Below are 57,668 nucleotides of genomic sequence, written 5' to 3' on the forward strand. Positions count from 1 at the left end.
TCGACGGCATTGGCGTGCAGGTCCTTGGGCTCGCTCACGATGAGAATCATGACCCGCTCCGCGGAAGGGGTTGGTGAAGCAGGCGCGCCCGGCTCGCCCTCTGGCGGACCAGACGCGCCTGATTCCTACTTCTTACTGGTCGGTGTCACCGGTGTCGGAGGTGGTGCCACCCTGGGTGGGACCCGCGCCGCCCGTGACGAACTTCAGCTCCGCCTCGTTGATCTCGCGCTCACCCAGCCGCTTCGAGGTCTCGGCGATGTCCTTCACCTGGAGGCGGGACTTCTGCTGCGTCTTGCTCATGTCGTTCTCCGTGTCTGGTTCGCTAGCCGCTCCATCGAGCCCGGGCTCTGATGGAAGCGCCGAGGACAAAGCCTGGCGGGACGATTTATTTCCGCATGCATGCACGATTTCGACGTGTGACCCGGACGGGGAGCTCTCGTCACACCCACCGCGAGCAGGAGGAAGCGGCTTGATGCACACACGCCCCGGCCGCATCATCGCCGCGAACCGAAGTGAACTCAGCAAACGGGGCAACGGCATGGCGGAACGTATGGTGAAGGCCAATGGCATCGAGCTGTGGACCGAGAGCTTTGGCGACTCGACGCATCCGGCGATCCTGCTGGTGATGGGCGCGTCGGCCCAGGGCCTCGGCTGGCCCGATGAGCTCATCGAGCAGCTGGTCTCCGGGGGGCACTACGTCATCCGTTACGACCACCGGGACACGGGCCAGTCGACCTGCTTCGACTTCCAGAAGAATCCCTACACGATGACGGACATGGCCGCGGACGCGGTGGGCGTGCTCGATGCGTATGGCATCTCCACGGTCCACCTGGTGGGCGCCTCGATGGGCGGGATGATCAGCCAGATCGTGAGCATCCTCCACCCCGAGCGCGTGCGCACCCTGACCTTGATGATGTCCACGCCGCTGCGGCCCACGACCATGGAGGCCATCCAGGAGTCCTTCCAGGGCCGGACAACGGCGGAGGCGCCGCTGCCACCGCCCGCCCAACGTGTGATCGAGGTGCACCTGGCGGCGGTCAGCAAACCGCCCATCACCCGCGAGGACCTCATCGAGTTCCAGATGAAGATGCTCCGGGCCCTGTCCGGCAGCGCGGCCCCCTTCGAGGAACAGCCGCTCCGGCGCCGGGTGGAACGGATGGTCGACCGCGCGCACAACTTCGCCGCCTCGGCGAACCACGGGCTCGTGCCCTCCGCCACGCGCGAGCAGGCCGAGGCGCTCAAGCGCCTGCGCGTGCCCACGCTCGTCATCCACGGGAAGGACGACCCGATTCTGCCTTCCCCGCATGGGGTGGCCCTGGCCGAGACCATCCCCGGGGCCAGGCTGCTCATGTTAGAAGGACTGGGCCATGATTTTCCCCGCCCGCTGTTGGGGGAAATGGCTCGGGCGATCCTCACGCACACGGGCTCGAGAGCCTGATGCCGGGAGCGCCGCGAGGGGCCACGCGGCGCGCTCATGGGGGAGGCGTGTGCCGCCTCTGTCCTCATTCCCCCGCAGGGGACGTGAATGAGAAAGACAGAGGTGGTTCGGCTGCTCCTCGCCGGGATGGTCGCCGTGCTCGGCGGCTGCTCGGAGATACAGGGGGTGGATGATGCCCCCGTGCTGGCACCGGGAACCGTGGCCCAGGCATTGCCGCTGGGCGCCGTCCAGGTGCGAGACATCAACACCCGCCCCGTCCGGTTTCCCCAGCACGACCCCGGGTCCGTGGCCCTGGGGGGTGGCGTGTCGCTCTTCGTGGCGAACGACGAGTTGCATGGCAGGGAGCTGTGGCGCAGTGACGGAACCGAGGCGGGCACCTCGCTGGTGAGGGACCTCGTGCCAGGATTGCCGGGCTCGAATCCCCGGCTCCTGACCCTCGCTCAGGGGACGGTCTTCTTCTCGGCCCGGAGCGGCGGCGCGGACGACTTCGGTGCTGAAGAGCTGTGGAAGACGGACGGCACCCCGGCGGGCACCGTCCTGGTGAAGCGCCTGCTCAGTACCAGCAACTCGGATCAGATCGGCGCCATGGTCCAGGTGGGTGGAACGGTGTTCTTCATCTACCACCAGTACGATGGGAACTATCTGCAGCAGCTCTGGAAGAGCGATGGCACCGCGGCGGGCACCGTGCTCCTCCAGCAACTGGCTCCCACGGACAGCTGCGGCTGTGATTTCGAGCTGATCTCCACGGGCACCGCCGTGTTCTTCACCGGCCGGGACGCCGCGAACAACCTGCAGGTGTGGAAGCGGGATGGGGCCGGAGCCGTGCTCCTCGCGACGATCCCCGTGCCTTCCGGCTCCTTCATTTCCAGCCACCTGCTCACCCAGGTGGGCAGCTCGCTCTTCTTCACCGTGGACAAGGTCCTGTGGAAGAGCGACGGGACGCCCGCGGGAACCGTCCCCGTGGCCACGCAGTCCTCGAGGATCTCCGACCTGGAGGCCGTCAACGGCACCCTCTTCCTCTCGAGCTCCACGTCCCTCTGGAAGAGCAATGGCACGGCGCCGGTCCTGATCCGCACATTCGATGACGCGCCGGGCTCGCTCACCGCGCTCGGCAACACCCTGTATTTCATTGGCACCGACGCCCTGGGCGGACGTGAGCTGTGGACGAGCGATGGCACGACGGCGGGCACGCGCCAGGTGAAGGATGTGCTCCCGGGCGCCGACGGCTCGGCCCCCCAGGAGCTCCTCGCCTGGAACGGTGGCCTCTACTTCACCGCCTCGACTACCGTGGGCACGCGCGGGCTGTGGCGCAGTGACGGCACCGCCACCGGGACCCTCGCGCTCAAGACGTGGGCCGAAGTGGAGAACCCCTGGTACTCAGTGTCCCCCACTCCCACCCCGGTGGGGAGCGCGCTGTTCTTCTCCGTGCCGGAAGGCCCGGTGGACCCGGACTCCTGGCTGGACCGCAGGCCGCGGAGCACGTGGAGGACGACCGGGACCGTGAAGGGGACCCGGGAGCTGGCGGGTGTCTGGGCGGGCACCCGGAGCTCCCAGCTCCGGCAGCGCCCCCTCGGTGTCGTTGGAGGGACGGTCTTCTTCGTCGCCTCGGATGGCAACCCCGGCGAGGCGCTCTGGAAGAGCGATGGGACGGCGGCCGGTACGGTCCAGCTCAGGGCGCTGGCGCGGGTGGCTCCGGAGGAGGACACGTGGCTGCGCAGGCCCGGAGCGGCGCACGTGGGCGGGACGCTCTTCTTCACGGCGGACGATGGGGTGCATGGCCTCGAGCTGTGGAAGAGCGATGGCACCGCCGTCGGGACGGTGCTGGTCAAGGACCTCCGCCCGGGCCCCGACCCCTCCCAACCCGAGGAGCTCACCGCGTTCAACGGCGCCCTGTTCTTCACGGCGTATGACGACGTCAACGGGATGTCCCTCTGGCGCAGCGATGGAACCGAGGCAGGCACCGTTCCCGTCAAGTCCATGGGCCAGGAGGACTCCTCGGGGAGCGTCGACGAGCTCACGGCGATGGGAGGACTCCTCTACTTCGAGGCGGATGACAGCCTTCACGATCCAGGGTTGTGGAAGACGGACGGCACTCCGGGCGGGACGAGCCTGGTCAAGGTTCCCTTCGCCAACGCGTACGCCTCGCTCGGCATGTTCATGGCGGTGAACGGCACCCTGTTCTTCAGCGCTCGCGACGGATACGGCGTGACGCAGCTCTGGAAGAGCGATGGCACGCAGAGCGGCACGGTCCTCGTCAAGGGCGGGTTCGAGGCCCTGGAGATGTCCCACCCGGTGACCTCGCAGGGCGTGTTGTACTTCACCGCGGACGAGGGTGTTCACGGCTACGAGCTGTGGCGGAGCGATGGCACGGAGGCCGGGACGCGCCTGCTCAAGGACATCCATCCCGGGCTCGGAAGCTCCGGGCCCCATGCGCTCACGCCCACGGGCTCGGGGCTGGTGTTCGTGGCCTACGAGGAGACCCATGGCTGGGAGCTCTGGAGGACCGACGGAACGGAGGCCGGGACGCGCCTGCTCGTAGACCTGCTTCCGGGTCCCCAGGGAGGCGTCCGCGCCAGGGATCAGGACTACCTCGTCGACATCCTCGGACTGGAGGATCGGGGCCTGGCGCTCTTCAGTGGAGTGGACGAAGCCGGCGGCGCGGAGCTGTGGCGGACGGATGGGACGGTGGCGGGCACGTTCCGGATGCTGGACGTCGTGCCCGGCTCCGGCTCCTCCGAACCCGATTCGTTCGCCCATGTGGGGGATCGGCTCTTCTTCATGGCCGGTGACAAGGCATATGGCCGCGAGCCTCGATTCCTCGCCATCCCCAGGGACCTCGGCTCGGCCACCGGCAACGCCGTCGTCCAGGGCTCCACGTGCACCGCGGCGAGCCAGGTGACTCCCAGTTGCACCTACAACGCCCTGGCCCCTGACTCCACGTTCGCCTGGACGGCGCCCTCGGCGGGTCTCTTCACCTTCAGCACGGAGGGCTCCAGCTACGACACGAGCCTCGAGGTGTCGGACTCCGCTTCCGGCACGTCGCTGGGGTGCAACGACGACGCGAACGAGACGCTCCAGTCGTCCGTGGCGGTGAGCCTGTCGGCCGGGCAGACCGTCCTCATCACCGTGGACGGTTACGACACGGAGTGCGGACCCTTCGTGCTCAACATCCATCCCTCACCGTAAAGCCCAGCGAGCGGAACAGGACCGCGCCCTCATACACACGGAAGTAGCGGCCGAGTAGCAGGGGACGATACTCGGCCGCCCATGGGACATCCCAGCCCGCCACCGCTCTGCCACTTCGTTCTCCTGCTGCTCGTGCTCTTCCCGTTCACGACACGAGCCAACGCCATGGAGGGCCAGCGTCTTCGTGTGAAGGTACCGGTGGATACGCGCGGACACTGGGACCCCAGCGCTGGCTACTCTGTGTCTCTCACGTTTCCGCTACGGCCATTGACCCCCAAGGACGCGGCGCCACTCTCTCGTGAGGACGTGCGGGCCATCCTCAAAGCCTTCGAAGGCGTGTACGGAGAGGTGGCGCCGCTCCCAGCGGGAACACGAGAAAAACCCACCGCCCTCAAGCTCGCCTTACCGATAGCTCTTGGAAGCCAGGAGCCATGCCCTCCCGATTCCAAGTCCGAGGGGAAATCCAAGCCCAGGCGAATCCTGTCACCAGGAGTAGAGAAACGAATCCGCCAGGACTACACGGGATTCTACAACTCCAAGGACGTCGGCCGACTCGACGAAGCTGGACCGTTGGAAGACAGCCTCTTCTTCCTGGCACTCGAACGCTCACCCAGGCACATGGGGCCTGGTGCCCAACAAGCGGCCGAGGAGATGTTCACCTCGCCCGTCTTCATTGCCTCCATGGCAATCTCCATGACTCTTTATTTGGTCGCATTAGCTACACCCGAACCGTTCATCTCGAAGGGAGCCGTGGCGGCGCTCACCTTCTGGCTCATGGCGACCTACGGTGTTTCGGAAGTCTTGGCGGTGACCTCGGCGGTCAAACGCTTGTATGACGAGTCGTCAGCGGCGATGACGGAGAGCGCACTGGAAGATGCTTCCAGACACTTCGGAGAGGCCATTGGGGGCGTGGGGCTGAGAATCCTCGTGACGGTCGCGGTGGGCAGATTGGCCGGCAAGCACTCCGAAGTGCCCATGACGCCTGGGAGTGGAGGGCTCTGGGACAAGCTCGGCAAGGTTGGCGTCTCCGTGCAGAAGACCGTTGCCTCCTCGGAAGGAGCTTTCCTGTCGGTGGCCACGGCGGACGGGGCGGTGGAGATTTCCCAGGCAGCAAGCACGGTGACCTCGACAGCAGACGGGACCATCTTGCTCATGGGTGCGACGCTGGGCGCGAGTGCCTCAGCCGTCAAGGACGCGCTCAAGGCCGCGCGGGTATCGGGAGACTGCGCCCCGAAGAAGGAGGACGACAACGAGGGCCACCACATCGCCACGGACAAGAACGAGGATTCCGACAGGAATGGAGGCCCCTGGACGCCACGCTTCGAGCTACTTTTCAAGCGCGCGGGACTCCGCCTGAACGATCTGGTCAATATCGTTTTTCTCAGGGGCCACAAGGGTCCTCACCCCGAGGAGTATCACAACGAAGTCTTCCGCCGGCTCCGTGATGCCCTCAGAACATGCAGGACAGCGGAGGATTGCCGGAGCAGTTTGGAAGACGAGCTCGACAGCATCGCCGCTGATGTTTGCAAGCCAGGCTCCAAGCTCAACAAACTCGTCACAAGGAAGAAATGAACACCCACGCCAGATATTTCGACCTGTCGGACGACATGCGCATTCCCGGACGGTGGGTCTTGAGCCAACTCGATGTCGATGATCGAGGCCAGCCCATGGACCCCTGGCTATTCGATCAGGGAAAGGTCATCAACCTGGAAGGCACTCCTTTGATTGGAGTGGGCCATCCTGGAAGCGCGCTCGACTTCAGCTTGACGGAGTTGGCCACCCCCGTTGTCAGCGGACGTGTGGTTTCCGTTTTCGAGAGCCTCGAGCTCCAGGATGAAGTGCAGTTCATCCCCGCGCGCGTGCAGGGACAATCCCAGCCCTACTTCATCCTCAACACGCTGCGGACTCTCCGGTGCATCGACGATGCTCGATGTGAAGAGGTGCTCTATTGGCGGCCCGAAGATGGTCGCCCGGATAAATTGGGAAGATACCGGAACGTCGTGGGGCTGAGAGTGGACCCGGCCAGGGCAGGTGACGCCAACATCTTTCGCCCCTGGGGTTGGACCGTGGCCCTCATCGTTTCCGAGCGACTCAAACTGGCCATGGAGGCGGCGGGCATCACGGGTACCCGGTTCATCGAAGCTTGAGCGTCCCTCGAGCCAGGAGGCCCGGGCCCGAAGGCCCGGACCTCACCGGAGTGCCGTGCTCAGGGCACCTGCGCCGTGCCGTCGAAGTAGGCGCGCGTCCGGGGCCAGAGGTAATCCGCCACCTGCCGCCCCAGCTCCAGTCCCGCGATGTTGTCGGCCTGGATGTGGTAGCCGCCCATCACGCGCGAGATGCCGGCCATCTCCGCCGTCTCGCTGAACGTCGGCAGCTCCAGGGTCACCTCGCAGTCCTCGGGCGTGTCCTTGGAGGGCTTGCCCTTGCGCTGCTGGATGATGTTGCAGGCGAAGCCCGGCTCCGTGAGCGCCCCCGCGGTGAGATGCTCCACCTTCCCGAAGTAGTCGCTGCCGGTGAACAGCTCCATCACCCGGCCGCAGGCTGCACTCACCGTGCTGTGCCCCGAGACATAGCCCGGGAACGGCGGCGTGATGAAGGTGGCGGGCGAGTACGGGTGCCACTGCTCGGCGGGAATCTTGTCCACGCCCTGGCCCGGACCGACCCAGCCCAGCAGCTCGTCACCCGCGCGGTAGTAACGCACCAGCGTCCACGGGCGGGAGGAGTCGTAGAACCGCTTGGACTCCCAGGCGGCGATGAAGGCATCCAGGGCCGCGTTGCTCACGCTGAAGAAGAGCTTCACGTCCTGGTCCAGGCCGAACCCGTCGCGGCGGGACACGTCCTGCGCGAACCGCAGCCAGTGGCCGGACTGCGCCGTGGAGCGGGGGCCATCGCGCATGAACTCGACGAGGGCCTTCTGCTCCGGGGTGAGATGGGCGTTGTAGTAGATGATTTCCCAGACCTCCCGGGCGAGCTGGTGCGAGCCCACCTTCGGGGGAGGCGGCGGCCGGAACTGGCTGCTGGACTGGAGCGCGAACGGCTTCACCCGGTACCAGTGTGGCGTCAGGAAGCCCGGCGTGAGGGTGCCGCCCTTCCCGTCATCGAACGTGATGGGCTGCCACCGGTCGGGGTCGATGATGCGGTCCGGAGGATTGACGGGCGCGTAGCCGGTGTAGTCGGAGTACGGGACGCCGCTGGAGCCGGGCTCGTCACCGAACTGATTGGAGCCATCGTGCCGCCGCCAGGCGAGGACCGCGGCCGCCGCGACGTTGCCCACGCCCTGGGGGGTGGAGACGTCGGTCGAGGTGTCATCCGGATCGAACCCCAGCTGCCGCATCTGGTCCGCGCTCCACGCGCGGTCCTCCGGGTAGAGGTCCACCAGGGCGCGGTAGGTGGCGTAGGCGATGGCCTTCTTCTTGTTGGCCAGGGTCCGCTCGGCGGGAGGCCGGCGCAGGGTGCCCCCCAGGCGGGTGCCCACCGCCCGTGCGTCGTACGCCGCCCAGGCGTCGTACATGGCGGTCATGGCGATGGCGTGCGCGCGGGAGATGACCGTGGGCCGCGCGCCACGCCGGTCCACCTCCCGGGCCGTGGCTTCGAGTGTGATGTCCAGCCACTGGTACGCGGCGGAGGGCGTTGCCGCAGTGGGAGGCGCCGCATGGGCGGACGCGCCCAGCAACAGCAATGGGACGAGAGAGAGAATGAGACGTCGGGATGGGGTCATGCGCGGGATGTTACACATGGGCTCCCACACAAGCCGGCCACGGCCCGGCGATGCGGGACATACCGTGTGTCCGTCATCGAACCCACGCGGCCGCCATCATCGCGTCCCAGAACATCTTCTCGTAAGCCTGGAAGAAGCGCGCCGAGCGGTGGAGCAACCGGGGCTCCACCCCCTGGTCCAACCCTTCCTGGATGATGGGGAGCGTGGCGCCTTCGAGCGGTGGCAGGTTCGCGAAGGCATCCAGGAACACGGTCTCGCGCTCCGTGAAGCCGTAGCGTTCCCGGAGTGCCCGGCTCATCCGGCCGCAGGTGAAGCCCCACGCCGGGAAGTTGACCAGGATGCCCACCACGAACTCCGCCGCGGACACGTTGGCCGCCATCCAGGCCATGTTGGTGGCGTAGGCGAAGCCCTCGGGCGTGACTTCGTACCGCTCCAACTCCTCCTGCGTCATTCCCAGTTTGCGCGCCAGCACGCGCAGGCCATCCAGCGCGGCGACCTCGCCCTGCAGGATGCCGTAGAGAAAATCACGCGCCGGGGTGTGACCGAAGCGCTGCACCATCATCGCCATCGAGCGGAGGTCACTCGTGGCGACGTGGTACTGGGTACCGGGAAAGGCTCGCAGCGCCTCCACCGTCACCTCGCCCCGCTCCAACGCCGCGGGGTAGGGATGGTTGCGCAGTTGCTCGTCCACTTCCCGGAGCGCCTCGCTGATCTCCTTCACCACCTGGGCTGCCTGCTTCATGACGGGTCCTCCTCGTTCGAGTGGGAGTGCAACACGACTCCGTCCACGCACGTCTCCCGGTGACAGCTCACCGCGCGCGCGGCTTCCACCACTGTTCGCGAGGCAACGGTGGACCGACCTCCGTGCCAATCCTGAAGCCGGGACCACTCAGCTCGACCATCCCATCCATGTACTTGCCGAGTTCCTCGCGATAGCCATCGAGCAGTTCCTGCGGATCCGGGGCGCCCGGCTTCCCCAAGCGCTTCTCCAGGTCATCGCCAATCCGGACGAGCACCTTCATCAGTCCCGCCTCGTCTCGAATCCGCGCGGACTCCCGGATGACGCCAAGCTGGATGTCCCCCACCGACACCAGCGTGCGGATCGGCGCCTCCTGGTCGCCCCGAGGTTCGAACGGATCCGCGAGCACCTCCTCCTCGGGCGGAGGAGCCGGCGGCGCTGGCGTCTCCGCCACGTCCCCTGACGCGGCCGGCGGTGGCTCCTGCTTCGGCGGCCTGGGAGGCTCGCGCCGGACCACCGGCGGGGGCTCCACGGGTAGAGGCTCGGAGGGCGGCACCGTCTTGACGGGCGGCCGCTCCACGGACCCTGCTTCCGGGGCCGGGGAGGCTCCGAAACGAACCGCGAGCCACCCGCCCAGGGCGAGCACGAGCAGACACGCGGCCCCCAGCCACAACCCGTGCCGTGACCCCATGAATCTCCGTCCCAAGCGCATCCTCTCCCTCTCCACACCCGATTATCCAACGGATGGCACGAAGAAGTGCCGCCCGGCGGCTCCCAGAGCATAGGCTGCGCGCGCCCATGCGCTTCGACGACATTTCCATCGAGTCCACCCGCATCACCTTCTGGGGTCCGCGCACCGCGTTGGAGGTCCGCAGCCCCCTTCCCGGAGTCCTCCGGCTGCGCCACATCCCCTCCCTCGGCCACTCCTCGCGCGGACCCCGCGAGCTTGCGCCCAAGCAGTCCTGGGCCGTCGTGGAGCAGGGGGAGCGGCCCCTCTCCGTCCACCGCGAGAAGGACGGCCAGAGCGCCGTGGTGACCACGGAGGAGCTGTCCCTGGAGGTGCAACTCGCCCAGGGCACCTGGCTGCTGCGCGACGCCTCCGGCCGGGAGCTCGCCCGGTGCGAGGGCTTCTCCGGTGAGGCCATGCCGGACTACCCCGTCACCCGCTTCCGCTCGCGCCTCTCCCTGCACGCGCCTCCCGACGAGGCCTGGCTCGGCTTCGGCGAGAAGGTGGGCGCGCTGGACAAGCGCGGCATGCACTTCGTCTTCTGGAACACGGACGTGGTGCCGCACCACCCGGACACGGATCCCCTCTACCAGTCCATCCCCTTCAGCCTCGGCCTGCGCGACGGTGTCGCCTGGGGCTTCTTCCTCGACGAGTCCTGGAGGCTGGAGGCGGACGTGGCGGCCGAGGACTCCACGGTCGTGCGCTGGGACTCCACCGGGCCCGAGCTGGACACCTACCTCTTCGCCGGCCCCATGCCCGCGGACGTGGTGCGGCGCTACACCGCGCTCACCGGACGCCCTCCCCTGCCCCCGCTGTGGAGCCTGGGCGCGCAGCAGTCCCGCTGGGGCTACGAGAACGCGAACGAAATCCGCTCCGTCATCCACGGCTACCGCGCGCACAAGCTCCCGCTGGACTGCGTGTACCTCGATATCGACTACATGGAGGGCTACAAGGTCTGGACATGGGACCGGACGCGCTACCCGGACCCGGCGGGGCTCGCGAAGGAGGCGGCCTCGCACGGCGTGCGGCTGGTCACCATCATCGACCCCGGCGTGAAGGCCGAGCCGGGCTACCCCGTCTATGAAGAGGCGCTCGCGGGCGACTACCTGGTGCGCAACGACCGGGGCAACGTGCTGCTCGGCGAGGTGTGGCCCAAGCCCGCCACCTTCCCGGACTTCACCCGCGAGGAGGTGCGCGCGTGGTGGGGCCGGCTGCACCGGGGCTTCGTGGAGGCGGGCATCGCCGGCTTCTGGAACGACATGAACGAGCCGGCCTGCTTCCGGCTCATCAACGGCCATGAAACCTTCTCCATCATCTCCGCGCCCGCGACGGACATGGGCAAGGTGGCGGGGCCCACGCTGCCGCATGACGCGCGGCACGGCGACAAGCGCCACCTGGAGGTGCACAACGTCTACGCGCTGGGCATGGCCCGCGCGGCGTACGAGGGCCTGCGCCAGCTGGCACCGGAGCGGCGGCCCTTCCTCCTGACGCGCGCGGGCTCGGCCGGCATCCAGCGCTACACCGCGGTGTGGACGGGCGACAACTCCAGCTACTGGTCGCACATGGAGCTGTCCATCTCCATGCTGTTGGGCCTGGGCCTGTCCGGCGTGTCCTTCACCGGCTCGGACGTGTCCGGCTTCATGGGCAACGCGACCGGGGAGATGCTCGTGCGCTGGCAGCAGCTGGGCACCTTCTACCCGCTGCTGCGCAACCACTCCGCCAAGGGCACCCGCTTCCAGGAGCCCTGGCGCTTCGGCGAGCCCTACCTGTCCATCGCCCGCGAGTGGCTCGAGCGGCGCTACCAGCTGCTGCCCACGCTCTACTCGCTCATGCACGAGTCCGCGCAGGAGGGCCTGCCCGCGCTGCGCCCGCTCGTCATGTACGCGCCGGGGGACACGGAGGCGCTGCGCATGGACGACGCGTTCCTCTTCGGCCGGGAGCTGCTCGTGGCGCCCGTGGTGCGCCAGGGCCGCACGCGCCGGCACGTGTACCTGCCCGAGGGCCGGTGGCTGCCCTTCTTCGACCTCGGGCTGTCGGGAGAGGCCCTCGACGGCCGCCAGCACGTCCTCGCCGAGGCGCCGCTGGGCTCGGTACCCATGTGGCTGCGGGCCGGAGGCGCGCTGGCCCTCACCGAGCCCGCGCAGCACACCACCTCGGCCAACTGGGCGCACCTCACCTGGCACATCCACGCCGCCGAGCGCGTGGAGGCCCGCCTCTACGAGGACGCGGGAGACGGCTACGGCGCGTCGCGGCTGACGCGGCTGGCCGGTGAGTGGAAGGGAGACCGCTTCGTGCTGGAGCGGAGCGTGGAGGGCTCCCTGCCCCTGGCGCGCGAGACGGAGACGCTGTGCGTCTACGCCCTGTCCACGCCGCGCGAGGTGCTCGGCGCGCGGGAGCACCGCTTCGTGGACGGCCTGCTCCTGCTGGAGGTGGAGGCGGGGTGGAGCCGCGTGGAGGTCCGGCTCTAAGCAGGTAGCCAGAAGTTCTCGAACAAATGGCGCAGCCAGAAGCCCTTGGCGAGGCAGCCCGCCTTGCGAAGGGCCTCCTCAGGAGAGAGGCCCAGCGATGCGCGCCGGCCAGGTCAGGGAGCGACGACCTCACGGAACAGGAGCTCGCGCTCCACCTTGAACGACACCGGCTTCTCGTCGAGCAGCGTGCCCTGGGGCGAGTCTCCCAGCTTCAACCGGGCGCCCCGGACGTTGGGCATGTCATTCACGTCCACGAGGGAGCCGAGCGCGAGCTGCTCCGCGGTGAAGCGCCGGTCCTTGAACTTCACCTTGAGGACGTGATGGAAGTCCGGGCTGCCGGACAGCTCGTGCACGAGGAAGGTGTTTCCGGGCGAGCCGAAGACCCGGTACAGCAACCGCGGGACCGAGGCGCTGCGGGGGTGGAGCTGGCTGTGCCAGGGAACGGCCTTCACCTGGACTTCCACGCCCTTCCACTCCGGGCTGGCGGCGCCGGCCTTGGAGATGGACACCTTCAGGCTCTTGAGCTTCCCGTCGCGCACGGCGGACAGGTCGAACGGCTCGTCCGCCTGGAGGGTGTAGCTCCCCGAGGAGAAGTCGGGCTTGCGTGTCTTCCAGGCGGGATGGACCAGCTTCGCCGAGATGAACAGTTGCAGGTTGTCGGGCGGGGTGAACGTGGCGAGCGGCCACAGGAAGGCGGCCTCGGGCGTCCCCATCACCAGCATGGGATGGGTCCCCACCATGGACTCGGAGCGCACCTCGGTGGCCGGCTGGGGGGGAACCTCGAGGCGCGAGGACACAGGCGGCGTGGGTGCCTGCGCCAACACGAAATGAAAGGCGGGAGGAACGTCGGCGTGCATGGATGGCTCCATCACGGCGGGAAAGGACCGGGGCTGGAGCGGACTCCAGCCCCGGTCAACCCCACCGCGTGACTAGAGGACCTTCTTGCGGACCGGCCAGTAGGTGCGGCCGTCGGCGGTCCACTTCAGCGAGCCATCCGAGTTCTTCACGAACGGGATGTTGACGTCCTGGGCGACCGTCCCGCACTGCAATTCCTGGAAGATGCGAGCCGAGCCATCCGCGTTCCAGCCGTGGAAGATCATCGTGTGGCCCTTGTTGGTGCTGGCGTTGTGGGTGGTGATGGCATCACCCATCTGCATGTCCCAGTAGCCCACGCGCTGGGTCACGTTGGTGTCGCCGTAGATGGTGCCCGTCGTCCAGCCCGGACCGGGAACACCCCACGCCCAGGACACCAGACCCGAGCAGTCGGAGCGGTACCCGTTCCACTCCGCGGTGTTCGCGTCGCCGTTGCGCACGCAGGTGCCACCGCAGATGGCGTCCGGGCCGCCGTTCACGCCACCGCAGTACGGCATGCGCACGTCGACCCACCGCCAGGCCCGGTAGTCCACGTCACCACGGGTCAGCCCCTGCATCACCGTGGCCGTGGGCTCTGTCACCACCCCGCTCTCCGCGGCGTCGCCATCGGGCAGACCCATCTCAGACCCACCGCAGCCAAACAGAGACGCCGACACGAGCGCCATCACGGTCGCCCGACCGAAATACTTCACGAACATGGACTTCCCCTCTTTTTTTTGCTCATCAGTTGTTGATGAGTGAATGTGAGTTACACGGAGAACTTCAGTCGCCAATGGTTCTGCTTCATTCTTGAACTGCAATACCCTTGACTGCGTCTGTCATTGATGGTTCAACGTCTCGTTGCTGGAAGGGAATGGAACTCGAGTCCCGCTCGCGCGCGCAACCGCGCGTCAACGGGAAGGAAGAGGGGCGGCGACTACCACCCGGTCGGCGGCACCGGAGCGCAGGTGTAGCCCGCCGGGCAGCTTCCGTTGCCGTCGCGCACCAGCTCGGTGCCTCCGAGCCGGGTCGTGCCCGACTCCAGGTAGAGCGACTGCACGATGCTGGTGTCCGTGTTCCAGGGGGTGATGGTGATCGTGTTGAAGTCCTGACCCGCGGAGGCCATGTAGTTCCACACGCTGTGGTTCTGATCGACGCCCGGGGTGATGACGTTGAACGTCGCGCCGTAGTTGTAGAACTCGCCGTTGGTGTAGAAGCGAGCCTGATAGGTGGTCGGGAACACGGACACCCGGTACTCCGTCCGCCAGACCGCCTTCACCGCGAAGCGCCGCTGCCCCGAGGTCGGAGACGAGCCGTACCACCACCCCTCGAACAGGCGGATGGAGAATTGATCCGCCGACGGCGGGGTGGGAGGCACCGGCGTGGCGAACTCGTTCCACACGAAGATCATGCTCTTGCAGCCCGTGGAGGGCTTGTTGTTGGAGTCGTACACGTCATTGTAGAAGGAGACGTCGTAGACGTTGGCCAGGGAGGTCGGCTTCGCCGCCACCACGTAACGGCCCGCGGGCAGATTGCACTGCTGCGAATCCTGCAGCGGCGGGTTCAGCATCTGCTCGCTCTGACCGAGCGCCTGGCTCTCGACCTCCTGAGGCTGGGCGGACTCGGGGCCACACGCGGCGGTGCCAGCCGTGCAAAGGAGGAGGAGCAGGTTCTTGGAAATGGAGTTCATCGAGCTGTCGTCCTTGAGTGCTCTCGTTCGTCATGAACGATTGCCCTTCAAGACACAGGCAGGATTTTGGATGTCACATGCTCCACGAATCGTCGTTGCAGGTTCGGTCTTCTCGAACTTTTCTACCCCAACTACCCGGGTTGCTTCGTTCCACGCCGTGTCCCCCAGGCGGGAGGCTCACACCGAGCGGTCGTCCAACACGTCGGAGAGACCAAGCGCCCCACCTTCCGGGCCCATACCAGCAGGTGCAAGTGGTTGGAGGCGAAGATGAAGGCGTGCAGCCGCACATTGCCGGCGCTCTGCTGGACGGCTCGCGCCAGCACGCCTCCCCTCGTTGATGGTGATTCAGCGGTCGATGGCGGCCAGCATGGCCGCGGGGTGCGTGAGCTGCACGGTGGCGCTGCCAAGGTTCTCCTCGAGGCGGTGCTGTTTCGTGGTGCCCGGGATGGGGGCAATCCACGGCTTGCGGGCGAGCAGCCACGCGAGCGCCACCTGCGCGGGCGTGGCCCGCTTCTGCGCGGCGATGCGGCTCACCAGCTCGACCATCGTCTGGTTGGCCTTCCGGTTCTCCGGCGAGAAGCGTGGAATCTTGTTGCGGAAATCCGTGGGGTCGAGCGTCGTGGTCTCGTCGATCTTCCCCGTGAGGAAGCCCTTGCCCAGCGGGGGGAGCACCGACTGCTCGGGCTCACGCCACCAGAGCGAGTATTCGCTCTGCAGCGCGGCGACGGGCTGCACGGCGTGGGCGCGGCGGAGGGTCTGGGCACCCGCCTCCGAGAGGCCGAAGTGCTTCACCTTCCCCTCGGCGATGAGGTCCTTCACCGTGCCCGCCACGTCCTCGATGGGCACGGCGAGGTCCACGCGGTGCTGGTAGTAGAGGTCGATGGCCTCGACGCGCAGCCGCCTCAGCGAGCCCTCCGCTGGATGCGCTTGCAAGCTGCGCTTCCGAATGGACGACGCACTCGAGGGCATGGCCGTGTTCGTGGCCGTGGCGCAGTCGAAGAGCCTGCGCGAGGCCGGCGAGCGCCTGGGCGTGAGCGGCTCCGCGGTGAGCCAGGCGCTGGGCAAACTCGAGGAGCGGCTCGGCGTGGCGCTCGTGCAGCGCACGACGCGCAGCCTGCACCTGACGGGCGTTGGTGAGCGGCTCTACGCGCGCGTGGGGCCTGCGCTCGGCGAGCTGCGCGCCGCGGTGGCCGAGGCGGGGGATCTGGGGAGTGAGCCGCGCGGCACGCTGCGGCTGCTCGTCGCACGCGCGGCCGAGGGCTTCCTGGGCGGTGAACTGATGACCGGCTTCCTCGCCAGGTACGGGCACGTCCGGGTCGACCTGTACTTCTCCGACGAGCCGCTCGACATCGTCGCCGAGGGTTACGACGCCGGAGTCCGGCTCGGCGAGGTCATCGACAAGGACATGGTCGCGGTGCCGGTGTCCGGGGAGCTGCGACTCAACGTGGTGGGCGCGCCATCGTACTTCGCGCGACGCCCGAAGCCCGTGCACCCGCGCGACCTCGTGGAGCATGAGTGCATCAACTGGCACCCGGCAGCGGAGGCGCCGCCGTACCGGTGGGAGTTCACCGAGAACGGGCGGGACTTTTCCGTCGACGTGGCGGCGCGCGTCCTCACCAATGACCCGGCGTTCAATCTGCGCCTGGCGCGAGCAGGGACGGGGCTCACCCTGGCCGACGACGACCGCATCCGCGAACTGGTGGTGCGCGGCGAGCTGGTAACGGTGCTGGAGGGGTTCTCGACGCCCTTCCCCGGGTTCTACCTGTACTACCCGCATCGCCGACACGCCTCGCCCGCGCTGCGCGCTCTCGTCGACTACCTGCGCGAAGTGCGACGCCCCAAGGCCTCCCAGGCGCGGTTGCAGCGCCGCAACCCGACGCGAAGGGATGCTACTTAGCCACCCCGGGAAGACCGCACCCGCTGCCGGGCGAAGCGAGGAGCCCGACAGCGGCGTGCTACGGCAGGGGAAGGACTACCACTTCCCTTCCTTGTTCATACGGCCGAGCTTCTTGGACAGGTCCTTGAGCTTCGCGTCGGGCTTGCCCGAGCCGGACAGCACCGAGTGCACGGCGTTGCGGAAGTCGGCGCTCACGCGGCTGTACTTGGAGCCCGTCACCTTCGCCGGACGCGCCACCGCGTTGGTGAAGGTGTCCAGCAGGGTGCCGAAGAACGGGTTGGCCGCGAGGACCTCCTTGTCCTTGTAGAGGCTCACGATGGTGGGGTTGAAGGCGCCGAGGATGGCGCGGCGCTTCTGCTCCTCGGCGCTCGTCAGGTACTTCACCAGATCCGCGGCGAGCGCCGGGTGCTTGGAGTACTTGGAGACCGCGAGCTGCCAGCCGCCCAGCGTGCCGGTGGACTTGCCGTCCGCGCCGCCCTTGGGCAGGGCCACCACGCCCACCTTGCCCTTGATGGGGCTGTCCGGGGCGTTGGCCAGGGCCCACGCGTACGGCCAGTTGCGCATGAAGACCGCGTTGCCCGACTGGAAGACGCCGCGAGCGCCCTCCTCCTCGTAGTTGAGCACGCCGCGCGGCGAGATGGTGTCGATCCACGAGGCCGCCGTCTTCAGCGCCTCCACCGCCTTCGGGTTGTCGATGGTGACCTTGCCATCCTCGCCGACGATGGTCCCGCCGCCAAAGGAGTCGATCCACTCGAGCGCGTTGCACGTCAGCGTCTCGGCCGCCTTGGCCTCGAAGACGAAGCCGACCATCTTGGCGTTGCCGGCCTTGCGCTCGGCGTCCTGCACCGTCTTGGCCACCGTGGCCAGCTCCTGCCAGGTGGTGGGCGGCTTCTGGCCGTGCTTCTCGAGCAGGTCCTTGCGGTAGTACAGCACGCCCGCGTCGGTGAACCAGGGCATGGCCACCAGCCGTCCCTCCACCGTGTTGTTCTGCACGATGGCCGGGAAGTGCTGCTGCACCACGTCATTGGGGATGTGTGGCTTCAGGTCGATGAGGTGGGCGCCGAGGATGCCGGGCCACACGATGTCGATGCGAAGGACATCGAGGTCGGTCGCGCCCGCGGACAGCTGCTGCTGGAACACCGTGAGCTGCTCACTGGCGTCCGTGGAGCCACTGACGAGCTTCACCTCGTTGCCCGTCTTCTTGGCCCAGGCCTCCGCACCCGACTTGCACAGCTCGAACTCCTGGCCAACGGTGCCACACGCGATGGCGATCGTCTCGGCGGCGGCCACGGTGGGGACGGCCAGGGTGGTGGCGACACTCATCGCCAGCATCATTCGACGCATTCGGAATTGCCTCCTGTAGGGGGGGTAAGGACGACGCGCGGAAGCATCCCTCATTCTCCCGGCCCGGAAAGAAAAAAGGCCGCCCATGCGAATGGGCGGCCTCGGAGGAATGAACCCGTGGATTCAGCCTACCAGTTGTTGCCGCCGCCGTTCACGATGGAGAAGCCACCGTTGCTCTGGTTGACGGCCTTGCCGCTGGGGGCGTTGTTCACCGTCACGTTGGTGAAGGTGCCGCTGCCCTTCGCGGTGGACAGGACCTGGATGCCGTAGGTCGTGGGGTTGGAGATGGTGATGTTCTCGAAGGCGACGTTGGTGAAGACGCCCCCGTTGTTGCTCTGGATGCTGATGCCCTGGTAGGTCGGATCGATGACGTCGACGTTCCGGATGGTGATGCCGTTGGTCGGGTTCATGTCCGCGCGCAGCCAGATGGAGCCGAACTGCTGCCCGCCCCAGTAGGTGCCACCGGTGCGCACGAGCGTCAGGCCGTCGATCGTCGCGGACTCCATGGGATAGGGCTGGAACTCGGAGCTGACGGTCAGACCGGGATAGGTGAGCGTGTCGTAGGCGATGCTGTTCTCGATCCGGTTTCCGCGGCCGCCGTAGATGGCGAAGCCCGCGGCGCGCCAGGTGATTTGAACGGTGCAGTTGCGGATGACATTGTTCGTCGCCGGGAACGGATAGAGGTCGGTCGCGGACCAGATGGCGAACGCGTCATCGCCCGTGTTGCGGGCGTGGGAGTTCTCGACGACGCTGTCCTTGGTGCCGTTGCAGAGGTTGACGGCGTCCGCGCCGGTGTTCCTGAAGCGCACGTTGCTGATGCGCAGGTTCGTCGACTCGGCATTGCCACCGACCCAGTAGCCGCACTGGACGTGCTCGATCCACATGTTCTCGATGACGGTGTTCTTGTAGGCCGAGTTCACCCAGGCCTTGCCACCCTGGGTGCGCAGACCGTCGGTGTTGCCGAAGATGGCGAAGTCCCGGAACTGCGCGCCGTCACCGGTGATGATGAAGCCCGTCTGACCCCAGCCCGCGTCCTGCGCCAGGCTGGCGTTGTAGAGCTTCGTGTACCAGATGCCCGCGCCCTGGATGGGGATGCCCTTGACCTGGTACTTGTTGGTCTGGTCGAAGACGCCCGGCGGGAAGTAGACGCCTTTGTACTGCCCGGCCATGGCCGCCATGATCGCCTGATTGATGGCGTTGTCGTCGGAGATGCCGTCGTTGGGCACCGCGGGAGACCAGCTGTGTCCCGGCTCCGTGATGTCGATGTAGCCGGCCGGCTTGGGAATGGGGCCGCCGACCAGCTCGAGGTCGATGAAGTCGATGGCGTAGTACGCGGCGGTGTCGCCCGCGTCCTTCTGCAGACGGACGGTGGCACCGGCGGGGATGGTGGTGCTCAGCAGCTTGCTGGCCTCGTCGTAGATGCGGCGCGGGGCACCGCCCGAGGGGCTGTTGGTCTGGGTGTCATCGCCACCGTAGACCCACGCCTCCTTGGAGGAGAGGGTGAGGGTGGTGAGCTTGCTGCCGTTGACGTAGAGGCTCAGCGTCGCCGTGATGCCGCCGCCGCCGGGAGCGTCGGGGATGCTGTTGCGCACGACGATGGAGTTGGCGGCCGCGGTGGTGGTCCACTGCACGTACTGTCCCGTCGAGCTGAGCACGACCGCCTTGCGGCCGGAGGCCTCGCCCGGGATGGTGCCGAGCGCGCGGCTGGGGCCCTGGACCTGACCGTTCGTCGTCCCGTTCTCGGCCTCGTACTCGATCCACGGCACGTTGGCGCCACGGCCAACGTAGAAGCTGGAGGCCGAGGTGTTGTTGCTCTCCACGGCCTCGGAGATGGCGTTGGCGGGGTCGACCGTCGCGAGCACGGTGTGATTGCCATTGGTGGCCGTCCAGGTGCCGCTCAGGGTGACGACGGTGGTGGCGCCAGCGGCGAGGGCCGTGGAGGACACGCCGTTGAGGGTCGTCGTGCCATCGATGACCAGCCGGACGGCGGCGGCGCTACCGGCCGCGTCGAGGCCCTGGTTGGCAATGGTGACCAGGAAGCTGACCGGGGCGCCCGCGGCGGGGGTGTTCGGCGACCAGGAGATGCCCCGGACGACCAGGTCCGGACCGGGCAGCTGCGTCACCGTGAGGTTCTCGCTGAGGCTGTTGTTGGCGTCATTGAGCTCGGCGATGGCGTTGTCCGGGTCCACGATGGCGGTAATGGCATACGTGCCGTTGGCGCTGGACCAGGAGGCATTCGCCGTCAGGGTCGCGCTCGCACCGGCCGCGATGGACGTCGTGGTGGGGAGCGTCGAGGCGGCGATCTCCTGGTTGTTGATGCGGAAGGAGACCTTGTGCACGCCGGCCGGGCTGGCGGCGGTGCCGTTGTTCTTCACGACCGCCTTGAAGGTGATGGCCTCGCCCTCCTGCGGAGGAGTGTGCGCCGCGGTCCACTGGATGTCGGTGACGATCAGGTCGGCCTTCTTCACGGCCGAGGGCGCGACGGTGATGAAGTCCAGGTTGATGTTCGCGCCGTCCCCGGCGTCGTACTGGTAGGTCACCTGGTTGGTGCCCGCGTTCAGGTAGAAGGTCTCGGCCTTGTTGGCCCAGGTGTCCCAGTTGCCGGTCGTGGGCAGGGCGCTCTGCACCAGCCGCGAGCCGTTCACGTAGACGGAGATGTTCGAGTCGGCGAAGCCGTTGCCATAGCGAAGGCTCACGTCGTACCAGCCGGCGCTCGCGACGGAGACGTTGAAGCGGGTGCTCGCGCCCTGGGCCCAGTAGCCCTCCACGAAGCCCGTGCCGCTGTAGTTGGCGTGGTTGGTGGTCACCGCGGCGCCGCCGCTCAGGGTGGCGGACTCCGCCTCGTACTTGCTACCGCCCGTGCTCGGCGCGTAGGTGGCGGTGATGGCCGCCGCCGCCGCTCCCATGGTGTACGTGGTCGAGGCCGCATAGATGTTACCGAAGCTCGAGGCCACGCCACCCGACCAGGAGCTGAAGACCTGACCCGCGGGCGGAGCGTTGGCCGAGATGCTCACGACCGTTCCGGCCGCGTACGAGCCACTGCCCGTGCCGTTGTTGACGGTCAGGGCATAGGTCGGCGTCCCACCGGACGGCGTGCCGAAGATCTGGAACTCGGCGGCCTGCCCACCCGGGGCGCCACTGTTCGACGCGAACTGGAGCCGGACCTCGCTCACGGTGGCCGTCAGGGGAATCGTCACCTGATTGCCGCTCGCGGGGTCGAAGGTATAGGTCTTCGCGGCCACGAGCGTCGAGAAGGTGCTCGTGCTCGCGTCGTGACCCAGCACCGCGATGTTCTGGGTGCGCGTGCCCCAGATGCTGTCCGGGTTGAGCTGCACCACGACCGAGGTGATGTCGTGATTGCCACCCAGGTTCACCGTCAGGGTATTGGGATAGGCATTGGCCGTCCCTTCCCAATAGGTGGCCCGGTTGCCGTCGATCGCGTTCGCGGCGACGTACGTCTGGGTATGGCCCGAGGTCGAGATGGCCTTGCCGAGCGCGACGTTCGTCGCCAGCCCGAGTGCCACGGCGCCCGTGTCCGGCGAAGCCGGTGGTTGGGCCCCGCAGGCGGTGAGGACCATCTGGAGAAGCAGCAGCACCAGGCCGCCAGCCCGGGTCCAATCCGTCACGTTCCTACCTCTCATCATTCCCTCTTTCCGAGAAAGCGACACGCACACGTCGAAGGCGGTTCACACGTCTCCGCGTCGTGAAGAGGCAACGAAGAGGATTTTCGGGTCACCGGCGAGCAGCCAGGCAGACAGAGGGAGGTTGTCAGCGCACGCCCGCACCCGGGTGTGCACTTCCATTGGAAGAATGCATCAAGGGCTGGAGCCCGGTGCGACGGGCCCCAGCTCCGACGACATAGGCCCTCACTCCTACGCGAGCGTCAACCTGATGCAGCGGATGATCGTGGAGAAGGTAGGGAGTCCGCCGCCCACGGCGTGGTCCAGTTGCGACTCCTCGAGCTCCGTCATCGACTGGCCCGCCGGGCTCTCCGGCAACTCCGCGCGCTGCTCGGCCGACAGTCTCGCCCGGTACTCCGGGTCCTTCCACGCGCGGATGATCTGCTCTCGACGACTCATGGCGTCCTCCTTGTCATGCCCTTGCTCGGGCACTTGGATGGAGTGGCCCGCCATACCTGTGACTCGCCGGAGCTTCGGCTGGCTGGACGCCTGCCGTGTTGTCCGCCTGCGTCCCGATGCCCCATCACGTCCACCCCGGGCCCACTCCGTCTTCAATGCCTGGGATTCCAAAGCCCCGGCATACACCCCGTGTGGAGGACCCATGGACACCCCGTCGGACCGCGAGCGCGCGGCGATCACCCGGATCCAGAACCTGTTCCTCGGCCTCCAGGCGGGCCGCTACGTCGGCCTGGACCGCCGCGTCCAGCGGCCGGTCTTCCTCAAGCCCCAGGGCCATGCCCGCGGCGTGTTCACCATCCGGCCGGACCTCCCCCAGGAGCTGCGCGTCGGAGTCTTCGCCCTGGAGGAGAGCTCCGCCTGGGTCCGCTTCTCCTCCGACACCGTGCCCCAGGTCCCCGATGCCGCGAACTCCACCCTAGGACTGGCCATCAAGCTGCTCGACGTGCCGGGCCCCAAGCTCCTCGGCGGTGAGGAGCAGGCCCTGACGCACGACTTCGTGCTGCAGAACCACGATGTCTTCTTCGTCGACGATGCCGAGACGTTCGCCGAATTCACCGAGGTCTCCCTGTCGAGCCCGGAGGCCTTCGAGGCCTTCCTCTCGAGCCACCCCGACACGGCGCGGATCCTCCAGGAGATGGCGAAGGACGAGGAGAGCGTCCTGCTCGCCCACTACTCGAGCACCGTTCCGTACGCGTTCGGCGATCGCTTCGTCAAATACGCCGTCAGGCCCGGCGCGGACACCTGCAACCCGCCTCCCGTCCCGAGGGAGAAGCGTGGCCCGAACTACCTGCGGCGAGACCTGCGCCGGCGGCTGCTCGAGCGGGGGGCTCGCTTCGACTTCTTCCTCCAGTTCCAGAAGGACCCGGAGACCATGCCCCTCGAGAAGGCCACCGTGCGCTGGAGCGAGGAGCTCTCCCCGCTCATCAAGGTGGCCACGCTCGAGCTGCCGGCGGGGCAGGACATCGATACCCCGGGCCAGCCCGAGGCGATCGACAACCTCTCCTATTCGCCCTGGCATGCGCTCGCGGAGCACTCGCCCGTGGGAAGCATCAACCGCGCCCGCCGCGCCGTCTACAAGGCCTCGGCCGACTACCGCCGCCGCCGCAACCATGTCCCCATCGGAGAGCCGTCCGAGGCCGTCTGAGCCGGACCGCTCGCCGGCACGGTCCCCCCACGGCCCATCGAGCCCCACCCCATCCTCGTCCTTTCCGAGCACCGCCGCGAAAGGTATTCACCGGTGGCATGAAGGACGCCGAGACAGCCCAGACGCCACCGCCCGCCGAGCAGCCAGTCCCCTTGACCCTGGACGAGGTGCGCAGGTGCACACACCTCCTCCAGAGGATGGGCGAGAATCGCGTCCTGCTGGCGACCCTCCCCGAGGCGGAGCGGATCGCCCTGCTGGCCGCCGCCGGGAGCGTGGTGCACCCGGATCGCGACACGAAGGCCCGGCTCGCCAAGGCGCTGAGGCGCGAGCGAAAGCAGACGAAGCGCGAGCACGACCGCGGCCTCCGCGCGACGACGGAGATCCGCACGTTGCGCCGGACGGCCGTGTTCACGGTGCCGCTGCTCCCGCCGCCACCGCCCTCGGAGGAGCCGGAGCGGCTGCTCGAGGTGGCGCGCAAGTGCTACGTCTGCAAGGCGGAGTTCCGCAAGCTGCACTTCTTCTACGACTCCATGTGCGGCCCATGCGCGGACTTCAACTACGCGAAGCGGACCCAGCGGGCCCCGCTGTCCGGGAAGGTCGCGCTCATCACCGGCGCGCGCGTGAAGATCGGCTATCAGGCGTCCCTGATGTTGCTGCGCTCGGGGGCGCGGGTGATCGCCACCACCCGGTTCCCCCAGGACGCGGTGCACCGCTACGCGCGAGAGCCCGACTTCGCGGAGTGGTCGCACCGGCTGCACATCCATGGCCTCGACCTGCGGCATGCGCCCAGCGTCGAGCTCTTCGCGCGGCACATCGAGCAGACGCACCACCGGCTGGACATCCTCATCAACAACGCGGCGCAGACGGTGCGCCGTCCGCCCGGCTTCTACGCGCACCTGCTGGAAGGCGAGCTGCGCCCCTTCGACGCGCTCCCGGCGGAGACGCGCCCGCTGCTCGCCGGACACGAGGCGTGCGTCGCGGCGGTGCGGCCCGGGCCCGGTGAAGGCGGCGTTGGCGCCTCGGCCATCGAGACCACGTGGCGCAGCGCGGATCCGGCGCTCGGCATCCACTCGTCCGCCGCGCTGTCGCTGCTCCCCTATGCCATGGAGCAGGAGGGAGACACGCGCGCCCTCTTCCCCGAGGGCCGGCTGGACGCGGACCTGCAGCAGGTGGATCTGCGGCGGATGAACTCCTGGCGGATGAAGCTGGCGGACGTGCCGACGGCGGAGATGCTCGAGGTGCACCTGGTGAACGCGGTGGCGCCCTTCATCCTCTGCGGGAAGCTGAAGCCGCTGATGACGCGTGACCGCTCCTCGCCCGGCCATATCGTGAACGTCTCGGCCATGGAGGGCAGCTTCTCGCGCGGAACGAAGACGGACAAACATCCGCACACCAACATGGCGAAGGCCGCGCTGAACATGATGACGCTGACCTCGGCGCCCGACTACGCGAAGGACGGCATCTTCATGAACGCGGTGGACACCGGCTGGGTCACCGACGAGGACCCGGCGCTGCTCGCCGAGCGCAAGCAGCAGGAGCTCGACTTCCAACCCCCCCTGGACATCGTCGACGGCGCGGCGCGCGTGGTGGATCCGGTCATCTCCTCGGTGAACACCGGCCAGTACGTGTGGGGCAACTTCTTCAAGGACTACCGCCACACGGATTGGTGACGGCGCTCGGCCATCCGCAACTCACAACAGCCTGTACAGCGACACCGAGGGGATCGCGCGACCGAACCCGACCTTCTCGTAGGCGCGCCGGGCCGGGGCATGGCTGGGGTCACCGCCCGTGCCCACCGTGGCCACCTTCATGCCGGCGCTCTTCATCCGCTCCAGGACGAATTCGTACATGGCGGCGCCGATACCTTGGCCGGCATGATCCGGATGCATGGCGTTCAGGCCGATCTCACCGACCTGCTTCTTCGTATCGAGCGAGTACGTGACGAAGCCCACGACCTCATCGCTGACCGTGACCACGAAGGCCTGGTGACCCGAACCGGTGCCGCACAGAGTCTCGAGCAGCCGGGACTGCTCCGCGTCCGCGTCGGAAAAGGCCCTCTCGCCGATCTCCTCACCGACGATGTCGCGAAAGGATTGGAAGACGGGCTTGAACGCGAGCCGCCTGAGCTCCTGCATGGCCGGCAGGTCGGCCGGCCGGAATGGACGAATGTCGAACGGCTGGACCATGCAACCCTCTCACCTGACTCCAGAAGGGAGACATCGACAGTCACAATGGTCAACAGCCTCGGCTGAAACGACCCTGGTGGTGCCAGACGAGCAGCGCGTCGCCATCTCGCTGGGAGAGCAACCCAAGGCAGGAGACCTGGCCAGCGGCAGGACGCTTCCCGCGTACCGCGAGCTCGCCCGGGTGTGATGGCGCCGCGAACCACGGTGCCTGCTTCCTCCCGCTGTGACGCAACCCACAATCCGGGTGTGATCTGGCGCACCGCGCATGGTTTCGCTCCTCCGCATTGTTCGTGGTCGCCCGGGCAACGAAACCGGCCCGTGGCGCACGAACACCGAGAACATCGCGATGAGCAAGCAGCAAAGACAGACGTTGGAGCCCCATGTATTGGTCCTCGATACGCAACAGAGCTACAAGCGTCTGGAGGAAGATGCCCTCATCCGGTCCGTCCGGGAGGCCTGCCGGTACTTCGCCGTCCACCACCTCCCCTACAGGCTCTCCCCCGTCATCCTCGGCGTTCCCGGACTGCTGCTCCACCTGTTCCTCCTCGTCGCCGTCCATAACTTCGAGCGCGCCCGGTGGATGTATGCGCTCTGGGTCGTCTGCCGCGTCCTCCACTTCTGTCTGGATGCCATGGACGGCACCCTCGCCCGGCGCAATGGAACCCAATCCACCGCCCGCCACTTCTGGGACCACTGGGTCGACGTCGTGAACTCGGCCATGGCCGTGCTCATCATCGCCCGGCTCGGCCCCCAGCACGGCGTCCTGCTCCTGCCCTACGTCCTGCTCACCGCCATCGGGCAGCTCTTCTTCTACCTCGGCCTGTGCCGCTACTTCGCCACCGGCATCATGCGCGAGCCCTACGGCAACCACCTCTGGAACTATGTCTTCTGTCTGTTCCTCGGGCTGTCCGTCTGCTTCCACGACGTGGCCGTCCTCGAGACCCCCGGCTTCCAGCTCACCTACTCGCTCCTGAGCCTCCTCGCCTTCGGGCTCGGCGTCTGGTCCCTGCTGCGTGACTTCGTCCTCATGTACCGCTCGCCGCTCTCGTCCCTCCGCTTCTACGCGCGCATCCTCACCGCCCCCGCGCTCATCCTCGGCCTCTACGTGGCCTGGCTTCAGCACTGGAGCGATGTCTTCTCCGCCCGCGCCCTCGTCGCCATCGCCATGAGCAGCCTCGCGGTCAGCGTCCACGCGCGCCAGCTCGTCAACAAGCCTCCCCTCTGGCTCACCGCCGAGAGCGCCCTGTTCCTCCTCGTGATCCCCCTCTCCCTGTTGCCTTCCTCCCTCCAGCCCGCGCTCCACCACGGCCTGCTCCTCGTCATGGTGGGGGCAATGCTCCTCGGCCTGTACCGCTACCTCCGGGAGATGATCTCCCGCTACCCGGCGATCGGCTTTCCGCTGCTCTGGTTGCCTTCGACGCACAGGCCCGTGCCCCACCCGCACGTGAGCAACAAGCTCGCGGCCTGAGCCGCCCGTGGCCGCTGCGTTCGGAAACAGACAGTCCGAACGCACGAGGTTTCGACGCACCTCGTCACGCGAGCCCTGGTTGCAAGCGCTTTCATCTCCTTCTAGTTTGGCCCTCCCCGTTGGCCCGTTGAGGACAGCAGGGTGCATCCATTCCCTCGCATCAGCGGTATCAGCGCGTCCCCAGAACTGGAGATGGACATGGAACGGTCGTTCTCGCGGCGAAAGAGTGTCTCTCGCGCCGCCCTCCTGCTGTTGTCACTCGCGGCCTGCAAGGATCCCCAGCCCGGACCCGGGCCCGGGCCCAACAATCCCCCTCCCGACGACTGGCCGGCCATCCAGAGCGCCATCCCCAAGGACCCCGCCATCGAGGCCAAGGTCGACGCCCTCGTGGCCAGCATGTCGCTCGAGGAGAAGGTCGGGCAGATCACCCAGGTGGAGATCGGCCACGTCACGCCCGACGAGGTGAAGCAGTACCACCTCGGCTCGGTGCTCAACGGCGGTGGCTCGTGGCCCAACGGCAACAAGGGCTCCACCGTGGAGCAGTGGAACACCCTGGCCGACCAGCTGTGGGAGGCCTCGATGGATCCCTCCAATCCCCACCGCATCCCCATCATCTGGGGAGTGGACGCAGTTCACGGCCACAACAACGTGAAGGGCGCCACCCTCTTCCCGCACAACATCGGCCTGGGCGCCGCCAATGACCCCGACCTGCTCGAGCGCATCGGCGAGGTGACGGCGCGCGAAGTGGCCCACACCGGCCTGGACTGGGCCTTCGGGCCGACGCTCGCCGTCGTGCGCGACGACCGCTGGGGCCGCACCTACGAGGGCTATTCCGAGGACCCCGCCATCGTCGAGTCCTACGCCGGCCGCATCGTCAAGGGGCTCCAGGGCCAGCTCGGCAAGGACGCGAAGGCCAACGAGCGGGTGCTCGCCTCGGCCAAGCACTTCCTGGGCGACGGCGGCACCAAGGAGGGCAAGGATCAGGGCATCACCCAGGTCACCGAGAAGGAGCTGCGCGACATCCATGGCCGCGGCTACTTCCCGGCGCTCGCGGCCGGGGCCCAGACGATCATGGCCTCGTTCAACAGCTGGCGGGACGCGGCCAAGGGCGACGACGCCAAGGCCTACAAGATGCACGGCAGCAAGTACCTGCTGACGGACGTGTTGAAGACCAAGATGGGCTTCGACGGCTTCGTCATCTCCGACTGGAACGGCATCGGGCAGATCACCAAGGAGAACAGCGACTCGCCCCGGGACTGCACCAACGGCGATTGCCCGCAGGCCATCATCGCCGGCGTGGACATGGTGATGGTGCCCTACCGCGATGACTGGAAGGCCTTCATCACCAACACCCTCGCCTCCGTGCGGAGCGGGGAGATTCCCCAGGAGCGTCTGGATGACGCGGTCCGCCGCATCCTGCGCGTGAAGTACCGCGCCGGCCTCTTCGAGAAGCCCAAGCCCTCGCAGCGCACCTCGCGCCAGGTGGGCACCGCCGAGAACCGCGCCGTGGCCCGCGAGGCGGTCCGCAAGTCGCTGGTGCTCCTCAAGAACAACGGCGGCACCCTGCCCCTGTCGCGCACCGCCAAGGTGCTCGTGGCGGGCAAGAGCGCCGACAGCCTGTCCAACCAGTCCGGCGGCTGGTCCATCACCTGGCAGGGCACGGACACCACCAACGCCGACTTCGGCGGCGGCACCACCCTCTGGCGGGCCATCCAGAAGATCGCCCCCAACGCCACGCTCGACACCAGCGCGGATGGGGCCAAGGCGGATGCCACCTATGACGCCGCCGTGGTCGTCATCGGCGAGACGCCCTACGCCGAGGGCCAGGGTGACATCGGCAGGACCAAGACCCTGGAGCTCGCCCGGCTGCGCCCCGAGGACTACACGTTGCTGCAGAGCCTCAAGGCCAAGGGCGTGAAGAAGATCGTCACCGTGCTCTTCTCCGGCCGTCCGCTCTACACCAACAAGGAGCTCAACGTGTCGGATGCCTTCGTCGCCGCGTGGCTGCCCGGCACCGAGGGCGAGGGCATGACGGACGTGCTGTTCCGCAAGGACGACGGCTCCATCGATTACGACTTCCACGGCAAGCTGTCCTACTCGTGGCCCAAGGCCCCCTGCCAGGTCTCGCTCAACAAGGGGGATGCCAACTACGACCCGCTCTTCGCCTACGGCTACGGGCTGACCTACGCCCAGCCCCAGGAGCTGGGCGCCCTCGAGGAGACGACCCAGACCCACGGCTGCAGCATGACGCCGGGCGGCGGCGGCACCACCGACGTGCCGCTGTCCCTCTTCGACCGCGCCAACCAGGACGACTGGGTGATGCGCATTGGCGCGCCGTCCAACTGGGGCGGCATCGACGTGGCGCAGAGCACCAGCAACACCACGAGCCTCGCTCCCAATGAGCTCAGCGTCACCCCCGTCGACGACCAGGGCGGCATCCAGTGGGCCGCCGTCAACGTCAAGTTCAGCGGCACCGGTCAGGTCTACATGCAGAACAAGAACGGCAACGTCGGCCGAGACCTCCAGTCCTACCTGAACTCCAATGGCGCGCTCGTCTTCTCCGTGAAGGTGAACGTGGCGCCGGCCGCCCAGGTGAACCTCTCCGCGCACTGCATCTACCCGTGCCTCGGGGAGATCCAGCTCACCGCCCCCCTCAGGAACCTGGAGGGCAAGGGCTGGAACGAGCTCGCCGTCCCCCTCTCCTGCTTCGAGCAGACGGGCCTGGACTTCAGCAACGTGAATTCGCCCTTCCTGCTCTACACCACGGCCACGTTGGACCTGGTGCTCGCCAACATCCGCTGGGAGCCGAACCGGGCTGGCAACGTGAGCTGCACCGGCGGCGAGCCGCCCCCCGCCCCCATCGCCATCACCGGCGACAAGGACGTCTACGTCAACGGCATCTCCGACACCGCGCTCTTCGCCACGCCCAACGGGTGGACCAGTGGCACGACGGGCACCTTGACGGTGACCCCCGACTTCGACATCGGCGGCGGTGAGAAGGTCATCGACGTCGACATGAAGGGCCTCAAGGAGGGCGGCGGCAACGGCGGCTTCGCCTTCGGGCTCAAGGAGCCGAACCTGATGGACGTCACCGCCATCGCCGAGACGGGCGGCGTGCAGTTCGAGTTGCGGGTGCTCGACTACGGCGCCACCACCCAGGACTTCTGGGTGAAGAGCATCTGCAACCGCAAGCCGGACAGCTGCGCGACGGGCGACCTGAAGAACCTCGTCGGCCACCCGGAGGTCGGAACGTGGACGACGGTGAAGATGCCCTTCTCCGACCCGTCCTACCCGGCCTCCTGGGACAAGACCAAGGTCAGCTCCGTCATGGAGATGCTGCCCGCCTGGGGTGACCAGGGTGGCAACATCCACTTCCAGCTGCGCAACATCCGCATCAAGAAGCAGCTCGACTGAGTCGTAGCGCTCGATTGAACACGAGGGCCCTGGTGCCGCGGAGCAGCGCGAGCACCAGGGCCCTCGTGGGCTTCAGGACCTGGGCTCGCCCTTGCCTGGCACACGCACCCGGACCGGAGCTCCACCAGAGACCCACCGCACGCGCAGGCCGTCATCCTCCGAGATGGCCGACAGGTCGCAGGGTACGTCCGTGGACAGCTCCTCCCCCCCGTACCGGACACGCACGGGCGCGCCTCGCCCCGACTGCTCATCGCGCCCCTGGACGAAGCAGCCGGCGATCCGGCCCCGCCGCACCTTCACCACCGCACAGCCCTGGTCCGCCAGCTCCAGCTCCAGCGGCACACCGAGCAACGTGCGCTTCACCGTCCCGCCCCTGCCTCGGCCCAGCGCGAAGAGCCAGGCATCCTCCTCGCCCACGTACTCCGTGACGAAGGCCCGTGGCCCCATGGGCGCTCCCCCCAGCCCCAGCACCTCCAGCACCCGGCGGAAGACGCCGGGACCCGCGCGCACGTCCAGGTAGAGCGCGTAACCCTCGCCCCGCCGCACCCGGTAGCCGTGCACTCCGGCCGGAGAGGCCATGAACGGCTCGGCTCCCTCGGGCAGTCCCAGCGGACGGCACGCCACCTCACCCGGCAGCCCCTTCACGCTCTGGACCGATTCCTTGCCCTGGAAGTGGTGGCCCAGGACGCGCTCCTGGAAGATCTCACAGATGCGCAGCCGCTCGTCGAAGAGCGGGCTCTCTCCACACACCACCAGCAGCCCTCCCTTCTCCACGTAGTCGGCCAGCTTCTCCTGCAGGGCCTCGGACATGAAGAAGCTGCCGGCCAGCACGATGCGGGGACAGGAAGCCAGTTCCTGCGCTGAGGCCTGCTCCAAGTCCACCAGCCGGAAGTCCACCCCCTGAGCCAGGCAATCCGCCGCGAAGTGCTCCAGCGCCTCCGTGGCCGGCTGCGGCAGACGCAGCCCCTTGTAGCGCGGAGCGGACGGCGGCTCCCACGCCGCCAGGAAGTTGTAGGAAGTGTAGACGCCCCAGGCCAGCTCGGCGCGGTGGGCACGGCGCGGCAGCGACTGGCCCTCGTGGCTCAGGAAGTCCGTGAGCAGCGAGAGCGTCTTGGAGGTGGCGCCGCGCGCTCCGGTGGGAACGCTGATGCCCGTGGCCCCGGAGGCGAGCGCGAGCAGGGCGGAATAGGCCTGGGCGCTGGGAGCCACCTCCAGGTCGGGCCCGCGCTGCCGGCGGGCGGCCAGCACGGCGCCGAGGAAGGCACCCTCGTCCCCCACGACATCGCCCGTCCCGCGCGTGAAGCCGTATTGCATGCCGCGCAGGCGCTCGGGCCGGACGCGTCCGAGCCAGGCGTCGAGCCCGGCCCGGCCGGGAGGCGGGAGGCTGACGAGCCTCGGGCACGAGCCCGGCAGGCCCGTTCCCCACTCCTGGAGCACCTCTCCCAGGTAATGCCCGCACCACTCGCCCCAGTCGAGGCAGGCGCCCAGGGTGGCCATGCCCCCCCAGCCCTTCACCGGAGGCACCTCCCCGAAGGACTTCCAGGTGGTGCCATGCGCTTCGTTCAACGCGTCGATGACGCGGTACTTGCGGGCCAGGAAGCGCCGGAAGCCCTGAAGGGCCGGCGCGGAGTAATCGAAGGCTCCGAGCGCCATGGCGGCGTCGCCATAGAGCCCCTCGTGGCCCAGCTGCACGCCCAGCAGTGGCCCTCGCGGGTAGAGCCGGTCCGCGAGCACCTCGTTCGTCAGGGCTCGCAGCCACTCCTTCGTCTCCGCGAGGAAGGCGGGTGCCAGCGGGGACGGGAGCGCCAGCCCCTGGAAGAGCAGCGGCGTGCCCTCGGCGGAGAGCACCGCGGGCGAGGCCCCCCCATACGCGGGCCCGACGTGATCCGGAAGCCCCCCCATCCGCTCCTCCGGATCCACGAATGGCCCTGTTCTGGCCAGCCCCAGCAGCCCGGCCCGGCCGAGCTGCTCGATGAAGCCCAGGAGGTCCCGGTTGTCCTCGGGACCGCCAGAGAAGACGAAGCGCCGGCTCCCCTCCCCCTCCTCCACGTGGTGGCGCCAGGGGATGGAGAACGTCACCACCTGGATGCCGGCGTCACGCAGCTCCGCCAGCTTCGCCGCCCACTGCTCGGGCCGGTCCCTGTAGTAGGGGTAGTCCCCGGAGATCATCAGGCGCTCGGCGCCGTCGACCACCAGGACACCGTCCTCGAACCGCACGCTTCGTCCCTGCTGCATGGCTGTGTTCCCCCCGGAGGCCTAGGAGCGGATGACGACCTTCATCGCCCCGTACGCCGCGTTGTTCTGGCCACCGGCGATCAGCCCGAAGGCCTTCTCGTACTCATTCAGCTCCACCTGGTGCGTCACCAGGCTCTCGAGAGGCAGCGTGGCGGCCAGGTCGATGGCGGCGGGGAAGATCTGGCTGTTGTAGTCGCCGGCGCCGATGATGCGGATGCCGTTGCCCACGAGGGTGAGCGGGTGGATGGTGGCCTTGTAGCCCGCGTTGAAGCCCATCAGCACCACGCACCCGCCCTTGGAGACCAGCTCCAGCGAGCGCTCCAGCATCACGCCCGTGGTGTCCACCACGACGCGGAACTTGCGCCCGCCGTTGGCGGAGATGGCGGCGGCCACGGCGTTGTCCGCGCCCGAGTCGACGACGCGCTCCAGGTGCTTGCGGGCGAACTGGATGCGGAAGGGGTTGTTCTCCAGCATCGTCGTGCGCAGCGCCACGCGCTGGGCGTACAGGGCCCAGACCATGCCAATGGGCCCGGCGCCGATGATGGCCACGTCATCCTCGGCCCGCAGGTTCGCCGCCTTGGCGTTGTTGAGCACGCACGCCAGCGGCTCCACCACCACCGCCCGGTTGAACTCCATCCCCTTCGGCAGCTTGTAGAGGAACTGCTCGGGGAACAGCGAGTACGAGGCGAACGTCCCGTCCCGGTCGACGCCGATCTCCGTGCCGGCCTTGTTGTCGCAGAAGTTGAGCTCGCCGCGCTGGCAGAAGTCACACCGCCCGCAGTTCAGGGTCGGGTTGACGATCACCCGGTCCCCCGGCTTGAAGTTGCGCACGGCGGGGCCCACCGACGCCACCACGCCCACCGACTCGTGGCCGAGGATGACGCCCTCGCGGGCCTTGAAGTTGCCCAGGTAGATGTTGCGGTCGGTTCCGCAGATGCCCGTGGAGTCGATGCGGACGACGACGTCGTCGGGGTTCGTGATGACGGGCTCGGGGCGCTCCTCGAGCGCCAGGCGGTTCACGCCCTTGAAGATGATGGCTTTCATGTGGGGGTTCTTCTCCGGTTACTTCCAGTGGATGCTGTCCAGGAGCCGGCCGTGGAGCTCCCGGGTGGAGGCCGCGATGCACGAGCGCTGGTTCTCGGGCGACAGGTCCATCAGCAGGGTGGACCCGAGCGGCTTGCCATAGGCGTCGGTGATGATGACGCCCGCCTTCTCCGCGATGAGCACGCTGGCGGCGATGTCATACGGGAAGAGGTGCAGCACCTTCCCGTTGCCCACCCGCTCGAAGTCCGCCTTCGTGGCGGGGTGGTCCTTGAGCAGCCGGTTGCCGATGTCCACGTAGGCATCCAGCTGGCCGGTGACGACGCGCGAGATGGAGTAGGAGGCGCTGTTGAAGACGAACACGCCGCCGGTGTTGGCGGACCGGTCGATGATGTGCCCGTAGGCCTTCGTCATCATCTGCGCCGGGTGCCCGTTGAACTCCATGGACCAGAACATCCGCTCCAGCGAGGTGGTGCTCGACAGCCGGGGCACCGGCGTGCGGTAGCCCTCGGAGACGAGCCCGTCCTTGGAGCGGTCCGCGAAGATGAACGCCCCGGACTTGATCTCCTGCAGCAGGGCGAACTCCACGTCGTCGATCCGCGCGTCCTGCTTGAAGCGGGCGGCGGCGATGGAGATGTTGGCCATCTCCAGTCCGGCCGCGGCCGGCCGGGTGCCGTCGATGGGGTCCACGATGAGCACGTACTTCGGCTCCCCGATGCGCCGCAGGCCCTCGTCCTCCGAGTACAGGGCGATGGGCTCACCCCGCTCCTGGGCGAAGCGCCAGACGGCCGCCTCCGCCACCTCGTCGATGTCGAACTGCGCGTCGCCACCGGGCGAGTAGCCGTTGACCTGCCGGTTCTTCAGCGTGCCCTTGGTGTTGAGGACGGCCTCGCGCACGTACGCGGCCATCTCGATGAGGTATTGCCGCATTACTTCTTCACCTCCGCCAGGCACTGCTCGAGCTGGTCGCACAGCTTGACGGCCTCGTCCGGGGTGATGATGAGCGGCGGGCGGATCTTGAAGACGTTGCCGAACCCGTAGCGCGAGGTGCGCAGGATGATGCCGTAGTGCATGCCGCTCTTGGCGATCTTGTTGGTGAGCGCCACATCCGGATCGCCGTCCTGGTCGACGATCTCGATGCCGATCATCAGGCCCGCGCCGCGCACGTCGCCGATGAAGGAGAAGCGCTCCTTCATCTTGTGCAGGCGGCTCATGATGTACTCGCTCACCACCCGCACGTTGGAGAGGAAGCCGGGCCGGGCGATGATCTCCAGCGTCTTGGCGGCGGCGGCCGCGGCCAGCACGTTGGCGCCATAGGTGAAGGAGTGGTGGTGCCCCTCGAGGCCGCCGTACTTCTCCTCGGTCATGATGGCGGCGATCTGGAAGCCGGTGCCACCCAGGCCCTTGGCCACGGTCATGATGTGCGGCTGCACACCATAGTAGTCCGCGGCGAACATGTGGCCGGTGCGGCCAAAGCCCGTCTGGATTTCGTCGAAGATGAGCGCGATGCCACGCTCGTCACACAGCTTCTTGAGCGCCTGGAAGTAGCCCTGGGGCGGCATGACGTTGCCGCCGTTGCCGGAGATGGGCTCCACCACCATGCAGGCCACCTTGCCGGTGCTGCCATAGTCGATGAAGTCATTGATGCGCTCGACGCACAGGAAATTGCACGTCTCCGGCTTCTGCTTGTAGAAGCAACGATAGCAGTAGGGGTCCGGCACGTGGATGCCGCCCGGGAACAGGTTCGGGAACGGCTCCTTGCGGAAGGCATTGCCCGACAGGCTCGCCATCATCATCGTCTGTCCCAGGTGGCTGCGGAACAGGGAGATGACGTCACGGCCGCCGTTGAAGTTCTGCGCCATCTTGATGGCGCCCTCGTTCGCGGTGGAGCCGCTGCAGACCTTCGGGTGCACCTTCGTCAGGTTCTTGGGCGCCAGGTCCACCAGCCGCTGGACCACCTCGTTGATGGGCCCCGTCTGGAAGCTCGAGGTGACGTGAACCAGGCTGTCCGCCTGCTTCTTCACCGCCGAGAGCACCTCGTGGTTGGAATAGCCGAGGATCAGGTTGAAGGTCGCCGACGCGCAGTCGATGTATTCCTTACCATTCGAGTCATAGAGATAGACTCCCTGTCCCCGCTCCATGACCAGGTCACTGACGTCGTAATAGATGTTTTTACGCACGTCCCGCTGAACGAACTTCTCACCGTCCTGCACCACGGACTGGGCTGCAGTTCCCACGATTGTCTTGCCTCCTGTTGATGAACTTTTACGGAACCGCGAAAACCCGTATTACGGCTATCCCCGCTCCCGCTTGGTTCGCGGGGATTTATACGTAAGGTTTCCGACGGCGCAAGTGACATGAAGTTGCCGGATGTTCTTTCTTTGCCAGCGAGAAGATTGGATGGCCTGTCATTGAAAATTTCCCCCCGCGCCAATGGCAGGCACGGCGCAATACATGTGACGGAAATGCCATTTTCAAACCATCAATCACTGACACGAGAGTCAACGTCGCGCGCGCGAGCACGCGGGACAGACAGAGAGACGCCGCGGCCCTGGCCGGGCCACGCGGCGCGCATCCTCTTGTTGGCGGTAAAGAGGGAGCTGGCGAACAAATCGGGTCAACGCCTCCCCGCCCTCCCCGCGTACCGGAGCCGCACGAAACCGCGCGTTCGTGTCGGCGCGTGCCTGAATCTCATGGATTCCGCCCGAAAATAACGAATTTCCCGCACATCCCCCTTGATTTCGACGACAAACACGCACGAAGATGCATCCACACGAAGGATGAACGCATGAGTCCGCAGCCTCCAGTGGTCCCCGAAGCACCCGCCCCCGTCCTGCTGCCCGATGAGCGGCGGCGTCTCATCCTCGAGCAGCTCGGACTCCGGGGCCGGGTGCTGGCCACGGATTTGTGCCGGATGTTGCAGGTTTCCGAGGACACCATCCGGAGGGACCTGAGGGACCTGGACGAGGCGGGCCTGCTCAAGCGGGTGCATGGAGGGGCGCTGCCCATCACCCAGGGGTCCGTGGGCCGGGCCTTCGGAACGCCTCAACCCGCGAAGCAGGCCGTGGCCCGTGTGGCGGCCGGGTTGATCCGTCCCGGACAGGTGGTGTTCATCGATGGAGGCACCACGCTGTTGGAGGTGACGCGCGCGCTGCCCGCGGACCTGCGCGCCACCATCATTACTCCCAGCCCTCCCGTGGCGGTGGCGCTGGCCGACTACTCGGGCCTCGAGGTCCATCTGGTCGGAGGCCGGCTGCACCCAGGAGCCCTGACATTGGTGGGCGCCGACACGGTGGAGGCCCTGCGCCGCGTGCGGGCGGACCTCTGTCTATTGGGCGTGTGCAGCCTGCATCCCGAGACAGGCATTTCCACCGCGTACGCCGAGGAGGCGACGATCAAGCGCGCCATGATCGAGAGCGCGGCCGAGACCGCCGCCGTGCTCACCGCGGACAAGCTCGGGACCGTGTCGCCCTTCGTGGTGGCGCCCGCCAGCCGGTTGACCACCCTGGTGACGGAGGCCAGCGGCACCGAGGCCCTCCTCGCCCCCTTCCACAAGCTCCAATTGAGGATCCTCACCGCATGAACGCCACGAGCCTTCCCGTCGACGCGAAGTTGGCGCTGGTCCGCCGGAGCGCCATCGCCACCATCTTCTTCGTCAATGGTTTCGCCTTCGCCAGCTGGGTGCCGCACATCCCCACCGTCCAGGCGCGGCTGGGCCTGAGCGCCGGAGAGCTCGGGCTGGCGCTGCTCGCCGTCGCCGGGGGAGCGCTGGTGTCCATGCCCCTCACGGGCATCTTCATCGGGAAGTGGGGCAGCGTCCGCGTGACGCTCGCCGCCTCCGTGCTCTTCTGCGTGCTGGCGGCCCTGCCGGTGCGCGCGCCCAGCCAGCTGCTGCTCGTGCTGTCCTTGATGGCCTTCGGCGCCGCCAATGGCGCCATGGACGTGTCGATGAACGCCCATGGCGTGGCCGTCGAGAACTGGATGGGCCGGCCCATCCTCTCCTCGCTGCATGCCCTGTTCAGCCTCGGGGGTCTGGTGGGCGCCGGGTGCTCCATGCTGGCGCTCAAGCTGGGCCTCGCCCCGGCCACGCACATGGTGGTGGCGGCGGGAGCGGGGCTGCTGCTCGTCGCCCTCGCCACGCGCTTCCTGGGGCCGGGCTCGGCCGGGAGTGGCGGCAACACCCCCTTCTTCGTGATGCCGCGCGGGCCGCTGCTGATGCTGGGGGCGCTGGCCTTCCTCGTCCTGCTCGCCGAGGGCGCCGTGGCGGACTGGAGCGCCGTCTACCTGCGCAACGCGCTGAACGCCGACACGCACCTGGCGGGGGCGGGCTACGCCGTGTTCTCGCTGACCATGACCGCCGGACGGCTGGTGGGGGATCGGCTGGCCGCGGCCTTCAGCCCCGTGACCCTGCTGCGCACCGGAGGGGTGCTGGCCGCCGGGGGTCTGGGCGCGGCCCTGCTGCTCCACCATCCCCTCGCCGCGGTGGTCGGGTTCGGCTGCATGGGCCTGGGCCTGTCCAACATGAGCCCCCAGATGTTCAGCGCCGCCGGCCGCACGCCGGGCATGCCCTCGGGCCTGGCCATCGCCGCCATGTCCACCGCGGGCTATGGCGGCTTCCTCGCCGGCCCTCCGTTGGTGGGCTTCGTGGCGGACGTGGCGGGCCTGTCCCTCGCGCTCGGAATGCTCGTGGTCTTCCTGACCTTCGTCGTGGCCAGTGCCAGTTGGGTGGACACCTCACGCGAGACGGAGCGGGTTCCGGAGGTACAGCCAGAGGGGTGACCTCGGAGCCCCTGGCGGCGCAACCTCGAACCGGGCAGCCTTCCTCGCCTTCACCCGCTTCATGGCGAGGAGCTGACATGGTGATGAGACTGGCCGTCGTGGTGTTCGGTGTTCTCCTGGGGCTGTGGCCCCCACTGGCCCAGGCCTGCCGGTGCGTGACCGAGCCCGACAATACCTCCCTCGCCCAGGCGCTCCGGACCGCCCGGGACAAGGCGAGCCACATCTATCTCGCCCGCGTCCAGGCGTCCGATGGGCTGCGCAACCGCGGCATCGCGACCGTGCAGGTCCTGGAGGTGCTCAAGGGAGAGCTCGCGGCCGGCACCCAGCTCGAGCTCCCGTCCGGCGGCGGAGGTGACTGCTCCTTCCCCTTCAAGCGGGGCAACGACTACCTGGTGTACGCCCACGGCCAGCCCACGAGCGTGAGGCTGTGCACGCGGACCCGGCAGGTCCAGGCCGACGACGTGGAGGTGCAATGGCTCCGCACGGGGAAACCTCCCCCCACTCCCGTGGCCCTGCGGCGTGAGGTGGTGAGCTGCAAGCGCTGCGACATCGACACCGTCGCACGCGCACCCTTCCTGGGGGGAGAGCAGGCACGCCGGGCCAACGAGGAGCTGCGCCCCTTCTGGACCCATGGCCCCGGCAGCGACGATCGCGTCTCCGTCGCGGTGGGGGTGAGCGGGGACCAGCGGGCGTTCCAGCTCGTCCAGACGTCGCACGAGCACACCCCCACGGACGAGCCGTGCCGGCGGGTGGTCATCCGCCGGTGGTGTGAGCGGCTGGCGCCCGCGAGCGACACGGCGAGGTTCGCGTTCCGGTGCATCAAGCCGGGACCCGAGGAGGAAGTGTGTGACGAGGAGAAGAGCCGTGTCGCGAAGTGGAAGCCCCTCGAGCGCATGACCGCGGCCTCCTGCGGTTGGGGAAACCCCAACGCGCCGAGCTGCACGCTCTCCAAGAAGCTCCAGCCGCTGCGCGGCTCCCCCAAGGCTGGCGCGCCCGTGCTCCAGTGCCGCCCCACGGACCTGAGCTCGGACAGGCACAGCTGTCAGGTCGTCACCAGCGAGAAGTAGGTGGGCGCGGCCGGGTCCTCACCGCACCTGGATGGCGTCGGCGATGACGTAGGAGCCCGCCGTGGTCCAGCGGCTCAGCTGCACCTTGTTCCAGCCCGCCGTGAAGCTCCACGTGCCGAGCGTGTTCCACCTGCCACCGTTGAGCTGCTGGTTCACGTTCACCGTCGCCAGTTTGGTTCCACTGGCGTTCCAGACGATGAAGGGCGCCGTCGTCGAGCGGTCGCTCGCCGAGGTCCACCACGCGTCGATCGTCTTGGTGGCCGCCGCCGGCAGGTAGAACCAGAACGTCGCCGGCTCCGACACCGCCGCCGTGGGCGAGGCGTAGTAGCCCGAGCCGTAGTAGCCCGCCACGTTCGTGGACGAGGTCCAGCTCGTGCCCGTCAGCTGGATGTAGCCCTTGGTGGAGTCGTTGTTGGTGTTGTTGCTGTCGATGATGAGGCCCGTGGTCGTCCCACCGCCCGACGTCCACAGGTACGTCACGTTGACCCAGTCGTTGTTGCTCATCCCCAGGTCCGTCCAGAACGTCCCATCCGCCAGGTCGATGCCCGCGGGATTCGCCGGCCGGCGCCCGAACTGATCCAACCCGCCGTTGTAGCCGTCCTGGTACGCGGCCTGCGCCTCGGGCTTGCCCTGCGGCAGGTTCTTCCACATCTCGCGGACACTCGAGGGATTCCAGTAGTCATCCTTCGTGTTCCAGGGCCCCACGTCCCAGACGGAAGCCGTCGTGCACTTGCCCGTCACCGGGTAGCACACGCGCACCTGGTACTCGGAGCCTCCGTTGCTCGCGAGCGCCCGGCGCGACGGCAGCGCCACGAAGCGGTCGTACGACTTGATGACGTGTCCGTTCGCCGTGGTTCCGCCCACCAGCCCCTCGCGCGTGGCGAAGATGCGGTAGGTCAACGCGGCCAGCGGCTGGAGGTCCGCCTCGGAGGGGCCCCCCTCCAGCGTTCCCTCCAGCGCCACCTCGCGCACCACCGGACCGCGGCCGTGCTCGTCCGCCAGCAGCGCGAGCCTCACCTGCACCTCCGTGCCCGCCCGCGGCAGGCGCACGGCCTCTCCCGCGCTGGAGGTGCGCCACTCCGTCCAGGCGCCGCTCTCCGTCCGCACGCGGACGTCCACCTCGACCCCCGTCCCCAGGAGCGCCTTCGTCTGGAGCACCGGACGGATCGTGTCCACCGGCTGCTCCAGCCTCCGCGCCGGGAAGGTGTAGAGGCCCGTGAGGCTGAGCTGCCCTTCGGGTCTGCGCATGACGGCGTAGGGCTCGAACAGCAGACCGTCCCGGGTGCTCACCAGTTCGCCCGTGCCCTCTCCCGTCGTCAGGTCCTCCGACCAGCGCACCGCGCTCGCGCCCCTCGGCGGGTCGGCACGGACAGACGCATCGGCGGGCTCCCGAGGGCTCTCCGCGTACGCGGCCCCTTCCGACAGCGCGACTCCCAACATCATCGTCATGAACGTGGACCGCAGCTTCGAGCGCATGCACCAGCTCCTTGAAAATGGGGGGAGCCAGATTCTCACTTTCTCCAAGACAAAGAAAGCATCTCGGACAGAACAACTTTCCTGGGAAAATCTCCGAAAGCCGCATGTTCCCATGAGGCCGAAGCCAGGTGAGGTCACGCGCTAAGGTGGAGGGGATGCCCTCCTCGCCCCAGCGCCCGTCCTCCTTCCACATCCTCCATGACGACCAGGATGGCCGCTCGACGACGGTCTGGTGGCGGTGGCGTCAGCTGTATCCCGGCATCTACTTCTTCGCGGCGGTCTGGGCCGCCTTCGCCCTCTTCGCCGTGGTCGACTCCTTCTCGGAGGGAGCCACGAGGGCGGGGCCGCTGGCCGCGCTGCTCCTCATGGGAATCGGCTACGGGGTGGCGGCCGGACTCCTGAATCGCACCTACCTCGAGGTGGATGCCTCGCGCCTGAGCATCCGCCATGAGCCCCTCCCCTGGCCTGGAGGCCGGACGTTCCGCGCGGCGGAGGTGTCGGGTGTCCTCGTCGAGAGCAGGACATTCCAGGACAAGAATGGAGCCAGCCGTTCCTCCTACTCCCTCCATGCCGTGATCCGTGGCAAGCGCCGGGTGCGGCTCCTGTCGGGACTGCCAGAGGTGGAACAGGCAAGATTCCTCGAGCAACGCATCGTGGAAGGCGTGCTCGGCATCCAGTCATAGAGGACGTTGGGGCGCCCAGCTTCGGCTTCGATGGAGGAGGAAGACATGAAGTCATCGAGGGTGATGTTGGCGGCGTTGACGGGGGTGCTCTCCGGGTGCGCCACGGTCCCCCGGGCCACCGAGTCCCATCAGGTGCGCGTCTCCGGAGGCCTCTTGCAGGGCGCGGTGCGGGACGGTGTCCTGTCCTTCAAGGGCATCCCCTTCGCCGCGCCTCCCGTGGGCGACCTGCGCTGGCGCCCGCCCCAACCCGTCCAGCAGTGGAGCGGCGTGCGCCAGGCCACCGCCTTCGGTCACGACTGCATGCAGGTCCCCTTCGCGGGCGACGCCGCCCCGTTGGGCACGCCACCCGCCGAGGACTGCCTGACGCTCAATGTCTGGCGCCCGGCCGACGCGCCCGCGGACGGCAAGCTGCCGGTGATGGTGTGGATCTACGGCGGCGGCTTCGTGAACGGCGGCGCGTCCCCGTCCGTGTACGACGGCTCACGGTTCGCCCGGCAGGGCCTGGTGCTGGTCAGCTTCAACTACCGCCTCGGACGGCTGGGCTTCTTCGCCCACCCGGCGCTGACGGCCGAGGCTGGAGGCGCGCCCACCGGCAACTTCGGCTACATGGACCAGATCGCCGCCCTGGAATGGGTGCGCGACAACATCGCCGCCTTCGGGGGAGACCCGGAGAACGTGACCGTCTTCGGCGAATCCGCTGGCGGTGCCTCGGTCCACACCCTGCTGACCTCGCCGAAGTCCCGAGAGCTGTTCCACAAGGCCATCATCATGTCGGGCGGAGGGCGCGGACCGCTGCTCGGCGGGAGCAGGTTGAGTGAAGACACGCCGGGAGGACCGCGCTCGGCGGAGTCGATCGGCGTGGAGTTCGCCAGGAGCGTCGGCATCCAGCAGACCGGTCCGGAGGCCCTGGCCGCGCTGCGCGCCCTGCCGGTGGAGCGGCTCGGAGATCTCAGCCTGATGACCATGAACGTGCCCACCTACTCGGGCCCGATGCTCGACGGGCAGCTCGTCGTCGAGTGGCCGGACGCCGCCTATCGCGCTGGCCGCTGGGCGCGGGTGCCCGTCATGGTGGGCGCCACCAGCGCGGACATCGGCTTCGGCTTCGCCCGGACCAAGGACGAGGTGTTCACCCCCTTCCCGGACAAGGCGGCGGCTCGTGCTACCTATGACCCCGCCGGAACCGCCGACGTGAGAACCCTGGTCGCCCTCACCGGCATGGATCGCCTCATGCTCGAGCCCGCGCGGTTCACGGCCCGCGTCGCGGCCTCGCAGGGGGTGCCCTCCTGGCACTACCGCTTCTCCTATGTCGCCGACTCCATGCGCGACGAGTGGAAGACCGGGGCTCCGCACGCGACCGAAATCCCCTACATGTTCGACACCGTCGGGCTCAAGTACGAGGCGAAGACGAGCGAGCGCGACCGCCAGGTGGCACGCGCGGCCAACGCCTACTTCGCCAACTTCGCCAGGACGGGCGATCCGAACGGGCAGGGCCTGCCCCCGTGGCCCCGCTACGAGCCCACCGCGGACGTGCTCCTGGACTTCTCGGCGAGCGGAGAGCCGGTGGCACGGCCCGACCCGTGGAAGGCCCGGCTGGACGTGACCGAGGCCGCCGCGGAAGCCGCCAGCAAGTGAGACCCCTGGCCGCGGCGCACGAGCGGCAGCTTCGCCTGAGCGTAGGTGCGCTTCTCCCGCGGCAGCCCCTGGGAGAAGGTCAGCGCAGCGCCGGGTAGTCCGTGTAGCCCTTCTCCTCGCCGCTGTAGAAGGTGGCGAAGTCCGCCTGGGCGAGCGGGGCCTCGTTGCGGAAGCGCTCCGGCAGGTCCGGATTGGAGATGAACGGCACGCCGTAGGACACGAGGTCCGCCTCCCCCCGGGCGATGGCCGCCTCACCCGTCCGCGCGTCATAACCGCCGTTGACGATGAAGGCGCCCTGGAAGGCCTTGCGCAGCAGCGGGGTGATGCGCTGCTCCGGGCTCGGCGCCGACTTGCCCGACACGGCCTCCGTCACGTGCAGGTAGCCAAGCTTCAACGTGTTCAGCTCGCGAGCCATGTAGGTGAACGTCTCGGCCGGGTTGGAGTCCGTCATGCCGCCGTAGGGATACGGCTGCGGCGAGAGCCGGTAGCCCACCCGCTCGGCGCCCCAGACACCCACCACCGCCCGCGCCACCTCCAGCGGCAGGCGCGCCCGGTTCTCGATGCTGCCGCCATAGGCATCCGTGCGCTGGTTGGAGCCATCCCGCAGGAACTGGTCGAGCAGGTAGCCATTGCTGCCGTGCAGCTCGACACCATCGAAGCCCGCCGCCTTGGCGTTCTCGGCCGCGCGCCGGAACTGCTCGACGATGCCGGGAAGCTCGTGGGTCTCGAGCGCTCGTGGCGTCACCATGCGCGTCTTGCCCTTGAACGTGAAGACCTCGCCGTCGATGGGGATGGCGGAGGGCGCCACGGGCAACTGGCCGTCATGGAAGTCCGGGTGCGACATGCGCCCGACGTGCCACAGCTGGGCGTAGATGATCCCGCCCGCCGCATGGACGGCGTCCGTCACCTTCTTCCAGCCGGCCACCTGCTCGGGCGAGTGGATGCCGGGCGTGCGGATGTACCCCACGCCTTGGGGGCTGACCTGGGTCCCCTCGGTGATGAGCAGCCCCGCCGAGGCGCGCTGCACGTAGTAGGTCACCGCCAGGGGGTTGGGCACATTGCCGTCGACGAGCGCCCGGCTGCGCGTCATCGGCGCCATCACCATCCGGTTCTTCAGCTCGAGACGGCCCAGGCGGAAGGGGGAGAGGAGATTCGATTGGTTGGACATGGCTCTTCCTTGGAGGGGTTGGGAAAGCGGCTTGCGTGGACAGAAAATGCCGGGGCCGCTATGGACGTGCCATGTCATCCAGTCCAAAAGAATTGACCGATCGTCCAGACGCCCTGGACGAGCCGGTAACGGATGTCCTCGCGGACGTACTGGACACGATGCGCCTGGCGACCCTCATGTACGGCCGCTTCGAGCTGCATGCACCCTGGGGAATCCGGTTCCCCGGGAGCCCCGGTGCGCACATCGTCGTCATCGCGCGAGGAGGCGCCCGCCTGGAGGTGGAGGGCGTCGAGGGTGCCATCATCCTGTCGGCGGGAGATCTCGCCCTGCTTCCGCACGGCGGAGCACACGCGATCCGTGATGCGGAGGGAAGTCCCCTCCACGACCTCGCGCGTGGCGAGTGCCAGCGGGCCCGTGGGGTGGGGCCCATCCGGCTCGGCGGAGATGGAGCCCGGACGGCCCTGGTCGCGGGTTCCTTCCGGCTCGGTGCCGTGCCTCGTACACCGTTGTTCGAGGGGCTTCCGCGCGTCATCCACTTCACCGCGGACGACCCCAAGACCTCCCCCACGCTGGCGTCGACGGTGCAGCTGCTCATCGCGGAGAGCGCCTCGTCCAGCCCGGGGGCGACCGTCATCATGAGCCGGCTCGCGGACATCCTGCTCGTGCAGGCGCTGCGGGCGCACATCGCGGGAAGCCAATGCCAGGAGCACGGGCTGTGCGCGCTCGCGGATCCGCAAATCAGGAAGGCCCTCTCGCTCATCCACGAGCGGCCCGCCGACCCGTGGACCGTCGAGAGCCTCGCGACGGCCGTGGCCCTCTCACGCTCCGGCTTCGCCGCGCGCTTCAGCGCGCTCGTGGGGGAGCCCCCGTTGGAGTACCTCGCGCGGTGGCGGATGACGAAGGCCGCCCAGTTCCTGCGGGAGAGCGAGCTGCCCCTAAGCGAGGTCGCGGAGACCATCGGCTACCAGAGCGAGGCCTCGTTCAACCGGGCCTTCAAACGCTGGGGAGGGATTGCGCCAGGAGCGTACCGGCGCGACCACCGCCGGGGGTGAGCGGAGAGCGGCTCATCCGGCCAGTGGTGCTTGGGGTACCGCCCCTTCAGGGGGGGGGCGGACCATGGAAGCGGTGCCTCCTCAACCGCTACATTCCCAGGTCCGTGAGCCTGCCGTCTGGGAGACGGATGGGACGGAGGCTGGGACGCGCCAGGTGGAGCGCCCCGGCCCCTAGCGGCATAGCCGCTCCAAACCCTGCCTGTCGTTGCCTGCTGCGTCCTCATGGGAAAGGCGGCAAGGGTCGCACCGACGTGGCACACCCGCCCTCCTCCACTCGTCAGCAGCTCTCCTCTGCCTTTCCGCTCTCCCTCGTCCCCTTCAATCGCGCTCCCATCCTTCTTATGCCTATCCTTTTATACTCAATATCCTTTTTATGCTTAAATTTCTCGATTCATTATGGCAGACACGTTTAGAGTGGACCCCCCCGGTGACAGGGGCCTGTTCCAACTCAACGTAGCGTCAACATCAAGAGATACCCATGCGGAACCGATTTGTTCTCGTAGCCGTCCAGTTGCTCGTCGCTGCTGGCTGCGGCGTGACGGGAAGCCAGCCCGATGCCTCCGAGGCCCCGGCCCCCAAGGCCAGCTCGAGCCTGCAATTGCGCGCGGCCGTCGTGAAGCACACCGGCCGCGAGCTGCCCGCCAACACGTATGTCGAACGGCTCGTCGTCAAGTTCCACGAGGGCAGCCACGTCCGCCTGCGCGGCAACCGCGTGCTCCCCCTGTCCGCGGAGCGTGGCGCGGCGGAGCGTGCCCTGCTGCTCTCCCGCGGCCTGGACGAGGCCCGCATCGAGGCGAGCGTGAAGGCGGCTCAAGCCCTGCTCGAGCGTGCTCCCCGCGCGGGCGCCCTCTCCCGCGTGTTCCAGGAGGACGAGGACGTCCTGGCCGCACGCAAGGCCTCGGGTGAGGCACGGAGCGGGCGTCAGTTGGCGGACCTGAACCTCTACTTCGAGGTTCTCCTGATGCCGGGCACCACCGCCGGCGGTGTGGCGGACCTGGTGGCCTCGCTCAACGCGCTGGAGAGCGTCGAGGTGGCCTACGCCCAGCCCCGACCGGAGCTCACCATGGTGGCTCCGGGCATGAGTGCGGCCATGAGCAGCCTGCTGGCTGCCACGGACATTCCTCCCACCACCCCGTCCTTCGAGGGCACGCAGGGCCACCTCGACGCCGCGCCGAGAGGGATTGACGCGCGCTTCGCCTGGAGCGTCCCCGGCGGCAACGGCTCGGGTGTCAAGGTGGTGGACATCGAGGGCTCCTGGCGCATCACCCATGAGGACCTGCCCAACCTCTTCTACCAGGGTGGTGTTCTGTATGACAATGTGGCCCACCGCAACCACGGTACCGCCGTGCTCGGCATCATCGCCGCCCCCCGTAACGGCTACGGTGTGGAAGGAATCGCCCATGGGGCCTCGGTCGGCGTCGAGGCCATCTACTACACCACCAGCCTCGCCAACCACATCTCAACCGCCGCGGCGCAGGTGGGCCGTGGTGGTGTCATCCTCATCGAGTTCCACTTCCCCGGCACGGATGACGGCAGCCCCTGCACCTGCAACCAGGACCAGTGCCATTATGTCGCGGCGGAATATTGGCAGGCCGAGTTCGATGCCATCGCCACGGCCACGGCCAGTGGCGTGGTGGTGGTGGAGGCGTCCGGCAACGGTAGCTCCAACCTGGATGCGGCCGCGTATGCCAACCGCTTCAACCGCGCCGTGCGTGACTCGGGCGCCATCCTCGTGGGGGCCAGCAATCCCGTCACGCGCGAGCCCGCTTGCTATACGAACTTCGGCAGCCGCGTGGACGTGCATGGCTGGGGTGATTATGTGATTACCCTGGGCTACGGCGACCTGTTCAACGGCGGCAGCGAGGACCAGCTCTACACGCGCTACTTCTCCGGCACCTCCAGTGCCTCGGCCATGGTCACGGGGGCGGTGGCCAGCGTTCAGGGGGCCGCCCTCGCCTCCGGGCGCGGCGCGCTCAGCCCCAGCACGATGCGCTACCTCCTCTTGGGCACCGGCACGCCGCAGGCCTCCGACTCGCGTCAGATCGGCCCCCTGCCGGACCTGCGCCAGGCCCTCTTGACCAACCCCATCGACCGCTCGGAGTTCTTCATCCGGCAGACCTACAGGGATGTGCTCCGGCGCGAGGTTGACGCGAGCGGGTATGGCTTCTACTTGAACCTCTTGCAGAGCTGCAATGGGAACTCGGCCTGTCTGGCCGCGAACCGCCTCACCATCGCGCGTGGACTGCTCGAATCGGCGGAGAACCGGCAGCAAGACCCGGACCTGAACCCGGCCTCGCCTGGTTACAACTCGGCCTACGTCACCCATTGCTACACGAACTTCCTGCAGCGCCAGCCGAGTGCGTCGGAGCACTCCTGGTGGTTGAATAACTTGAACACGGGGGGTGATTACAACGTGATCGTCAACAGCTTCATCACCTCCACGGAGTACCGTCGGCGTTTTGGCATGAACTAGCAGCCGCGGTAGGGCCAGCACCCGCTGGAGACACGAAGGCCCCGGCCACCCATGCTCGGTGACCGGGGCCTTTCAGCTTCTCACCTCCTTCAATGCATGGCTCGTAGAAGCATGCCCCAACGGCCGAGGGCTCCGCTCGAGGTGCTCGGGCCGGGTATGCGGGTGCTGTGCCTTGCGCGCTGGGGCGCAGCAGCAGCCGTCCCTGGAAGCACCTGGACGTAACGAAATAGAAGCCCTCCTCCTGGAACATCCTCAGCGGCCAGCCCATCCCCATCCCCTACGCACGAGTCATCAGGCCGGATGCATCCTGGGGGCCAGTTCCAACTCCTCGGAAAGACTTGAAGAGCGGTCGCCTACCCGTCCACCCCCAAGCCTCGTTCTCGCTCAAGCCCCTCGCTTCGACTCCTTTGACACCGTCTCTGGCGCGAAGCCTGTCTCCCCGCGGCCACCGCCTACCGGTTCAAAAGAAAGTGGGAACCGTGACGATGTAGCGGCCATCCGACAGCTCGGCGACCGCGATGACGGCCTTGTTCGCCGCGCCCGGGGTGTAGTCGAAGGAACCCGCGCAGGAGGCCGAGTTACGTAATGGCACCCAGTGGGGTACGCGCCATTCAGGAGCACCTGTAACTGCCCACGTCGAGGACGAGCATCCCGCCTATACTCCTTGACTTATTGCAATACATCAAATAGCGTACGCGAGTGTCCAACACAACCACATTCAACGCCACAAAGGGTCAGATTGTGCGTCATGGTGAGTCAGGGACAAAAATTGTATACTCTTGCAGGTTTGCAGATCTGTACGATCTGATCTCAAGAACACAGCGCAGCAGTCAGAATCCCGGCTCCGCTCATGCTTCTCTTGCAGATCCTGCTATCTAGGTGACAGCAGCCGCTGCCGGTGAGGCCCCCGGCCGATCCGCCGTCATGCGAGAGAATGTTTGCCTTACCAAGAGGAGAAAACAATGGCTACACCTCAAAACAAAGGCTCAGCAAATTTCTATCAAAACTACAACGGCGGTATTGGGCTCGAGAACATAGACATAGCTTTTGCAAAAAAACATAAGGCGAATTTCAAAAAGTACATCACGAACATCAAGGTCACAAACAACCCCGGCATCGGCCTTTCGCAGACATATGTCACCAAACTCCAAGACATGCTAGACGCAGAGCATGGTGGATTTGGCGGAAAAAAGCAGCTTACAGCCACAGCCCGGAAATTGATTGAGGCGACATCTAATTCCGCCGATCTGATCACGAAGATCTCACAAGGCGAGAATGTGGCCACGAATGCGGGCCGTGCTGTCTTGGATATAGGGGGCACATTACTCGGCACCATAGTGCCACCGCCTTATGGTGAAGCTCTAACTGCGTTACTCGGTTTGGTATCAACCTTCTTGGGGATAACCATCGAGGAAAGAGAGTCATCACTAAAGGACGAAATTGCCGAACTGCTTCGGGATTTCGCATACACCGATCTGCAGGCTCAATACGCAACCAAACTGGCTCAAATCAAACAACTTTCAACCATTATATCTGAAAATATACGACTCAATGATCTGCCAAATCGGACATCGACAACCATGGAGTATGCTGCCGCCTTCGTTTCCGATAAATTCGAGACCACATTAATATCATGGGCCAATAGCAAGCCCTTCAAGGATTCGTCGTTTTACGATAATGGCTATTGGAAGAACAAATCAGTGGCATTGGGTCGGGCCAGGATCATGAACCTGACCTATGAATATATTTGTGCAAAAAAATGCCTGCTGCAAGGGTTGATTTGCTTGCTTGAGCTTACGAAAGACCAAATGCAAAAAGCAAACATGGGTCCCAACAAGCTCACCCCAATAGATGAACACCTTCATCACGCACAAACTGCATACAAGGACCTTGACGGTTCATTGAAGTCCTTGGTGAATGATGTTTTCAGCAAATCGGCAACTCTTAAAACAGCAGTAATGTATGCTGCGTTACATGCAATGCCGAGTTTTGCTCATATGCGGACTGCTTACCGTCAGCTCACGGGTGCTGCTGCAAAATATCCGCAGCCGAACGACATAAATGTGCTTACTAGAATTGTAAATCGAGGGAAGGTTCCTACTGATTTCGGGGCAAAAACGATCGGCCAACCTGGAATCAAATTCCGCTTGCGTCCCGACCCTACCTATCCGGGATGTTTTCGTCTTGTGGGTGAGGCAAATATTCCCTGGCGGGAAAGTAGTGCTTCCGGCTTGGAACCAATTCCCGCTGCCGGTCCCTTCGATCAAGATAGAGCCCGCTTTATTTTTATTGGAGTAACGGAAAAGGAGGCGGGAACCTGGTTTCTTATTACCACGCGGTCAACCGTAATGAAAAGCTCATCAGAGCTTTTGACTTACTGTAGCGGAACGGGCCTTGAGGTAAATGCCGCGGGCAGCACGGCTTTGCATGTGCTTATAAATCATGATGCGGCTGGAAGAGGTGAAGAATCACATTATACGGTGCGAAAAGCCTGAGCTACTCCGGCACACTGGAGGGCTGCCTGGCACCAAACGCCGATGAGGCGGAAACAGGAGACTTGCGGTTTTCCGCTGACCGGCGCTCGCGAGGCACAAGCACCCGTGCTGAGCTGCGGCCCCGCCTCGGCAGCAGGGAGAGGGAAAGAGACATCTGCCGGCCTCTCTGATTCGAGAGGCTGAGCAGGGCTGCCCACCGGAGCAGACGAGAAAGTGATGCGGAACGTCAACTGCGTCTGCCGAAGTGGTCGGCCGCCAGTGGCGTCGACCTGGCCCAGGTCGACTCGGGCCAGCGCGCGGTGGTCGTCGCGGCGCTGACATTTCTGGGATTCGTGGATGGACTGCTGGCATTGCGACGCCTGGTGGCCTACCTGCTGGCGCACTGCGGGATGGGGTTGAGCTCGGAGGCGCGTTCGCACTGATGCAGGAGGCGATGCGGCTCTACCGCGTGGCTGCCTGCTGTTCGCCGCAATGTAGGGCTCGGTGCGCCTCCACGCCCCCCTTGGCCGCCTGGCCGCTTCATCTCCTCTATACTCCTATACGCATCGCGGATGCCGGCCTTGTCACCGCGAACATGCAGGTAGGGCTCGTCGAGGAGGTAGGATGACGCATGGCTGGCGCGGCTGTACGAGCAGTACGGCGACCTGGCGCACCGGCGCTGCCTCCAATTGGTACGCCGCCCGGAGGATGCCGAGGATGCCTTGCAGGAGACCTTCCCGCGGGTGCGACGCCATGGCCCGCCACGGGAGGCGTCGCATACCCGTCCACCCCCAAGCCTCGTTCTCGCTCAAGCCCCTCGCTTCGACTCCTTTGACACCGTCTCTGGGACACCGTCTCTGGGCGCGCTGCTGCTCTGGATCGCCATTCGTAGCCGCCGCCAGTGATGCGCTGCTAGGCTCTCTCAATGTCCTCTTCCGACTCCGAGAGTCGCTTCTTCTGGGTCATGATCGTCATCGCCGTGGCCATCCTGGCGTTTGGCGGCTTCGATTTCCTGCGCACCTTGCGGTTCGTATTGTACGCCGAGGCGGCGCACGCAGAGGTGGTCTCTGTGAGCAGCCAGGGGGACGGCCAACACATCATGTTCAAGGGCTATCCGGAGAGGGTCACGTTCTCGGATTCACACGGCAACGTGCACACCGCCACCATCTACTATGGGCAGTCGAACCCCCATCGGCTGGGGAAGACCGTCAAGGTTCTGTACAACGAGTACGACCCGGCCGGTACCGCGCGCTACGGGGACGCGGCCCGGCTCTGGATCCCGCCGGGCGCCTTTCTGTTCGTCGGCGCCATGGGGCTGTACTGCGCGTTCGTGGCCCGGAACCGCGGCTACTGAGGGTGGAATCCCCGCCGCGCTCCCATGAGGTGAGCGGCAGGGGCCTGGGCCTGTTGGCTGTACGGCGCACCGAGTGCCCCGTGAGGTAGGCGGATGAACTCCGTGGCGAAGCGGGTTGCCCGAGGCTACGGAGTCCCTGAAGAGTGAGGGTGCTCGGGGTAACGCCCCTCCAGGGGGGCGGACAATGGAAGCGGTGCCTCCTCAACCGCTACATTCCCGGGTCCATGAGCCTGCTCCCACTCCTGCTCGTCCTCGCGGCTACGCCGTCCGAAAGTGCCTCCGCCGCCCCACGTGAGGGCGTGCTCGTCTACGAGGGACCCGTCGACGTGACGGCGGCGCCCTCTACCTATGGCTTCACGACCTACGCCAAGGGAGACACGTCCTTCGTCGCGGTGGACGAGGCCAACCTGCGCGGCAGCGCCTCCCTCGACGCGCCGGTGGTGCGCACGCTGCGGCTGGGCAGTGTGCTGCAGGTGCTGGAGGTCGCCTCCGGGACGGTCCTCGTGAAGGATCGGGTGGACCGCTGGTACCGCGTGCGCACGTCGGAGGCCGAGCCGCAAGAGGGCTTCGTCCTGGGCAACGTGCTGACACCGCTCGCGGCCACGCGGGACCTGGACGGGGACGGACAGGAGGAGCGCCTGGCGGTCAGCTTCACCTCGGACTTCATGGTCCGCGTGCGCGTCGTGGAGCCAGAGCTCGCCGCCAGGAAGAAGCGAGCCGTGGCGGCGTTGGACTTCCTCCTGCCCGAGGCGGCGGCCGGCAGGCGCGGAGGCCGCGCGCGGCTGGTCCCGGTGTCCGCCAAGGAGCTCGGCATGGAGCCCTCACCGAGGGCCTTCGGGCTCGAGCTGTGCGCGACGAGCTGCGTGGTGCACGCCGTGGCGTACGAGGCGAAGAAGGGCGTCGTGGGCACCCTCTCCGTTCCTCCCGAGGTGCGCGCGGGCGTGACCCTGTACGCGAAACCCAGGAAGCTCTTGTCGATCTACATCAAGGGCGAGGACGAAATCCCCGACGAGCGCATCACCTGCAGCCTCATTGGCAAGGTGCGGGGGGGCACGTATGACCAGAAGGAGGTGCTCACCTGTGCCGACGAAGGCAACAGCAAGATTGGCCCCCCCTCCCGGTCCGCCTACCACTACCTGATGCTGGGGGGCGCGCAGTTGCTGCGGCCGGGCTCCCAGGAGGGCTACGCGACGGGGATGGACGCGCACCTCAAGAGCGAGGGCTACAACGTGAGGCTGGAGCCGAACACCCTCCTGCCCGGCCTCACGCCTCCGGAGGAGCTGTACGCGGATGCGCGTGGACGGATCCGCCTGCGGTTCCGCTCACCGGACAAGTACGTGCGCTCCGCCGTGGAGGTGGCCTTCGTGCACCCCACGCTCGGCACCGTGACGATGACACGGCCGGGAGCGAAGGGCCTGGAGGAGGGAAACCCGCTGGGCTTCAACGGCTTCTACGTGCCCGAGCCCGCCGGAGGCTTCCTCTTCTATGCCTACGAGCGAGACTTCTCGGCCAAGGAGGTGACGTGGAAGGAGCCGAGGCCCGAGGGAGTCTCCTACTCCCTGCAGTACGACCTGGGTTGTGGGCGCGTGAGGGCCGTGAATCCCGCGCCCGCGGATGTGCGGGCCGCGGACCTCGTGGAGGTGGGCCAGGTGAAGGGCGCCGGGCCGATCTTCACCCTGAAGGACAGCGAGCATCCGGACGTGGAGCGCACGTGGAAGGAGTTTCACGACTTTCCGCCCACGCACCCGTCGTACGTGAGCAAGGAGGGGTTCTTCGAGAGTTCGCCCCCCCTCTTCTGGTGGGACTCCTTCGGGAGACTGCTGCGGGTGCTGCCCACGGACCTCTCGGTGCCGTGCATGGAAGAGCCCATCGTCTATTTCTATCCGGAGCGGCCCATGCACGTGCGCTACACGCTCGCGCCGGAGGTTCGGGTGGCCCGGGCCGAGCCGCTCGCGCGAGACAATGCCTGGACGTTCCTCGCCACGCCCCAGGGGCTTCTCGAGGAGGTGGACGCGGCTCCGGGAAGGGCACGGCGGACCTTCAAGCGCCTGTTCTGGGAGGGGACGTCGGTGCGCTTCCCTCCGCCGGCCGAGGGGGTGTGCCTCCCCGGCTCGCGGACGAGCGAGTACTTCCGCGAGGTGCTGCCGCGCCTGGGTCTGCAGCCACACGAGACGGAGGACTTCCTCGAGGCGTGGGTGCCGCGCATGGAGGGAGCGGCCTTCAACGTCATCGGGTTCCACCCGCGCGAGGTGGTGGACAGGCTGGCTCCGGTGCGGGTGTCACCGGCTCCCACGTGGATGATTCGCATCCTCATGGACGCGACGCCCGTGGAGGAGTGCCCCGAGCTCCAAGCCCCCGTGCTGCCGGAGGCGATGCCCGCGCGCGAGGGGTTCTCGGTCGTGGAGTGGGGAGGAGTCCTGCGCGAGAACCGCTGACACGGTACGCGTGATTGGTTTGTGCGCCGGGAGTTCGATTGGAATGGGGATGGGCTCTACGATTGCCGCGAGGATGATTGTCCTTACAAGAGCAAGACGCGGTGGTCCGCCTGTGTCGCCCATCGCCGGGGATGGAGCTGGATACCCGCTCCCCCGGAGGTGATCGAGTGCGTTCCGGGACCGCCCCACCAGGCAGCCTATTAGCCAATATACCTGGATAACGTCACACATTTACCCGGATGGAGCATGAGCCATTGAATGGCGCCCATGCCTGACCAGACCGCCGCTCGCTCCCTGCTCGTCCCCATCGCCCTGCCAGCGCGGGAGATCTTCCCGCCGAACACCCTCAGCCCCGAGGCCCGCGCCGCCCTCGCCGCCAGCGCGGCGACACCGGCCCAGATCCACCCCGCGCGCCACCCCGCTCCCGACGACCTCGAAGGCTGGCGCCGGGCGGTCGCCGCCAGCAACGCCAGGTTCGCGCCGCTGGTGGAGCAGATGCTGGGCGAGACCCGCTGCCGGGTCGAGACCTGGCCCATCGCCGGCGTGATCTGCTACGTCGCGACCCCGCCCGGCCTGGATGCGGCGGCGGCCCGGCGGCTCTACCTCTATCTGCACGGCGGTGCCCTGGTGTTCGGCGGCGGGGCCTACGCCAAGGCCGAGGCCGCGGTGAACGCCGAGCGGCTCGGCATCACCACCGTGTCGGTCGACTACCGCATGCCGCCGGACCACCCCTTCCCCGCCGCACCCGAGGACTGCTTCGCCGTCTACCGCGAGCTGCTCGAGGACTGGGACCCGGCCCGTGTGGTGATCGGCGGCGCCTCGGCCGGCGGCAACATCGCGGCGGCGGCCACCCTGATGATCCGCGACCGGGGCCTGCCCCCGCCGGCCGCCGTGGCACTGCTGACGCCGGAGGTCGACCTCACGGAGTCTGGCGACACCTTCCAGACCAACGCGCTGCTGGACGTGACGCTGAAGGGCGGGCTGCCGGAGTGCAACGCCCTCTATGCGGGAGGCCACGACCTCGCCCATCCCTATGTCTCGCCGCTGTTCGCCGACTTCGGCCCCGGCTTCCCGCCGACCTTCATCCAATCGGGCACGCGCGACCTGTTCCTCTCCAACTCGGTGCTGCTGCACCGCAAGCTGCGGCGCGCGGGCGTCGAGGCCGAGCTGCACGTCTGGGAGGCCATGCCCCACCGCGGCTTCGGCTTCGGCTTCGGCGACGCGCCCGAGAACCACGAGATCGACGAGGAGCTCAGGCGCTTCATCGTCCGCCACTCCTGACGGCGGCCCAGACTGGACTCAGGCGGACAGCTGTCCGCGCGAGAGAAGGAGCTCTATCGCCCGAGCATCGGCCGGTGTGGCGGGCGTGAAGACGACCATGTCCAACCCGTCCACGCCATCGACGGCGAAGGCCGAGTACTCGAGCGTGATCGGTCCAGCCACGGAATGGTGGAGGCGCTTCAGGCCTGCCCCATGGTTGCGCACGTCGTTCTCAGCCCAGAGCCGGCGGAAGTCGGCGCTGGTTGACTGGAGCTCGGCCACGAGCGCGGCGGCTTCGGAGCCACCTCCCGCGCGCGCGACATCGATGCGGAAGACCGAGAGCGCGAAGCGCGCATGCTCCTCCCAATCCGGCAGCGAGGCGCGCACGGCCGGGCCGCCGAACAGGCGCCTGAGCACGTTGCGCTCGCGGACCGGCATTGAGGCGTAGTCGGCCAGCACCGCGAGTGCCGCCGCGTTCCAGGCCACGATGTCCCACGTCGGCGTCTTCACATAGGCGGGGCTGGTCGGCAGGGCGTCGAGCACGCGCTGCAAGGAGGGCGTGACCGAAGGCGGCGCGGCTGGATGGAGCGGCGGTGGCCGCTGCCGGGCGAGCAGGAACAGGACCTCGCGGCCCGCCGCGTCGAGCTCCAGTGCGCGGGCGATTCGCTCCAGCGCATCGTCTGAAGGGGGGCCTCCACGCCCCTGCTCGAGCCACGTGTACCAGGTGACGCTGACGCCTGCCCGCGTCGCCACCTCCTCCCGCCTGAGCCCCGGCGTTCGACGCCGGCCCTGAACGCCTGGTCCTGGTGACAAGCGCGCCCGACGATCGCGGAGGAAGTCGCCCAAGGAGAGTTCCGAACCCGGCACGGTGTTAGTGCTCATACCTGTATAAGATATCGACTTTTCCGCCGCGCGGCCGCGCCCCATAACACGCTCACAACATCAGGAGACGGACATGCGTGTTTTCGTGACGGGAGCGACGGGTTTCATTGGGGAAGCGATCGTGCGCGAGCTGAGCGCGGCGGGGCACCAGGTGCTCGGACTGGTGCGGAGCGACACCTCCGCCGCGGCCCTGGCGCGGTTGGGCGGCGAGGCGCATCGGGGCGAATTGACGGATCCCGGAAGTCTCACCGCGGGCGCCCGGGCGTGCGACGGCGTGATCCACACGGCCTTCATCCACGACTTCTCCGCCTATGCGGCCGCCTGCGAGACGGACAGGCGTGCGGTGGAGGTGCTAGCCGGCGCGCTGGAGGGCTCGGGCAAGCCGTTCGTGTCCACGTCCGGCACCGCGCTGCTGGCGCCCGGCCGCATCGGCAAGGAGGAGGACACGCCCGCGCCCGGGAGCGCGGCGGGCCTGCGTGCCGCGGCGGAGGCGATCGTCTTGGGGGCCGCCCGTCGCGGGGTGCGCTCCAGCGTCGTGCGGTTGCCGCCCTCCGTCCACGGCCCCGGCGACCACGGCTTCGTGCCCGCGCTGATCGACCTCGCACGCCGCACGGGTCTCTCCGCCTTCGTCTCCGACGGAGCGAACCGCTGGCCCGCGGTGCACCGGCTGGACGCGGCGCGTCTCTTCCGGCTCGCGCTCGAGAACGCTCCCCCTGGAACGTGCCTGCATGGCGTGGCCGAAGAAGGCGTGACGCTGCGCGCGCTCGCCGAGGGGATCGGCAAGGGGCTCGGCGTTCCCGTCCGGGCCCTGGGCGCGGACGAAGCACGCACGCACTTCGATTGGCTCGCGAGCTTCGTCGCCCTCGACAACCCGACCTCCAGCACGCGCACCCGCGATGCACTGGGATGGCGCCCCCAGGGACCCGACCTGCTGACGGACCTGCGGGAAAACGGGTACTTCTCCTGAGGATTCTGCCTAGCCAGGCCGAAGTGGGAGCTCCAGCGTCGCCGTGGCTCCCTTGCCGACTCCCTCACTCTCCAAGGTGAGACGCCCCCCCAGCTGGCCCGTTTCACCCGGAGCACTTCCATGTCAATCTCCCGCACTGTGAGGCCATGCCCCTGAGTCTTCGACGTCGCCGTCTCGTGGCGCTGGGCCTGCTGAGTGCGGGTGCGCTCGTCACGCTCGGCGCCGTCCTGCTCCCTTACCGTCCCGTTATCGTGAGTGGGGCCCAGCCGCCTCCCGGTCC

At 67.4% G+C, this 57,668-nt stretch carries 44 protein-coding genes and 1 pseudogene (1 of these 45 only partly in view); 24 read left to right on the top strand and 21 right to left on the bottom strand.

All coding sequences use genetic code 11. The features are described from left to right. Window positions 1-50, bottom strand: partial view of an MvdC/MvdD family ATP grasp protein gene (locus NR810_RS44460; RefSeq protein ID WP_257461643.1) — the beginning only. 982 nt of this gene lie to the left of the window's left edge; 50 of the gene's 1,032 nt are visible here — the first part of the coding sequence; the start codon lies at window positions 48-50; its stop codon lies beyond the left edge, outside the window. Window positions 51-132: 82 nt separating this feature from the next. Beyond that, a complete protein-coding gene (locus NR810_RS44465; RefSeq protein ID WP_257461644.1) occupies window positions 133-300 on the bottom strand; it encodes a hypothetical protein in 168 nt (55 codons plus the stop codon). 238 nt (window positions 301-538) lie between these two features. Here NR810_RS44465 and NR810_RS44470 point away from each other — a divergent pair, with 238 nt between their 5' ends. The 4 genes from NR810_RS44470 (at window position 539) to NR810_RS44485 (ending at window position 6,771) form a co-directional block, all read left to right on the top strand. After that, window positions 539-1,438, top strand: a complete 900-nt coding sequence (locus tag NR810_RS44470) for an alpha/beta fold hydrolase (RefSeq protein ID WP_257461645.1) — start codon at window positions 539-541, stop codon at window positions 1,436-1,438. Window positions 1,439-1,525: 87 nt separating this feature from the next. Then, window positions 1,526-4,624 carry an ELWxxDGT repeat protein gene (locus NR810_RS44475; RefSeq protein WP_257461647.1) on the top strand — a complete coding sequence of 1,033 codons (3,099 nt, stop codon included), beginning with the start codon at window positions 1,526-1,528 and terminating at the stop codon, window positions 4,622-4,624. 81 nt (window positions 4,625-4,705) lie between these two features. Beyond that, on the top strand, window positions 4,706-6,196 hold the full coding sequence (locus NR810_RS44480) for an AHH domain-containing protein (protein WP_257461649.1): 1,491 nt from the start codon (window positions 4,706-4,708) through the stop codon (window positions 6,194-6,196). Next, entirely contained in the window at window positions 6,193-6,771 is a 579-nt protein-coding gene (locus NR810_RS44485) for an imm11 family protein (RefSeq protein ID WP_257461650.1), read from the top strand. The genes NR810_RS44480 and NR810_RS44485 overlap by 4 nt, the downstream gene beginning before the upstream one ends. Window positions 6,772-6,830: 59 nt before the next feature. On the opposite strand, the gene NR810_RS44490 is transcribed toward NR810_RS44485, so the two are convergent. The 3 genes from NR810_RS44490 to NR810_RS44500 all read right to left on the bottom strand — a co-directional run bounded on the left by NR810_RS44490 (window position 6,831) and on the right by NR810_RS44500 (window position 9,772). After that, window positions 6,831-8,342 (bottom strand): vanadium-dependent haloperoxidase, encoded by a 1,512-nt coding sequence (locus NR810_RS44490; protein WP_257461652.1) that lies wholly within the window; start codon window positions 8,340-8,342, stop codon window positions 6,831-6,833. A 73-nt stretch (window positions 8,343-8,415) separates the two neighbouring features. Then, entirely contained in the window at window positions 8,416-9,084 is a 669-nt protein-coding gene (locus NR810_RS44495; protein WP_257461654.1) for a thiaminase II/PqqC family protein, read from the bottom strand. Window positions 9,085-9,151: 67 nt separating this feature from the next. Then, the gene (locus NR810_RS44500) at window positions 9,152-9,772 is read right to left on the bottom strand and encodes a hypothetical protein (protein WP_257461655.1); all 621 of its coding nucleotides are present in this window, start codon (window positions 9,770-9,772) and stop codon (window positions 9,152-9,154) included. A gap of 107 nt (window positions 9,773-9,879) precedes the next feature. Here NR810_RS44500 and NR810_RS44505 point away from each other — a divergent pair, with 107 nt between their 5' ends. Continuing rightward, on the top strand, window positions 9,880-12,276 hold the full coding sequence (locus NR810_RS44505; protein WP_257461656.1) for a glycoside hydrolase family 31 protein: 2,397 nt from the start codon (window positions 9,880-9,882) through the stop codon (window positions 12,274-12,276). Window positions 12,277-12,389: 113 nt separating this feature from the next. Here NR810_RS44505 and NR810_RS44510 read toward each other — a convergent pair whose 3' ends face one another. From NR810_RS44510 to NR810_RS44525, 4 genes and pseudogenes are all read right to left on the bottom strand, one after another. Then, entirely contained in the window at window positions 12,390-13,133 is a 744-nt protein-coding gene (locus NR810_RS44510) for a hypothetical protein (RefSeq protein ID WP_257461659.1), read from the bottom strand. 72 nt (window positions 13,134-13,205) lie between these two features. After that, window positions 13,206-13,847 carry a hypothetical protein gene (locus NR810_RS44515; protein WP_257461660.1) on the bottom strand — a complete coding sequence of 214 codons (642 nt, stop codon included), beginning with the start codon at window positions 13,845-13,847 and terminating at the stop codon, window positions 13,206-13,208. A gap of 218 nt (window positions 13,848-14,065) precedes the next feature. After that, the gene (locus NR810_RS44520) at window positions 14,066-14,818 is read right to left on the bottom strand and encodes a hypothetical protein (RefSeq protein ID WP_257461661.1); all 753 of its coding nucleotides are present in this window, start codon (window positions 14,816-14,818) and stop codon (window positions 14,066-14,068) included. Between the two features lie 381 nt (window positions 14,819-15,199). Then, window positions 15,200-15,736, bottom strand: a pseudogene (locus NR810_RS44525) (aldo/keto reductase); the annotation flags it as partial. 28 nt (window positions 15,737-15,764) lie between these two features. Here NR810_RS44525 and NR810_RS44530 point away from each other — a divergent pair. Further along, window positions 15,765-16,715, top strand: a complete 951-nt coding sequence (locus tag NR810_RS44530) for a LysR family transcriptional regulator (RefSeq protein ID WP_257461662.1) — start codon at window positions 15,765-15,767, stop codon at window positions 16,713-16,715. 75 nt (window positions 16,716-16,790) lie between these two features. Here the strand turns inward: NR810_RS44530 and NR810_RS44535 are convergent, their stop codons facing one another. From NR810_RS44535 to NR810_RS44545, 3 genes are all read right to left on the bottom strand, one after another. Then, on the bottom strand, window positions 16,791-18,059 hold the full coding sequence (locus NR810_RS44535) for an ABC transporter substrate-binding protein (RefSeq protein ID WP_257461664.1): 1,269 nt from the start codon (window positions 18,057-18,059) through the stop codon (window positions 16,791-16,793). Window positions 18,060-18,187: 128 nt separating this feature from the next. Then, a complete protein-coding gene (locus NR810_RS44540; RefSeq protein ID WP_257461665.1) occupies window positions 18,188-21,700 on the bottom strand; it encodes a CARDB domain-containing protein in 3,513 nt (1,170 codons plus the stop codon). Between the two features lie 231 nt (window positions 21,701-21,931). Further along, entirely contained in the window at window positions 21,932-22,138 is a 207-nt protein-coding gene (locus NR810_RS44545; protein ID WP_257461666.1) for a mersacidin/lichenicidin family type 2 lantibiotic, read from the bottom strand. Between the two features lie 202 nt (window positions 22,139-22,340). Here NR810_RS44545 and NR810_RS44550 point away from each other — a divergent pair, with 202 nt between their 5' ends. Together NR810_RS44550 and NR810_RS44555 are read left to right on the top strand one after the other, a co-directional pair. Next, the gene (locus tag NR810_RS44550; RefSeq protein ID WP_257461667.1) at window positions 22,341-23,342 is read left to right on the top strand and encodes a catalase family protein; all 1,002 of its coding nucleotides are present in this window, start codon (window positions 22,341-22,343) and stop codon (window positions 23,340-23,342) included. 98 nt (window positions 23,343-23,440) lie between these two features. Continuing rightward, entirely contained in the window at window positions 23,441-25,012 is a 1,572-nt protein-coding gene (locus tag NR810_RS44555) for an SDR family NAD(P)-dependent oxidoreductase (protein ID WP_257461668.1), read from the top strand. Between the two features lie 21 nt (window positions 25,013-25,033). Here the strand turns inward: NR810_RS44555 and NR810_RS44560 are convergent, their stop codons facing one another. After that, window positions 25,034-25,528 (bottom strand): GNAT family N-acetyltransferase, encoded by a 495-nt coding sequence (locus tag NR810_RS44560; protein ID WP_257461669.1) that lies wholly within the window; start codon window positions 25,526-25,528, stop codon window positions 25,034-25,036. A 76-nt stretch (window positions 25,529-25,604) separates the two neighbouring features. On the opposite strand from NR810_RS44560, the gene NR810_RS44565 reads away from it, so the two are divergent. The 3 genes from NR810_RS44565 (at window position 25,605) to NR810_RS44575 (ending at window position 30,410) form a co-directional block, all read left to right on the top strand. Next, complete coding sequence (locus tag NR810_RS44565) at window positions 25,605-25,715, top strand: DUF3396 domain-containing protein (RefSeq protein WP_257461671.1); 111 nt, start codon at window positions 25,605-25,607, stop codon at window positions 25,713-25,715. Window positions 25,716-25,874: 159 nt separating this feature from the next. Next, the gene (locus tag NR810_RS44570) at window positions 25,875-26,996 is read left to right on the top strand and encodes a CDP-alcohol phosphatidyltransferase family protein (RefSeq protein WP_257461673.1); all 1,122 of its coding nucleotides are present in this window, start codon (window positions 25,875-25,877) and stop codon (window positions 26,994-26,996) included. A 198-nt stretch (window positions 26,997-27,194) separates the two neighbouring features. Further along, on the top strand, window positions 27,195-30,410 hold the full coding sequence (locus NR810_RS44575) for a glycoside hydrolase family 3 protein (protein ID WP_306819035.1): 3,216 nt from the start codon (window positions 27,195-27,197) through the stop codon (window positions 30,408-30,410). 72 nt (window positions 30,411-30,482) lie between these two features. Here NR810_RS44575 and NR810_RS44580 read toward each other — a convergent pair whose 3' ends face one another. From NR810_RS44580 to NR810_RS44595, 4 genes are read right to left on the bottom strand one after another with little or no spacing between them, the layout of a single operon-like run. Further along, the gene (locus NR810_RS44580; RefSeq protein WP_257461674.1) at window positions 30,483-32,645 is read right to left on the bottom strand and encodes a beta-galactosidase; all 2,163 of its coding nucleotides are present in this window, start codon (window positions 32,643-32,645) and stop codon (window positions 30,483-30,485) included. Window positions 32,646-32,666: 21 nt separating this feature from the next. After that, window positions 32,667-33,689, bottom strand: a complete 1,023-nt coding sequence (locus NR810_RS44585) for a zinc-dependent alcohol dehydrogenase (RefSeq protein WP_257461675.1) — start codon at window positions 33,687-33,689, stop codon at window positions 32,667-32,669. Window positions 33,690-33,707: 18 nt separating this feature from the next. Continuing rightward, on the bottom strand, window positions 33,708-34,616 hold the full coding sequence (locus NR810_RS44590; protein ID WP_257461677.1) for an inositol monophosphatase family protein: 909 nt from the start codon (window positions 34,614-34,616) through the stop codon (window positions 33,708-33,710). Then, complete coding sequence (locus tag NR810_RS44595) at window positions 34,616-35,923, bottom strand: aspartate aminotransferase family protein (RefSeq protein ID WP_257461678.1); 1,308 nt, start codon at window positions 35,921-35,923, stop codon at window positions 34,616-34,618. The genes NR810_RS44590 and NR810_RS44595 overlap by 1 nt, the downstream gene beginning before the upstream one ends. Before the next feature lie 551 nt (window positions 35,924-36,474). Between NR810_RS44595 and NR810_RS44600 the strand changes: the two genes are divergently transcribed. The 3 genes from NR810_RS44600 to NR810_RS44610 all read left to right on the top strand — a co-directional run bounded on the left by NR810_RS44600 (window position 36,475) and on the right by NR810_RS44610 (window position 39,532). Beyond that, entirely contained in the window at window positions 36,475-37,269 is a 795-nt protein-coding gene (locus tag NR810_RS44600; RefSeq protein ID WP_257461679.1) for a DeoR/GlpR family DNA-binding transcription regulator, read from the top strand. Further along, window positions 37,266-38,465 (top strand): MFS transporter, encoded by a 1,200-nt coding sequence (locus NR810_RS44605; RefSeq protein ID WP_257461680.1) that lies wholly within the window; start codon window positions 37,266-37,268, stop codon window positions 38,463-38,465. The genes NR810_RS44600 and NR810_RS44605 overlap by 4 nt, the downstream gene beginning before the upstream one ends. A 77-nt stretch (window positions 38,466-38,542) precedes the next feature. Beyond that, window positions 38,543-39,532, top strand: coding sequence for a hypothetical protein (locus NR810_RS44610; RefSeq protein WP_257461681.1), 990 nt, complete (start codon window positions 38,543-38,545; stop codon window positions 39,530-39,532). 18 nt (window positions 39,533-39,550) lie between these two features. Here NR810_RS44610 and NR810_RS44615 read toward each other — a convergent pair whose 3' ends face one another. Further along, complete coding sequence (locus tag NR810_RS44615; RefSeq protein ID WP_257461682.1) at window positions 39,551-41,008, bottom strand: golvesin C-terminal-like domain-containing protein; 1,458 nt, start codon at window positions 41,006-41,008, stop codon at window positions 39,551-39,553. 155 nt (window positions 41,009-41,163) lie between these two features. Here NR810_RS44615 and NR810_RS44620 point away from each other — a divergent pair, with 155 nt between their 5' ends. Both NR810_RS44620 and NR810_RS44625 read left to right on the top strand, forming a co-directional pair. Continuing rightward, a complete protein-coding gene (locus NR810_RS44620; protein WP_257461683.1) occupies window positions 41,164-41,691 on the top strand; it encodes a hypothetical protein in 528 nt (175 codons plus the stop codon). Between the two features lie 45 nt (window positions 41,692-41,736). Continuing rightward, window positions 41,737-43,323 (top strand): carboxylesterase/lipase family protein, encoded by a 1,587-nt coding sequence (locus tag NR810_RS44625; protein ID WP_257461684.1) that lies wholly within the window; start codon window positions 41,737-41,739, stop codon window positions 43,321-43,323. Window positions 43,324-43,402: 79 nt separating this feature from the next. On the opposite strand, the gene NR810_RS44630 is transcribed toward NR810_RS44625, so the two are convergent. Beyond that, window positions 43,403-44,491 carry an alkene reductase gene (locus NR810_RS44630; RefSeq protein WP_257461685.1) on the bottom strand — a complete coding sequence of 363 codons (1,089 nt, stop codon included), beginning with the start codon at window positions 44,489-44,491 and terminating at the stop codon, window positions 43,403-43,405. 92 nt (window positions 44,492-44,583) lie between these two features. On the opposite strand from NR810_RS44630, the gene NR810_RS44635 reads away from it, so the two are divergent. Both NR810_RS44635 and NR810_RS44640 read left to right on the top strand, forming a co-directional pair. Further along, a complete protein-coding gene (locus NR810_RS44635; RefSeq protein WP_306819036.1) occupies window positions 44,584-45,543 on the top strand; it encodes an AraC family transcriptional regulator in 960 nt (319 codons plus the stop codon). A gap of 478 nt (window positions 45,544-46,021) precedes the next feature. Then, window positions 46,022-48,016, top strand: a complete 1,995-nt coding sequence (locus NR810_RS44640) for a DUF4214 domain-containing protein (protein WP_257461688.1) — start codon at window positions 46,022-46,024, stop codon at window positions 48,014-48,016. 460 nt (window positions 48,017-48,476) lie between these two features. Here the strand turns inward: NR810_RS44640 and NR810_RS44645 are convergent, their stop codons facing one another. Beyond that, on the bottom strand, window positions 48,477-48,608 hold the full coding sequence (locus NR810_RS44645) for a hypothetical protein (RefSeq protein ID WP_257461689.1): 132 nt from the start codon (window positions 48,606-48,608) through the stop codon (window positions 48,477-48,479). Between the two features lie 370 nt (window positions 48,609-48,978). On the opposite strand from NR810_RS44645, the gene NR810_RS44650 reads away from it, so the two are divergent. The 5 genes from NR810_RS44650 to NR810_RS44665 all read left to right on the top strand — a co-directional run bounded on the left by NR810_RS44650 (window position 48,979) and on the right by NR810_RS44665 (window position 55,560). Next, a complete protein-coding gene (locus tag NR810_RS44650) occupies window positions 48,979-50,511 on the top strand; it encodes a hypothetical protein (protein ID WP_257461690.1) in 1,533 nt (510 codons plus the stop codon). Between the two features lie 623 nt (window positions 50,512-51,134). Continuing rightward, complete coding sequence (locus NR810_RS52950) at window positions 51,135-51,395, top strand: sigma factor (RefSeq protein WP_407653898.1); 261 nt, start codon at window positions 51,135-51,137, stop codon at window positions 51,393-51,395. A gap of 59 nt (window positions 51,396-51,454) precedes the next feature. After that, the gene (locus NR810_RS44655; RefSeq protein WP_326522548.1) at window positions 51,455-51,844 is read left to right on the top strand and encodes a DUF3592 domain-containing protein; all 390 of its coding nucleotides are present in this window, start codon (window positions 51,455-51,457) and stop codon (window positions 51,842-51,844) included. A gap of 224 nt (window positions 51,845-52,068) precedes the next feature. After that, window positions 52,069-54,279, top strand: coding sequence for an SH3 domain-containing protein (locus NR810_RS44660; RefSeq protein ID WP_257461692.1), 2,211 nt, complete (start codon window positions 52,069-52,071; stop codon window positions 54,277-54,279). A gap of 267 nt (window positions 54,280-54,546) precedes the next feature. Next, the gene (locus tag NR810_RS44665) at window positions 54,547-55,560 is read left to right on the top strand and encodes an alpha/beta hydrolase (protein ID WP_257461693.1); all 1,014 of its coding nucleotides are present in this window, start codon (window positions 54,547-54,549) and stop codon (window positions 55,558-55,560) included. Between the two features lie 18 nt (window positions 55,561-55,578). Here NR810_RS44665 and NR810_RS44670 read toward each other — a convergent pair whose 3' ends face one another. After that, window positions 55,579-56,466, bottom strand: a complete 888-nt coding sequence (locus tag NR810_RS44670; protein WP_306819037.1) for a helix-turn-helix transcriptional regulator — start codon at window positions 56,464-56,466, stop codon at window positions 55,579-55,581. 28 nt (window positions 56,467-56,494) lie between these two features. Between NR810_RS44670 and NR810_RS44675 the strand changes: the two genes are divergently transcribed. Further along, window positions 56,495-57,388, top strand: a complete 894-nt coding sequence (locus tag NR810_RS44675) for an SDR family oxidoreductase (RefSeq protein WP_257461695.1) — start codon at window positions 56,495-56,497, stop codon at window positions 57,386-57,388. Window positions 57,389-57,668 lie beyond the last annotated feature (280 nt).

Origin of the sequence: Archangium lipolyticum (assembly GCF_024623785.1) — a bacterium.
GTDB classification, from domain to species: domain Bacteria; phylum Myxococcota; class Myxococcia; order Myxococcales; family Myxococcaceae; genus Archangium; species Archangium lipolyticum.

What these genes read in the sequence shown, in the direction of transcription:
- NR810_RS44465 (WP_257461644.1), bottom strand. Translation starts at nt 300, where the DNA reads ATGAGCAAGACGCAGCAGAAGTCCCGCCTCCAGGTGAAGGACATCGCC.
- NR810_RS44470 (WP_257461645.1), top strand. Translation starts at nt 539, where the DNA reads ATGGCGGAACGTATGGTGAAGGCCAATGGCATCGAGCTGTGGACCGAG.
- NR810_RS44475 (WP_257461647.1), top strand. Translation starts at nt 1,526, where the DNA reads ATGAGAAAGACAGAGGTGGTTCGGCTGCTCCTCGCCGGGATGGTCGCC.
- NR810_RS44480 (WP_257461649.1), top strand. Translation starts at nt 4,706, where the DNA reads ATGGGACATCCCAGCCCGCCACCGCTCTGCCACTTCGTTCTCCTGCTG.
- NR810_RS44485 (WP_257461650.1), top strand. Translation starts at nt 6,193, where the DNA reads ATGAACACCCACGCCAGATATTTCGACCTGTCGGACGACATGCGCATT.
- NR810_RS44490 (WP_257461652.1), bottom strand. Translation starts at nt 8,342, where the DNA reads ATGACCCCATCCCGACGTCTCATTCTCTCTCTCGTCCCATTGCTGTTG.
- NR810_RS44495 (WP_257461654.1), bottom strand. Translation starts at nt 9,084, where the DNA reads ATGAAGCAGGCAGCCCAGGTGGTGAAGGAGATCAGCGAGGCGCTCCGG.
- NR810_RS44500 (WP_257461655.1), bottom strand. Translation starts at nt 9,772, where the DNA reads ATGGGGTCACGGCACGGGTTGTGGCTGGGGGCCGCGTGTCTGCTCGTG.
- NR810_RS44505 (WP_257461656.1), top strand. Translation starts at nt 9,880, where the DNA reads ATGCGCTTCGACGACATTTCCATCGAGTCCACCCGCATCACCTTCTGG.
- NR810_RS44510 (WP_257461659.1), bottom strand. Translation starts at nt 13,133, where the DNA reads ATGCACGCCGACGTTCCTCCCGCCTTTCATTTCGTGTTGGCGCAGGCA.
- NR810_RS44515 (WP_257461660.1), bottom strand. Translation starts at nt 13,847, where the DNA reads ATGTTCGTGAAGTATTTCGGTCGGGCGACCGTGATGGCGCTCGTGTCG.
- NR810_RS44520 (WP_257461661.1), bottom strand. Translation starts at nt 14,818, where the DNA reads ATGAACTCCATTTCCAAGAACCTGCTCCTCCTCCTTTGCACGGCTGGC.
- NR810_RS44530 (WP_257461662.1), top strand. Translation starts at nt 15,765, where the DNA reads ATGGACGACGCACTCGAGGGCATGGCCGTGTTCGTGGCCGTGGCGCAG.
- NR810_RS44535 (WP_257461664.1), bottom strand. Translation starts at nt 18,059, where the DNA reads ATGCGTCGAATGATGCTGGCGATGAGTGTCGCCACCACCCTGGCCGTC.
- NR810_RS44540 (WP_257461665.1), bottom strand. Translation starts at nt 21,700, where the DNA reads ATGAGAGGTAGGAACGTGACGGATTGGACCCGGGCTGGCGGCCTGGTG.
- NR810_RS44545 (WP_257461666.1), bottom strand. Translation starts at nt 22,138, where the DNA reads ATGAGTCGTCGAGAGCAGATCATCCGCGCGTGGAAGGACCCGGAGTAC.
- NR810_RS44550 (WP_257461667.1), top strand. Translation starts at nt 22,341, where the DNA reads ATGGACACCCCGTCGGACCGCGAGCGCGCGGCGATCACCCGGATCCAG.
- NR810_RS44555 (WP_257461668.1), top strand. Translation starts at nt 23,441, where the DNA reads ATGAAGGACGCCGAGACAGCCCAGACGCCACCGCCCGCCGAGCAGCCA.
- NR810_RS44560 (WP_257461669.1), bottom strand. Translation starts at nt 25,528, where the DNA reads ATGGTCCAGCCGTTCGACATTCGTCCATTCCGGCCGGCCGACCTGCCG.
- NR810_RS44570 (WP_257461673.1), top strand. Translation starts at nt 25,875, where the DNA reads ATGAGCAAGCAGCAAAGACAGACGTTGGAGCCCCATGTATTGGTCCTC.
- NR810_RS44575 (WP_306819035.1), top strand. Translation starts at nt 27,195, where the DNA reads ATGGAACGGTCGTTCTCGCGGCGAAAGAGTGTCTCTCGCGCCGCCCTC.
- NR810_RS44580 (WP_257461674.1), bottom strand. Translation starts at nt 32,645, where the DNA reads ATGCAGCAGGGACGAAGCGTGCGGTTCGAGGACGGTGTCCTGGTGGTC.
- NR810_RS44585 (WP_257461675.1), bottom strand. Translation starts at nt 33,689, where the DNA reads ATGAAAGCCATCATCTTCAAGGGCGTGAACCGCCTGGCGCTCGAGGAG.
- NR810_RS44590 (WP_257461677.1), bottom strand. Translation starts at nt 34,616, where the DNA reads ATGCGGCAATACCTCATCGAGATGGCCGCGTACGTGCGCGAGGCCGTC.
- NR810_RS44600 (WP_257461679.1), top strand. Translation starts at nt 36,475, where the DNA reads ATGAGTCCGCAGCCTCCAGTGGTCCCCGAAGCACCCGCCCCCGTCCTG.
- NR810_RS44605 (WP_257461680.1), top strand. Translation starts at nt 37,266, where the DNA reads ATGAACGCCACGAGCCTTCCCGTCGACGCGAAGTTGGCGCTGGTCCGC.
- NR810_RS44610 (WP_257461681.1), top strand. Translation starts at nt 38,543, where the DNA reads ATGGTGATGAGACTGGCCGTCGTGGTGTTCGGTGTTCTCCTGGGGCTG.
- NR810_RS44615 (WP_257461682.1), bottom strand. Translation starts at nt 41,008, where the DNA reads ATGCGCTCGAAGCTGCGGTCCACGTTCATGACGATGATGTTGGGAGTC.
- NR810_RS44620 (WP_257461683.1), top strand. Translation starts at nt 41,164, where the DNA reads ATGCCCTCCTCGCCCCAGCGCCCGTCCTCCTTCCACATCCTCCATGAC.
- NR810_RS44625 (WP_257461684.1), top strand. Translation starts at nt 41,737, where the DNA reads ATGAAGTCATCGAGGGTGATGTTGGCGGCGTTGACGGGGGTGCTCTCC.
- NR810_RS44630 (WP_257461685.1), bottom strand. Translation starts at nt 44,491, where the DNA reads ATGTCCAACCAATCGAATCTCCTCTCCCCCTTCCGCCTGGGCCGTCTC.
- NR810_RS44640 (WP_257461688.1), top strand. Translation starts at nt 46,022, where the DNA reads ATGCGGAACCGATTTGTTCTCGTAGCCGTCCAGTTGCTCGTCGCTGCT.
- NR810_RS44650 (WP_257461690.1), top strand. Translation starts at nt 48,979, where the DNA reads ATGGCTACACCTCAAAACAAAGGCTCAGCAAATTTCTATCAAAACTAC.
- NR810_RS44655 (WP_326522548.1), top strand. Translation starts at nt 51,455, where the DNA reads ATGATCGTCATCGCCGTGGCCATCCTGGCGTTTGGCGGCTTCGATTTC.
- NR810_RS44660 (WP_257461692.1), top strand. Translation starts at nt 52,069, where the DNA reads ATGAGCCTGCTCCCACTCCTGCTCGTCCTCGCGGCTACGCCGTCCGAA.
- NR810_RS44665 (WP_257461693.1), top strand. Translation starts at nt 54,547, where the DNA reads ATGCCTGACCAGACCGCCGCTCGCTCCCTGCTCGTCCCCATCGCCCTG.
- NR810_RS44670 (WP_306819037.1), bottom strand. Translation starts at nt 56,466, where the DNA reads ATGGGGCGCGGCCGCGCGGCGGAAAAGTCGATATCTTATACAGGTATG.
- NR810_RS44675 (WP_257461695.1), top strand. Translation starts at nt 56,495, where the DNA reads ATGCGTGTTTTCGTGACGGGAGCGACGGGTTTCATTGGGGAAGCGATC.